At 48.0% G+C, this 54,150-nt stretch carries 70 protein-coding genes and 2 riboswitches (2 of these 72 only partly in view); of the genes, 20 read left to right on the plus strand and 50 right to left on the minus strand.

Going from position 1 to position 54,150, the window contains the following annotated elements:
• Both KNP04_RS06330 and KNP04_RS06335 read left to right on the plus strand, forming a co-directional pair.
• Positions 1-1,487, plus strand: the 3' end of a protein-coding gene (locus tag KNP04_RS06330; RefSeq protein ID WP_214875067.1) for a glycosyltransferase family protein. The gene continues 2,929 nt to the left of window position 1, outside the view; 1,487 of the gene's 4,416 nt are visible here — the last part of the coding sequence; its start codon lies off the left edge, out of view; its stop codon occupies positions 1,485-1,487.
• A 6-nt stretch (positions 1,488-1,493) separates the two neighbouring features.
• Positions 1,494-1,787 (plus strand): hypothetical protein, encoded by a 294-nt coding sequence (locus KNP04_RS06335; protein WP_214875068.1) that lies wholly within the window; start codon positions 1,494-1,496, stop codon positions 1,785-1,787.
• A 56-nt stretch (positions 1,788-1,843) separates the two neighbouring features.
• Here KNP04_RS06335 and KNP04_RS06340 read toward each other — a convergent pair whose 3' ends face one another.
• Complete coding sequence (locus KNP04_RS06340; protein ID WP_214875069.1) at positions 1,844-3,001, minus strand: glycosyltransferase; 1,158 nt, start codon at positions 2,999-3,001, stop codon at positions 1,844-1,846.
• A 46-nt stretch (positions 3,002-3,047) separates the two neighbouring features.
• Between KNP04_RS06340 and KNP04_RS06345 the strand changes: the two genes are divergently transcribed.
• From KNP04_RS06345 to KNP04_RS06355, 3 genes are read left to right on the plus strand one after another with little or no spacing between them, the layout of a single operon-like run.
• Positions 3,048-4,232: a lipopolysaccharide biosynthesis protein gene (locus tag KNP04_RS06345; protein WP_214875070.1), complete on the plus strand. Its 1,185-nt coding sequence runs from the start codon at positions 3,048-3,050 to the stop codon at positions 4,230-4,232.
• Positions 4,232-5,371: a glycosyltransferase family 4 protein gene (locus tag KNP04_RS06350; protein WP_214875071.1), complete on the plus strand. Its 1,140-nt coding sequence runs from the start codon at positions 4,232-4,234 to the stop codon at positions 5,369-5,371. The genes KNP04_RS06345 and KNP04_RS06350 overlap by 1 nt, the downstream gene beginning before the upstream one ends.
• Positions 5,368-6,261, plus strand: coding sequence for a glycosyltransferase family 2 protein (locus KNP04_RS06355; protein ID WP_214875072.1), 894 nt, complete (start codon positions 5,368-5,370; stop codon positions 6,259-6,261). The genes KNP04_RS06350 and KNP04_RS06355 overlap by 4 nt, the downstream gene beginning before the upstream one ends.
• On the opposite strand, the gene KNP04_RS06360 is transcribed toward KNP04_RS06355, so the two are convergent.
• Positions 6,215-6,817 (minus strand): response regulator, encoded by a 603-nt coding sequence (locus KNP04_RS06360; RefSeq protein WP_214875073.1) that lies wholly within the window; start codon positions 6,815-6,817, stop codon positions 6,215-6,217. The genes KNP04_RS06355 and KNP04_RS06360 overlap by 47 nt on opposite strands.
• Positions 6,818-6,860: 43 nt before the next feature.
• On the opposite strand from KNP04_RS06360, the gene KNP04_RS06365 reads away from it, so the two are divergent.
• Positions 6,861-8,198, plus strand: a complete 1,338-nt coding sequence (locus tag KNP04_RS06365) for a sugar phosphate nucleotidyltransferase (protein WP_214875074.1) — start codon at positions 6,861-6,863, stop codon at positions 8,196-8,198.
• Here the strand turns inward: KNP04_RS06365 and KNP04_RS06370 are convergent.
• The 8 genes from KNP04_RS06370 to KNP04_RS06405 form a co-directional block, all read right to left on the minus strand.
• Positions 8,119-9,159 carry a type I phosphomannose isomerase catalytic subunit gene (locus KNP04_RS06370; protein WP_214875075.1) on the minus strand — a complete coding sequence of 347 codons (1,041 nt, stop codon included), beginning with the start codon at positions 9,157-9,159 and terminating at the stop codon, positions 8,119-8,121. The genes KNP04_RS06365 and KNP04_RS06370 overlap by 80 nt on opposite strands.
• Positions 9,160-9,327: 168 nt before the next feature.
• A complete protein-coding gene (gene rbsB / locus KNP04_RS06375) occupies positions 9,328-10,239 on the minus strand; it encodes a ribose ABC transporter substrate-binding protein RbsB (RefSeq protein WP_214875076.1) in 912 nt (303 codons plus the stop codon).
• A gap of 22 nt (positions 10,240-10,261) precedes the next feature.
• On the minus strand, positions 10,262-11,227 hold the full coding sequence (locus tag KNP04_RS06380; protein WP_214694930.1) for an ABC transporter permease subunit: 966 nt from the start codon (positions 11,225-11,227) through the stop codon (positions 10,262-10,264).
• Position 11,228: 1 nt separating this feature from the next.
• Positions 11,229-12,707 carry a sugar ABC transporter ATP-binding protein gene (locus tag KNP04_RS06385; protein ID WP_214875077.1) on the minus strand — a complete coding sequence of 493 codons (1,479 nt, stop codon included), beginning with the start codon at positions 12,705-12,707 and terminating at the stop codon, positions 11,229-11,231.
• Positions 12,708-12,719: 12 nt separating this feature from the next.
• The gene (gene rbsD / locus KNP04_RS06390) at positions 12,720-13,109 is read right to left on the minus strand and encodes a D-ribose pyranase (protein ID WP_214875078.1); all 390 of its coding nucleotides are present in this window, start codon (positions 13,107-13,109) and stop codon (positions 12,720-12,722) included.
• Positions 13,109-13,993 carry a ribokinase gene (gene rbsK / locus KNP04_RS06395; protein ID WP_214875079.1) on the minus strand — a complete coding sequence of 295 codons (885 nt, stop codon included), beginning with the start codon at positions 13,991-13,993 and terminating at the stop codon, positions 13,109-13,111. Before rbsK ends, rbsD begins: the two co-directional genes overlap by 1 nt.
• A 3-nt stretch (positions 13,994-13,996) precedes the next feature.
• Positions 13,997-14,974 (minus strand): LacI family DNA-binding transcriptional regulator, encoded by a 978-nt coding sequence (locus KNP04_RS06400; protein ID WP_214875080.1) that lies wholly within the window; start codon positions 14,972-14,974, stop codon positions 13,997-13,999.
• A gap of 107 nt (positions 14,975-15,081) precedes the next feature.
• Entirely contained in the window at positions 15,082-15,624 is a 543-nt protein-coding gene (locus tag KNP04_RS06405; RefSeq protein ID WP_214875081.1) for a GNAT family N-acetyltransferase, read from the minus strand.
• A 74-nt stretch (positions 15,625-15,698) separates the two neighbouring features.
• Here KNP04_RS06405 and KNP04_RS06410 point away from each other — a divergent pair, with 74 nt between their 5' ends.
• Positions 15,699-16,145 carry a DUF4385 domain-containing protein gene (locus KNP04_RS06410; protein ID WP_214875082.1) on the plus strand — a complete coding sequence of 149 codons (447 nt, stop codon included), beginning with the start codon at positions 15,699-15,701 and terminating at the stop codon, positions 16,143-16,145.
• On the opposite strand, the gene KNP04_RS06415 is transcribed toward KNP04_RS06410, so the two are convergent.
• From KNP04_RS06415 to tenA, 8 genes are all read right to left on the minus strand, one after another.
• Positions 16,142-16,585, minus strand: coding sequence for a GNAT family N-acetyltransferase (locus KNP04_RS06415; RefSeq protein ID WP_214875083.1), 444 nt, complete (start codon positions 16,583-16,585; stop codon positions 16,142-16,144). The two genes, KNP04_RS06410 and KNP04_RS06415, sit on opposite strands and share 4 nt — an antisense overlap.
• A gap of 62 nt (positions 16,586-16,647) precedes the next feature.
• Positions 16,648-17,097: an OsmC family protein gene (locus KNP04_RS06420; protein WP_214875084.1), complete on the minus strand. Its 450-nt coding sequence runs from the start codon at positions 17,095-17,097 to the stop codon at positions 16,648-16,650.
• 42 nt (positions 17,098-17,139) lie between these two features.
• A complete protein-coding gene (locus tag KNP04_RS06425) occupies positions 17,140-18,705 on the minus strand; it encodes a sensor domain-containing diguanylate cyclase (RefSeq protein ID WP_214875085.1) in 1,566 nt (521 codons plus the stop codon).
• 112 nt (positions 18,706-18,817) lie between these two features.
• On the minus strand, positions 18,818-19,456 hold the full coding sequence (locus tag KNP04_RS06430; RefSeq protein ID WP_214875086.1) for an SDR family oxidoreductase: 639 nt from the start codon (positions 19,454-19,456) through the stop codon (positions 18,818-18,820).
• Positions 19,457-19,481: 25 nt separating this feature from the next.
• On the minus strand, positions 19,482-20,123 hold the full coding sequence (thiE, locus tag KNP04_RS06435) for a thiamine phosphate synthase (protein WP_214875087.1): 642 nt from the start codon (positions 20,121-20,123) through the stop codon (positions 19,482-19,484).
• The gene (thiD, locus tag KNP04_RS06440) at positions 20,092-20,931 is read right to left on the minus strand and encodes a bifunctional hydroxymethylpyrimidine kinase/phosphomethylpyrimidine kinase (RefSeq protein WP_214875088.1); all 840 of its coding nucleotides are present in this window, start codon (positions 20,929-20,931) and stop codon (positions 20,092-20,094) included. The genes thiE and thiD overlap by 32 nt, the downstream gene beginning before the upstream one ends.
• Positions 20,928-21,719, minus strand: coding sequence for a hydroxyethylthiazole kinase (gene thiM / locus KNP04_RS06445; protein WP_214875089.1), 792 nt, complete (start codon positions 21,717-21,719; stop codon positions 20,928-20,930). Before thiM ends, thiD begins: the two co-directional genes overlap by 4 nt.
• Positions 21,716-22,390, minus strand: a complete 675-nt coding sequence (gene tenA / locus KNP04_RS06450) for a thiaminase II (protein ID WP_031421962.1) — start codon at positions 22,388-22,390, stop codon at positions 21,716-21,718. Before tenA ends, thiM begins: the two co-directional genes overlap by 4 nt.
• A gap of 88 nt (positions 22,391-22,478) precedes the next feature.
• Positions 22,479-22,583: riboswitch (TPP riboswitch) on the minus strand.
• 127 nt (positions 22,584-22,710) lie between these two features.
• Between tenA and KNP04_RS06455 the strand changes: the two genes are divergently transcribed.
• The gene (locus tag KNP04_RS06455) at positions 22,711-23,115 is read left to right on the plus strand and encodes an ion channel (protein WP_243834781.1); all 405 of its coding nucleotides are present in this window, start codon (positions 22,711-22,713) and stop codon (positions 23,113-23,115) included.
• A gap of 7 nt (positions 23,116-23,122) precedes the next feature.
• Here KNP04_RS06455 and KNP04_RS06460 read toward each other — a convergent pair whose 3' ends face one another.
• Genes KNP04_RS06460 through KNP04_RS06470 form a run of 3 tightly spaced genes read right to left on the minus strand, consistent with a single transcriptional unit; the run spans position 23,123 to position 24,752 of the window.
• The gene (locus KNP04_RS06460; protein WP_012727577.1) at positions 23,123-23,275 is read right to left on the minus strand and encodes a hypothetical protein; all 153 of its coding nucleotides are present in this window, start codon (positions 23,273-23,275) and stop codon (positions 23,123-23,125) included.
• Between the two features lie 50 nt (positions 23,276-23,325).
• Positions 23,326-24,153 (minus strand): aminoglycoside 6-adenylyltransferase, encoded by an 828-nt coding sequence (locus KNP04_RS06465; protein WP_214875090.1) that lies wholly within the window; start codon positions 24,151-24,153, stop codon positions 23,326-23,328.
• The gene (locus tag KNP04_RS06470) at positions 24,150-24,752 is read right to left on the minus strand and encodes a pentapeptide repeat-containing protein (RefSeq protein ID WP_214875091.1); all 603 of its coding nucleotides are present in this window, start codon (positions 24,750-24,752) and stop codon (positions 24,150-24,152) included. Before KNP04_RS06470 ends, KNP04_RS06465 begins: the two co-directional genes overlap by 4 nt.
• A 55-nt stretch (positions 24,753-24,807) precedes the next feature.
• Here KNP04_RS06470 and KNP04_RS06475 point away from each other — a divergent pair, with 55 nt between their 5' ends.
• Positions 24,808-25,260 carry an NUDIX hydrolase gene (locus tag KNP04_RS06475; protein WP_214875092.1) on the plus strand — a complete coding sequence of 151 codons (453 nt, stop codon included), beginning with the start codon at positions 24,808-24,810 and terminating at the stop codon, positions 25,258-25,260.
• On the opposite strand, the gene KNP04_RS06480 is transcribed toward KNP04_RS06475, so the two are convergent.
• Entirely contained in the window at positions 25,257-25,934 is a 678-nt protein-coding gene (locus KNP04_RS06480; RefSeq protein WP_214875093.1) for a YjjG family noncanonical pyrimidine nucleotidase, read from the minus strand. The two genes, KNP04_RS06475 and KNP04_RS06480, sit on opposite strands and share 4 nt — an antisense overlap.
• 253 nt (positions 25,935-26,187) lie before the next feature.
• On the opposite strand from KNP04_RS06480, the gene KNP04_RS06485 reads away from it, so the two are divergent.
• The gene (locus KNP04_RS06485; RefSeq protein WP_214875094.1) at positions 26,188-27,645 is read left to right on the plus strand and encodes an aldehyde dehydrogenase family protein; all 1,458 of its coding nucleotides are present in this window, start codon (positions 26,188-26,190) and stop codon (positions 27,643-27,645) included.
• Positions 27,646-27,711: 66 nt separating this feature from the next.
• On the opposite strand, the gene KNP04_RS06490 is transcribed toward KNP04_RS06485, so the two are convergent.
• The 6 genes from KNP04_RS06490 to KNP04_RS06515 form a co-directional block, all read right to left on the minus strand.
• Positions 27,712-27,894 (minus strand): DUF6440 family protein, encoded by a 183-nt coding sequence (locus tag KNP04_RS06490; protein ID WP_214875095.1) that lies wholly within the window; start codon positions 27,892-27,894, stop codon positions 27,712-27,714.
• An 89-nt stretch (positions 27,895-27,983) separates the two neighbouring features.
• A complete protein-coding gene (locus KNP04_RS06495; RefSeq protein WP_214875096.1) occupies positions 27,984-28,370 on the minus strand; it encodes a hypothetical protein in 387 nt (128 codons plus the stop codon).
• A gap of 115 nt (positions 28,371-28,485) precedes the next feature.
• On the minus strand, positions 28,486-28,824 hold the full coding sequence (locus KNP04_RS06500; RefSeq protein ID WP_214785216.1) for a zinc ribbon domain-containing protein YjdM: 339 nt from the start codon (positions 28,822-28,824) through the stop codon (positions 28,486-28,488).
• Between the two features lie 66 nt (positions 28,825-28,890).
• The gene (locus tag KNP04_RS06505; RefSeq protein WP_214875097.1) at positions 28,891-29,403 is read right to left on the minus strand and encodes a GNAT family N-acetyltransferase; all 513 of its coding nucleotides are present in this window, start codon (positions 29,401-29,403) and stop codon (positions 28,891-28,893) included.
• 92 nt (positions 29,404-29,495) lie between these two features.
• Positions 29,496-29,825: a four-helix bundle copper-binding protein gene (locus KNP04_RS06510; RefSeq protein WP_214785108.1), complete on the minus strand. Its 330-nt coding sequence runs from the start codon at positions 29,823-29,825 to the stop codon at positions 29,496-29,498.
• Positions 29,826-29,906: 81 nt separating this feature from the next.
• Positions 29,907-30,518, minus strand: a complete 612-nt coding sequence (locus tag KNP04_RS06515) for a protein kinase family protein (protein ID WP_214875098.1) — start codon at positions 30,516-30,518, stop codon at positions 29,907-29,909.
• Between the two features lie 149 nt (positions 30,519-30,667).
• Between KNP04_RS06515 and KNP04_RS06520 the strand changes: the two genes are divergently transcribed.
• The 3 genes from KNP04_RS06520 (at position 30,668) to KNP04_RS06530 (ending at position 34,082) form a co-directional block, all read left to right on the plus strand.
• Positions 30,668-31,564 carry an aldo/keto reductase gene (locus KNP04_RS06520; protein WP_214875099.1) on the plus strand — a complete coding sequence of 299 codons (897 nt, stop codon included), beginning with the start codon at positions 30,668-30,670 and terminating at the stop codon, positions 31,562-31,564.
• A 287-nt stretch (positions 31,565-31,851) separates the two neighbouring features.
• Complete coding sequence (locus tag KNP04_RS06525) at positions 31,852-33,117, plus strand: hypothetical protein (RefSeq protein WP_214875100.1); 1,266 nt, start codon at positions 31,852-31,854, stop codon at positions 33,115-33,117.
• Positions 33,118-33,224: 107 nt separating this feature from the next.
• Positions 33,225-34,082 carry a pirin family protein gene (locus tag KNP04_RS06530; protein WP_214875101.1) on the plus strand — a complete coding sequence of 286 codons (858 nt, stop codon included), beginning with the start codon at positions 33,225-33,227 and terminating at the stop codon, positions 34,080-34,082.
• Positions 34,083-34,120: 38 nt separating this feature from the next.
• On the opposite strand, the gene KNP04_RS06535 is transcribed toward KNP04_RS06530, so the two are convergent.
• The 4 genes from KNP04_RS06535 to KNP04_RS06550 are packed head-to-tail and all read right to left on the minus strand — an operon-like array spanning position 34,121 to position 35,779.
• Complete coding sequence (locus KNP04_RS06535; protein ID WP_214759938.1) at positions 34,121-34,420, minus strand: hypothetical protein; 300 nt, start codon at positions 34,418-34,420, stop codon at positions 34,121-34,123.
• A gap of 4 nt (positions 34,421-34,424) precedes the next feature.
• On the minus strand, positions 34,425-34,898 hold the full coding sequence (locus KNP04_RS06540) for a GNAT family N-acetyltransferase (protein WP_214875102.1): 474 nt from the start codon (positions 34,896-34,898) through the stop codon (positions 34,425-34,427).
• Entirely contained in the window at positions 34,898-35,197 is a 300-nt protein-coding gene (locus tag KNP04_RS06545; protein ID WP_214875103.1) for a hypothetical protein, read from the minus strand. The genes KNP04_RS06540 and KNP04_RS06545 overlap by 1 nt, the downstream gene beginning before the upstream one ends.
• Before the next feature lie 57 nt (positions 35,198-35,254).
• Positions 35,255-35,779 carry a GrpB family protein gene (locus tag KNP04_RS06550; RefSeq protein ID WP_214875104.1) on the minus strand — a complete coding sequence of 175 codons (525 nt, stop codon included), beginning with the start codon at positions 35,777-35,779 and terminating at the stop codon, positions 35,255-35,257.
• A 150-nt stretch (positions 35,780-35,929) separates the two neighbouring features.
• On the opposite strand from KNP04_RS06550, the gene KNP04_RS06555 reads away from it, so the two are divergent.
• Positions 35,930-36,475, plus strand: a complete 546-nt coding sequence (locus KNP04_RS06555) for a TraR/DksA C4-type zinc finger protein (RefSeq protein WP_074035454.1) — start codon at positions 35,930-35,932, stop codon at positions 36,473-36,475.
• 44 nt (positions 36,476-36,519) lie between these two features.
• Here the strand turns inward: KNP04_RS06555 and KNP04_RS06560 are convergent, their stop codons facing one another.
• The 3 genes from KNP04_RS06560 to KNP04_RS06570 all read right to left on the minus strand — a co-directional run bounded on the left by KNP04_RS06560 (position 36,520) and on the right by KNP04_RS06570 (position 38,640).
• On the minus strand, positions 36,520-37,503 hold the full coding sequence (locus tag KNP04_RS06560; protein ID WP_214875105.1) for a M23 family metallopeptidase: 984 nt from the start codon (positions 37,501-37,503) through the stop codon (positions 36,520-36,522).
• 163 nt (positions 37,504-37,666) lie between these two features.
• Positions 37,667-37,852, minus strand: coding sequence for a hypothetical protein (locus KNP04_RS06565; RefSeq protein WP_214875106.1), 186 nt, complete (start codon positions 37,850-37,852; stop codon positions 37,667-37,669).
• Positions 37,849-38,640, minus strand: a complete 792-nt coding sequence (locus tag KNP04_RS06570) for a GNAT family N-acetyltransferase (protein WP_214875107.1) — start codon at positions 38,638-38,640, stop codon at positions 37,849-37,851. The genes KNP04_RS06565 and KNP04_RS06570 overlap by 4 nt, the downstream gene beginning before the upstream one ends.
• Before the next feature lie 50 nt (positions 38,641-38,690).
• On the opposite strand from KNP04_RS06570, the gene KNP04_RS06575 reads away from it, so the two are divergent.
• Positions 38,691-39,155 carry a GNAT family N-acetyltransferase gene (locus tag KNP04_RS06575; RefSeq protein ID WP_214875108.1) on the plus strand — a complete coding sequence of 155 codons (465 nt, stop codon included), beginning with the start codon at positions 38,691-38,693 and terminating at the stop codon, positions 39,153-39,155.
• Here the strand turns inward: KNP04_RS06575 and KNP04_RS06580 are convergent.
• From KNP04_RS06580 to KNP04_RS06590, 3 genes are all read right to left on the minus strand, one after another.
• The gene (locus KNP04_RS06580; protein ID WP_214875109.1) at positions 39,144-39,734 is read right to left on the minus strand and encodes an NUDIX hydrolase; all 591 of its coding nucleotides are present in this window, start codon (positions 39,732-39,734) and stop codon (positions 39,144-39,146) included. The two genes, KNP04_RS06575 and KNP04_RS06580, sit on opposite strands and share 12 nt — an antisense overlap.
• On the minus strand, positions 39,731-40,735 hold the full coding sequence (locus tag KNP04_RS06585; protein WP_214875110.1) for a S66 family peptidase: 1,005 nt from the start codon (positions 40,733-40,735) through the stop codon (positions 39,731-39,733). The genes KNP04_RS06580 and KNP04_RS06585 overlap by 4 nt, the downstream gene beginning before the upstream one ends.
• Before the next feature lie 66 nt (positions 40,736-40,801).
• On the minus strand, positions 40,802-41,110 hold the full coding sequence (locus tag KNP04_RS06590) for a hypothetical protein (protein ID WP_214875111.1): 309 nt from the start codon (positions 41,108-41,110) through the stop codon (positions 40,802-40,804).
• 144 nt (positions 41,111-41,254) lie between these two features.
• Between KNP04_RS06590 and KNP04_RS06595 the strand changes: the two genes are divergently transcribed.
• Together KNP04_RS06595 and KNP04_RS06600 are read left to right on the plus strand one after the other, a co-directional pair.
• Positions 41,255-41,569: a hypothetical protein gene (locus KNP04_RS06595; protein ID WP_214875112.1), complete on the plus strand. Its 315-nt coding sequence runs from the start codon at positions 41,255-41,257 to the stop codon at positions 41,567-41,569.
• Positions 41,570-41,642: 73 nt separating this feature from the next.
• Positions 41,643-42,428 carry an SDR family oxidoreductase gene (locus KNP04_RS06600; RefSeq protein ID WP_214875113.1) on the plus strand — a complete coding sequence of 262 codons (786 nt, stop codon included), beginning with the start codon at positions 41,643-41,645 and terminating at the stop codon, positions 42,426-42,428.
• Between the two features lie 37 nt (positions 42,429-42,465).
• Here the strand turns inward: KNP04_RS06600 and KNP04_RS06605 are convergent, their stop codons facing one another.
• From KNP04_RS06605 to KNP04_RS06660, 12 genes are all read right to left on the minus strand, one after another.
• A complete protein-coding gene (locus KNP04_RS06605) occupies positions 42,466-43,260 on the minus strand; it encodes a GNAT family N-acetyltransferase (protein ID WP_214875114.1) in 795 nt (264 codons plus the stop codon).
• Positions 43,261-43,299: 39 nt separating this feature from the next.
• Positions 43,300-43,797, minus strand: coding sequence for an NUDIX hydrolase (locus tag KNP04_RS06610; RefSeq protein WP_214875115.1), 498 nt, complete (start codon positions 43,795-43,797; stop codon positions 43,300-43,302).
• Complete coding sequence (locus tag KNP04_RS06615; protein ID WP_214875116.1) at positions 43,794-44,861, minus strand: saccharopine dehydrogenase family protein; 1,068 nt, start codon at positions 44,859-44,861, stop codon at positions 43,794-43,796. Before KNP04_RS06615 ends, KNP04_RS06610 begins: the two co-directional genes overlap by 4 nt.
• Before the next feature lie 40 nt (positions 44,862-44,901).
• The gene (locus KNP04_RS06620; RefSeq protein WP_214875117.1) at positions 44,902-45,381 is read right to left on the minus strand and encodes a hypothetical protein; all 480 of its coding nucleotides are present in this window, start codon (positions 45,379-45,381) and stop codon (positions 44,902-44,904) included.
• A gap of 96 nt (positions 45,382-45,477) precedes the next feature.
• Positions 45,478-46,107: an NADPH-dependent FMN reductase gene (locus tag KNP04_RS06625; RefSeq protein WP_074035419.1), complete on the minus strand. Its 630-nt coding sequence runs from the start codon at positions 46,105-46,107 to the stop codon at positions 45,478-45,480.
• Complete coding sequence (locus KNP04_RS06630; RefSeq protein ID WP_214875118.1) at positions 46,104-47,096, minus strand: ring-cleaving dioxygenase; 993 nt, start codon at positions 47,094-47,096, stop codon at positions 46,104-46,106. Before KNP04_RS06630 ends, KNP04_RS06625 begins: the two co-directional genes overlap by 4 nt.
• A gap of 27 nt (positions 47,097-47,123) precedes the next feature.
• Positions 47,124-47,567 (minus strand): MarR family winged helix-turn-helix transcriptional regulator, encoded by a 444-nt coding sequence (locus KNP04_RS06635; protein ID WP_214785152.1) that lies wholly within the window; start codon positions 47,565-47,567, stop codon positions 47,124-47,126.
• A 130-nt stretch (positions 47,568-47,697) separates the two neighbouring features.
• A complete protein-coding gene (locus tag KNP04_RS06640; protein WP_214875119.1) occupies positions 47,698-48,129 on the minus strand; it encodes a GNAT family N-acetyltransferase in 432 nt (143 codons plus the stop codon).
• An 11-nt stretch (positions 48,130-48,140) separates the two neighbouring features.
• A complete protein-coding gene (locus KNP04_RS06645; RefSeq protein WP_214875120.1) occupies positions 48,141-49,271 on the minus strand; it encodes a tetratricopeptide repeat protein in 1,131 nt (376 codons plus the stop codon).
• Between the two features lie 50 nt (positions 49,272-49,321).
• The gene (locus KNP04_RS06650; RefSeq protein ID WP_214875121.1) at positions 49,322-49,861 is read right to left on the minus strand and encodes a ribonuclease FAU-1 family protein; all 540 of its coding nucleotides are present in this window, start codon (positions 49,859-49,861) and stop codon (positions 49,322-49,324) included.
• 64 nt (positions 49,862-49,925) lie between these two features.
• Positions 49,926-50,978 (minus strand): DUF58 domain-containing protein, encoded by a 1,053-nt coding sequence (locus KNP04_RS06655; RefSeq protein WP_214875122.1) that lies wholly within the window; start codon positions 50,976-50,978, stop codon positions 49,926-49,928.
• Between the two features lie 2 nt (positions 50,979-50,980).
• A complete protein-coding gene (locus KNP04_RS06660) occupies positions 50,981-51,901 on the minus strand; it encodes an AAA family ATPase (protein WP_214875123.1) in 921 nt (306 codons plus the stop codon).
• 94 nt (positions 51,902-51,995) lie between these two features.
• On the opposite strand from KNP04_RS06660, the gene KNP04_RS06665 reads away from it, so the two are divergent.
• The 3 genes from KNP04_RS06665 to thiW all read left to right on the plus strand — a co-directional run.
• Positions 51,996-52,685: a hypothetical protein gene (locus tag KNP04_RS06665; protein WP_214875124.1), complete on the plus strand. Its 690-nt coding sequence runs from the start codon at positions 51,996-51,998 to the stop codon at positions 52,683-52,685.
• Positions 52,686-52,758: 73 nt separating this feature from the next.
• A complete protein-coding gene (locus tag KNP04_RS06670) occupies positions 52,759-53,499 on the plus strand; it encodes a hypothetical protein (protein WP_214875125.1) in 741 nt (246 codons plus the stop codon).
• 45 nt (positions 53,500-53,544) lie between these two features.
• Positions 53,545-53,644: riboswitch (TPP riboswitch) on the plus strand.
• A 66-nt stretch (positions 53,645-53,710) separates the two neighbouring features.
• On the plus strand, positions 53,711-54,150 hold the 5' portion of the coding sequence (thiW, locus tag KNP04_RS06675; protein WP_214875126.1) for an energy coupling factor transporter S component ThiW. Its footprint extends 46 nt past the window's final position; the window shows 440 of its 486 coding nt (coding positions 1-440); its start codon is at positions 53,711-53,713; its stop codon lies off the right edge, out of view.

Below are 54,150 nucleotides of genomic sequence, written 5' to 3' on the forward strand. Positions count from 1 at the left end.
CAGAAGAGACGACCATCACTGTCGAGAATACAGTCGGTTTCAATGCCATTCAAAACATCGTCTTCTTACCAGAGGAAGAATGGAAGACGTTACAGCAGTCACTCCAAAACGTATTAGAACCCACGAACACCTTCATGGTACTCGAAGGTGAACAAGATTTCGATTATAGCGGGACGATCCAGTCTGAGCGCAACTACCCGTCTCTCAGTTTTGGGAAAGGCGTCTCACTCACATCCGGCACATTGTCTCGTACAATTGATGTGGCAGAGCCTGGTGATTACCGTTTCCACATCAACCTGACACCTCCTGTTTCGACAGATGGGACGATTCGCTTACGCCTCCTGCAGGACGAAGAAGTTGTCCAAGAAGAGACGATTGGCGTCACGGCGATGCAGCAACTGCCTGATGTGAAAACAGATATCGGCACACAGACGGTCACGTATGACTCCTTGCGTCGCGACTTCCCATACCAACTTCAGTCACTCGAAGATGTGCATCCGACATTGAAACGATGGACACCGAATACATTCGAGATGGAGCCGGGATCATACACGCTCGAGTTGACTGTAGACAGTAACGTGCCGTCACGAATCGAGTTGGAGGACTTACGGAAGTTCGACCCGAACGAGATTGTCGTGACCGAACCACTCGCGACACCTGAAGCTGCCGCCACGTGTGCGACCTGTGTATCCATTACAGATGACATGTTCGAGTCGACGGTAGAAGATGACACGTTTATCGCATCTTACGAACCGACCTGTTCTTGTGACTGGTATATATTCGCATCGGAACAAATCGAGGCACTTCCCGACCGAGAATATTTGGTCGCTTTTGACGCACGGAGCGAACAAATTCGAAATCGACATGTAAAGATGTACTATCTTGACGAGGAACGTCGCGTGATTGGGACCGACTTCATCAGTGAAGTGGAAGAGTATCGTAAATCGACATGGAATCATTACGAACAGATTTTGATTCCACCGAAGGGAACCGACTCGATGCAGCTTCATATTTGGGCACGTGGAAATGTTGAAAATGCAGGACGACTGGAGATGAAGAACTTGAACGTCGTCCGCTACGATCATCTTCTCCTGACCGACCAAGTGACCGTCGAGGAAGTGACCGAACGTCCGCTACTCGCTACAACAGAAGCCGTATCTCTCGATGTGACGCGAAGTGTCATGAAGCGAACGGTCTCTCACGAAGATTCACTCGGTCGCTTCACGTTAAACGACTCCCCCTCTCCATTGTTCGAGCTCTCGACCGATGAGGGGGCACAGCGCGGTGAAGTCGCATTGAATGGGGTGACACAACTGTACATGTCTTCTGAAAGTAACGTACAGGTGAATGCCGTCTTACGTCTCGTCTACTTCGCGGGCATGATTCTTCTGTTACTCGCAACACCTGTCTCGTTCTTCTTTTATTGGAACGCCCGACAGGAAGAACCGCTCCTTCAACGGGTGCGACATCGATTCAAAAAAGGGTGACAGATGATGCTTCGGACTTTCATGTTGACGGCTTTAATTAGTTGGACGGTGATTCTTAGTGCTTGTACGATGGGTGACGAAGAAAGTTTGATTGAAGATCGGCAAGGCAATACCTTATGGATTGCGCCATCTCATCAAGACCCTGAGGAACAGTATGCGCTACGGGAGGTGACACTTACTTCGTCGACGATTGTCGACGGGAAACCTAATCACCTCAATGCACTGCGCGTCGGAGATGTCATCACGATTGACTATTCAGCGCCAGATTTTTCAATCGCCGAATCGATCACACATAAATGAGTGCAAATAAAGCCCACGTCCAATCAGAGACGTGGGCTTTATGTATGATGTGATGATTATCGTCTGGCCCGACTGACGGCCCGTTGTCGTCGTAAAAGAAGGGCCATCGTTTTGAGGAACGCGATCGAGTCTTTCACGAGGTCGACGTGAGATCCCTCCCGCTCGATACAGGTCACCGGCTGCTGATAGACACGGAGACGCTCTTTTTTGGCGGCGTACATCATCTCTAAATCGATGGCGAATCCGCTCGTTGCACTCAAATACGGAAGTAACCGTGGAATCGCCCGACGATTGATGATTTTGAGACCCGTCTGAGAATCCGACACGCCTTCTGGTAGGAACGGTTTTGTAATCGTTCGTTTTGCGAAACTGACGAACTTTCGAACGAAGCTTCGGTCTTCAATCGTCAAATCTTTCGTCCCGATGACGATATCATAATAGTCATTTTCCGCGATACTCAGCAGTTGAGCGATATCATCGACTTTGAACGAATTGTCTGAATCGACGAATACATAGTATTCGCTCGAGATATGCGTCATCCCCTCGATAAAGAGACCTGCTTTTTTCGTATTCTCCTTTAACTCATACATCTTTAAATAATCAATCTTGAACAGCGTGTCCGTAGCGTTCATGACGACATCCCGATACTCTTGTAACAGGTGTTTCGACTGATCGGAAGAAGCATCATCCACAAAATGGATGGACCCGTGCAAATAATTTCGTTCAATCATTTTGGTAAGGGATGTCAAAAAAGCATGAATGTGTGAAAACCGTTTCTCCTCATTAAAAATTGGTAATATAAAGGCTACAGTCCCTTTTTTCACAGCATATTCCGGATGAATGATATTTTGAATCTCAGTTAGTAGTTCATTGGGGTATTCTTCTCGATAATAAAATATTCTAAATATCCCATTCCCTAACAATTGCTTGAAGGGAAAGTTTCCTTTATGTCGAATAACGTCATCAACCCACAAGATTGAAGATTGAGGATGATACGTTCGTAACGCTGCTGCTATAGTTAATCCTTTATCATAGTCGATATAATCAATCACATACACTTTAATCTGATCTTTCATGGCACGAATATCTGGTGAAATCGTGTGTTCGGATATGTGATTCGTTTCAGAAAGCACGAGTTCATAATGCGGAATGCGAGAGGCATACGGAATGTTTCGTTGTTGGTCTGTAAAAATGACCACTTTCCCTTTATCCATCACATTGTCCTCCTTTTAAGATTGACGAATTGAAAGAGGTGATTGTATGAAAGCTGTCATGAGCCGTTATTCGATTTTACTCATCTTCCCTGTTCTTGATGCGTTACTAAATATCATCAATTACTCGTATCATTTCTTCTTAGCCCGCGGTTTGACGAGTCAAGATTATGGTCTCTTAAACGCATATCTCGCCCTTCTCGGACTGTTACTCATCATCGGGAGTGCCGTCCAATGGATTGTCACCCGAAACTTAGGACAACAAATTGCGACCGATTATCGGTATATCGAACGAATCATCTTATTCGTCGCGATGGGTTTATCCAGTGTACTCTTTATACTTATCCCTTATATTCTTCCTTTATCTAGGATTAACCTCTTTTTACTTGCAGTTACAGTATTTTTCCATATCCTCGTGTCATTCCGGCGTGGGGTCTTGCAGGCAAATGAACGATTTTATGCCCTCACCCTTTCTTATTACGTCGAAGCGATTGTGAAAGTGGGCGTCACGTGGGTTTTTCTCGAACAGCTTGATATCACGCTCGCTTTGATTGGGATTTTGATCGGCATGATTCTCACATATGGACTCAGCATCTGGCAAACTCATTTCCCAGAAACGGCTGGAGACAAACAGTTCCATGGTTTGTTCCAACTCATCCATGTGCAGATTGTCATGACACTCTTCTTCTCGGTCGACAGCTTACTCGTCACCTTATTCTTTCCATCTTTAGTCGGAGATTATTCCGTCAGCCTACGCTTTAGTCAGCTCGTCTTGTTCGTCTGTCTGTCGATTTTCCAAGTCCTTTTGCCACGTCTGAGCCGTGCGGCCGAGACGGATTCATTCCTATCGTTTGAGCGCACCGTATTCCGATTATTATTGGCTGCTCTCGGAATCATCACCATCGTCTATTATTTGGTCATTCCATCAGTTGTACCGATCTTCTTCGGTCAAGGATATGACGAGGCAGGCTATTTCGTACGCTATATGATTTTCACCTATATCGGCATCATCATCGTGCAATATGAAGCGATGTTGCAATTCATCTTACGAAACAATCGGTACTTGCGTTGGTATTGGGCGCTACTCTTCGTCTTTCTCGTTGCTTTATTCCTATTCCGGCAATCGATGGAGGTGTGGCTTTTGGCTCAAGCGATCGTCTTACTCGGAGGGTCTCTACTCCTTCGTTTCCGCTTCCATTCTGAGCGACGCCAACAATTCAAGGAGGAATCGTGATGAAACCCACTTTATTATGTCTATCTTGGCGAGACATCAAACATCCGAAAGCAGGAGGAGCTGAAGTATTCACGCATGAGATGCTAGCTTACGTGGCTCCTCGTTACAACATCATTCATCTGTCCCCTCATATCGAAGGACGTGAGGACGAGGAATGGATTGATGGTGTTCGTTATATTCGCTCGGGTACAGACATGACGAGCATCTTAGAGGCACGGCGCTACTACAAAGCGCGCGAAGAAGAAATCGATCTCGTCCTCGACCAAATGAATACACACCATTACTTCACGCCATTCTATGTGCCGGCACATAAACGTGTTCTCTTCATCCACCAATTGACGCGTGAGATTTGGCGAATCAACCTACCGCCTCCCGTGTCATGGGTCGGGGCATGGACGGAAACGAGTCGTCTGCGTCTCTATCGGCAAAACGATGTCTTGACCGTCAGTCAGTCGACGGCAGATGACCTCGCCGCCGTCGGAATTCCCGAGTCGCACATCACGATTTTGCCGGAAGGACTCAACTTCATACCTTGGCCAGAAGAAGAATGGTTTGAGAAAGAAGAGCATCCCACGTTCTTATACGTCGGGCGCATGTCCGCCTATAAAGGGATCAATGATGCCGTCAAGGCGTTCGTATCGATCAAGCGCGATTTCCCGACCGCACAACTGTGGATCATCGGGAAGAAGAACGAGGCGTACATTGCCGAACAACTTGATCCGATCACGCCTGAAGATGTACGGTCGGATATTCATTACTTCGGATTCGTCAGTGAAGAAGAGAAACTCGAACGCATGAGTCGGGCGACAGCCCTCCTCTTTCCGTCCCGTCGTGAAGGATGGGGCTTAACCGTCAGCGAGGCCGCTGCTGTCGGGACACCGACCATCGTGTACGATGCGCCTGGACTTCGGGACGCGGTTCAATATGGAAAACTCGGTTACATGACGATGGCACAGACCGCAGAGGCGCTCGCGCTCGAGATGAGACGCTGTTTGAACGATCACGATCATTATGAGATCGTGAGGCGTGATGCCCATGCATTTTCAAAAACACTGCAATGGAGTCGCACCGGCGCGGCATTTGAACAATGGTTGAATCAAAAGTTAGGAATCTTGATTCAGGAAGGGAGAACATCATGATTGGAATCGCGATGTCTACGTATTGTAACGAGGAAATCATCCGGGAAACGATTCAGTCCATCCAACAGCAAACGGCCGAGTTTGTCTGTGTGATCGCAGATGACGGTTCGACCGATCGAACCGTCGAGGTCATGCGAGAGTTGACTGTAGACGATAACCGTTTCATCATTCTTTCGCTCCCACACGGAGAGCGTGGAATCGCCCGTAAAGAGGCCATCGGTCGACTTCGTGAACTCCATGTCGATGTCTTGTACGTCATCGACTCGGACATGGTGTTGACCGAGGGACTGTTGACGAGTTGCCTGCTTTACCTTCAACATCACGAAGAGGTCGGAGCGCTCGTCATCCCAGAAGAGGCCTATAGCACCTACACCAACTTTTTCTCCAAAGTGAAGGTGTTTGAACGGAATCTATTCCAAATCCCAGAAGAACGGATTGATGACCGCTCCATCGAGGCGGCACGGTTTTGGCGGATGGAAGCATACGAGGCATCAGGCGGGATCAACCCTGCTCAAATCAGTTTTGAAGAGACCCAACCGACCATTCGTTACATCCAACAAGGCGGGATCATCCGTCGCGCCACGTTCACTGCGGTGAAACATAATGAGAAGGAAGTGACGCTCCAAAATCTGCTCGAGAAGAAGCGCTATTACTTCCAAGTGATGCCGCAAACGCTCGAGACAGAGGAAGGCGGCTTCCGAAAGGCACTCGCTCGCTGGTATTTCTTCAGACCGGTGCTCTATCATCCGTCCAACCTCAAAAAATATAGACGACACCCTGTATTAACATTAGGGGTCGCCTACATGTACCTTCGATTAACGATGATCGGGGTATCGCAACTCTTTACCCACAAGTTCGGGAAGAACGATCCCGTGACTGATACAAAATAAATTCGCCGTATTGCGTCGGGATGACGAACCGTTTCAACTCATTCGTCTCCCCCGATTCGAACGGGACGACGAGATTTTCCGAGCTGACCAAGTCTCCGCTCTCATAAAACAGACAGTATGCCTGTCCAAGGTCGTCTAGAAACTCCGTCAACGTGTCTGCGACTCGATACTTATTCGTCTTCATGTTGACGGCTTGTTGACCGACATCCTTGATGACGCGGATCACATACTCATCGATTTTCATCGGTTTTGTCATGATACGCTTGACGTTTCCGTAATTGACGGCCGCGATCAACGTATGTGTATGCGTGTAGTCCGTCAATACGATTTGATGAATGAGCGGGAACTTTTTCTTCACATAAGATAACAGTTCGACCCCGTCCGTATGCGGAAGTCTTAATTCGGTGATGACGACGTCGATGTCGCTCGACTCTAAAATCTCAATCGCTTCCGTCGCTTCCGTCGCTTCAAAAATGAGTTCTCCTTCTTTCATCAACAGACGAGCCAATGTCTTGCGTGTATGCTCGTGCGGTTCGACGAGTAAGTAATTTGCCATGTTGTGTACCTCCGAAATGTTAATAGAGAAAGGGTGTCACGAAATGAAACTACTCTTACTATCAGGTGGATCTGGAAAGCGTCTATGGCCACTTTCGAACGATATCAACTCGAAACAGTTCATTCGATTACTTGATGACGGTCAAGGTGCTAAACAATCGATGATTGAACGCGTCTTCTCACAACTAAGTGACATGCAATTAAATCGGGATGCCTTTATTTTAACAAACGCGCATCAACGCGATGCCATCGTTTACCAAATCGGGACCGACGCCAACATCATCACCGAACCGAGTCGTCGAGATACGTTCCCTGCTATCGTGCTCGGCGCTAGTTATTTGAACGAACAACGTGTCGACCCGGATGAAACGGTACTCGTGATGCCGGTCGATGCTTATGTCGACCTCCGTTTCTTTGAATATTTCCCTCAAGTAGATGAAGCGGTACAAGCGAGTGACGATGCCTTACATCTGATTGGGGTCACTCCCCTTCACCCGACATCGAAATACGGATACATCGTCCCTGACGAAACGGCTCAAATCTCCTCCGTTCGCTTGTTCCAAGAAAAACCGACGGTCGATGTGGCAGAGCGATTGATTGAACAAGGCGCATTATGGAACTGTGGAATCTTCGCTTGCAAGTTACATCTATTGCTCGATGAGCTGACGGAGCGAAACTTACCGACGACATATTCAGAACTCACGAGCCGCTACGATGATTTAGAAAAAACGTCATTCGACTACGCCGTCGTCGAGCATGCGGAGTCCGTGTTCGTTCATCGCTACGATGGGGACTGGAAGGACTTAGGAACATGGAACACCTTGACCGAAGAGATGACGTCCACCACCCACGGTCAGGTGGAATTGTTCGAATCAACGAACACGCATGTCATCAACGAGTTGAACCTACCGTTGATTGGAATCGGGCTCGAAGACCTCGTCGTTGCCGTCAACGCGGACGGGATTCTCGTATCGACAAAAGATGCGACGCCGCAGTTGAAAGATTACCTCGCTTCTTCTGACGACTATCCAAAGTTCAAATGGAAGCGCTGGGGACAATCGGAAGTCATTCATCACGAAACGCTCGCGGACGGACATCACAGTGTGACACGACGGATGCTCGTCCAGGCAGGGAAAGAACTGAGCTACCATTATCACGAAGCGACCGATACGATTTGGACGATGCTTCAAGGAACGGCGACCGTGACAATTGACGGACAATCGTTTGAGGCGAAGCCGACCGACGTCATCTCGATTCAACGCGGTGCGGCTCACACGCTCAAAGCTCACGAAGACGTCGTGTTCATCGAGGTTCAGTATTCAAACGATTGGACACTCGACGATGCTTGTCCTGTGCCGTCTCCACTTGATAAACAGTATTGACGCGATGCGTTGTTGGAACAGGGACTTCACTTGTGACGATTTCCACCTTTCCGGTGAACAAGTGAGGTCCTTTTCCTTTTGGAACGAAATAGTGATCTCCTGCCCGGATGGTTTGGACGCCATCTTCACCTTGCACGAACCCTTCACCCGAAACGACCGAGATCAATCGGAACGTTTCTGATTGTTCTAAAATCGCGGGGACCCCACTCACTTGGTGTCGCATGATTTTGAAAGATGGTTTTGAAATCAATTCGGTCGTCAACGCATTTTTTAAATCTGTCCGTACGAGTTCATCTGTCCGACGATCCGGAATGTTCATCACGTCTACGGCTTTTTCGATATGAAGCTCACGAAGACGACCCGTGTCATCCACTCGATCAAAGTCGTAAAGACGATATGTTCGGTCACTCGTCTGTTGAATTTCGAGCAACACGACACCCGGACCAAGGGCGTGAACAGTTCCGCTCGGGATATAAATGAAGTCGCCTTTTTTCACGGCTTGGGTCTTTAGACGAGTCGCCCATTCTTTTCGTTGCACACATGTATACACCTCTTGTTTCGTTCGGAATGTATGGCCGACGATAATCTCGGCATTTGGTTCTGCGTCTAACACGTACCAGCACTCCTCTTTCCCAAACTCCTCTTGTTCGAGACGTTGCGCCTGCTCATCGTTCGGATGAACCTGTACCGATAAATAGGCACGCGCGTCGAGTAGTTTGATGTGTAACGGAAACGTCGCGAATGGATACGGACCGAATAGTTCTAAACGGTGGGCATCCCATAAATCCGCTAGCGTCTGACCTTCATATGGTCCGTTTTCAAATGTGGTCATTCCGCTCGGGTGTGCGGAGACAGCCCAACACTCGCCAATCTTTCCTTCCGGTAACGAAAGATGAAATAACGTCTCTAGCTGTCGACCACCCCAAATACGTTCTTTAAACACCGGTTTGAGTTTATACATATGTGCCGCGTTTCTCAAAAAGAAGAAACGACTCCCCCTTCCTGTATTTTACCTAGATATACCCTTAAAAAGGGAGGAACTATCCAATTTTCAAAGAGGGATATGTGAACATTGAAAAAACCTCACGAGCTCTACCCGAAATCAAGGCACCGTGAGGTTTCATCTTCCTTATTTGATTAATTCGAGTTCGACCGGGATGTTCTCTTCCACCGTTTCACCCTTCAAATGGTTGATTGCCGCTTCTACACCCAATTTACCAATCTCAGCTGGTTTTTGGGCAACCGTTGCTGCCATCGTCCCATCTTCGACCGCTTTGACCGCATCGTCTGTCGCATCGAATCCGATGACTTTCACGTCACTCATTCCTGCCGCTTCAAGTGCTTGAACGGCACCGAGTGCCATCTCATCGTTATGTGCGAATACAGCGACGATGTCTTTATTGTCTTGTAAAATATTCTCCATGACCGTCAATCCTTCTGCACGGTCAAAGTTTGCAGATTGTTTTGCCACGACTTCCAATTTCCCATCGATTGCTTCGTTGAATCCTTGTCCACGGTCACGTGTCGCTGACGCTCCTGGAATTCCCTCGAGTTCGACAACTTTTTGACCTTCGCCTACGAGTTCGACCATATAGTCACCCGCCAACTGTCCACCCGCGACGTTGTCTGAAGCGACGTGTGCGACCACTTCACCAGTCTCTGCGTTACGGTCTACCGTAATGACCGGAATGCCTGCATCATTTGCTGCTTGTACCGCTGCGCCGACTGCTTCTGAATCTGTCGGGTTGATGAGAATTAAATCCATTCCTTTTTGAATCATGTCTTCAACATCATTCACTTGTTTCGCGGCATCGTTTTGCGCATCCGCTACCGTCAATGTCGCACCCATTTCGTTCGCCTGTTCTTCTGCGCCTTCTTTCAATGCGACGAAGAACGGGTTGTTTAATGTTGAGATGGATAAGCCGATTTCATAATCCCCGTCTTTCGTTTCCGTCTCAGACGTTGACCCCGGTTGTTCAGTCGAGCAAGCTGCCATCAGTACCATTGTTAGTGCGAGTAGCCAAGCTGTCCATTTTTTCATGTTCCGTTTCCCCTTTCGCGTGTTACGCGTTTTGTCGACGATCAAGCAATACTGCAAACAATATAACTGCACCTTTTACGACGAGTTGGAAGAAAGATGATACGCCGAGAAGGTTCAATCCGTTGTTCAACGTGCCGATGATCAGTGCCCCGATCAATGTTCCGACAATCCAACCTCGGCCACCTGCAAGGCTCGTTCCCCCGAGAACGACCGCCGCGATGGCATCGAGTTCATACGACGTTCCTGCCGTCGGTTGTGCGGAGTTAAGGCGTGATGTCAAGATGATGCCCGCGAGTGCTGCAAGCATCCCGGATAGCGAATAAATCATGATTTTGACTTTATTGACGCCAATCCCCATCAATTTCGCCGCTTCTTCATTTCCACCGATTGCGTACGTGTGACGACCAAATGTCGTCTTTTTCAAAATGAAATAGAGAACACCGAACGCGAGTAACATCGTCAATGCCGGCACCGGGATAATCCAGAAGTAGCCACGTCCGAGCATCTCGAACCACCCAGAATTTCCGAGACCGGTAATCGGTCGCCCATCTGTATAGACGAGCGTCAAACCTCGGTAGATCGTCATCGTGGCCAATGTTGCGATGAACGGCGCCACTTTCCCGTACGTGATGACCGCCCCATTAAAGGCACCAAGAACGGCACCCGCAATCAAACCAAGTGCAACGGCCATGACCGCATGTTGACCGTCCACCATCATGCCTGCCACTAGTGCGGAGGCGAGCGCTAAAATCGACCCGACCGATAAATCAATTCCACCTGTCAAGATGACAAATGTCATCCCGAAGGCAATCAAGGCATTGATGGAAACTTGTCGAAGTACGTTAAAGATATTATTTAATGATAAAAATCCAGGTTCGAGCGCGGTCACGACGACGACGATGACGAGTAGACCAAACAATGGTCCTAATTTTTGTCCCCATCCAAGTCGACCCGGGCGCTTCAGTGCAGTCGTTGCTTTCAATTCCATATCATTGCCCTCCTGTCGCATACGTCATAACTTTTTCTTGTGTCGCCTCTTCTTTCGTGAGCGTTCCGGTCACAATCCCTTCCCGCATGACGACGATTCGGTCACTCATCCCGAGCACTTCCGGTAAATCAGAGGAGACCATGATGATGGCGACACCTGACTCCGCGAGATCACTCATGATGTTATAAATTTCTTTCTTGGCACCAACGTCGACTCCTCGAGTTGGTTCATCCAAAATCAAGACGTCCGGCTCGACACCTAACCATTTACCGAGCACAATCTTTTGTTGATTCCCCCCGGACAACGACTTCACTTTTTGCTCCATCGAATGATGCTTGACCCGCAGTTTTTGTAAGTACGTCTCGGCGAACGTTGCTTCTTGTTGTTTGGAGATGACCGACCCTTTCGCCCGTTTATCGAGTGTCGGGAGTGACAAGTTTTCTCTTAGCGAGAAGTCGAGAAGCAAGCCCTCTCCTTTTCGGTCTTCTGTCAAAAAGGCGATGCCTTGTTTGATGGCGTCTGCCGGAGTCTTGATTCGAATCGGTTTCCCGTTCAATTTGATAACTCCCCCCTTGTGGGCGTCTGCCCCAAATAGGGCACGCATCACTTCAGTCCGTCCTGCGCCCATCAATCCGGAAAACCCAACGATTTCACCAGCTCGAACATTGAATGATACGTTGTGGAACCGGTTACCTACTAAATCATCTACTTCGAGCACGACATCCCCGAGCGTTGCCGTGCGCGTCGGATATCGTTCACCAATCTCGCGTCCGACCATGTCGCGTACGGTTTCCTCAAAAGAAGTGTCCGAAATCATGCGGGTCGAGATAGACTGTCCGTCCCGAAGCACGGTGATTCGATCACACAAGTCGAAAATTTCTTCCATGCGGTGAGAGATATAGATGATGGACACACCTTGATCTCGTAAAGCACGTGAGACGGCGAAGAGCGCCTGAATTTCGCGATCGGTCAAGGCGGCCGTCGGTTCATCCATGACGATGACTTTCGCATCTGTCATGAGTGCCTTGGCAATCTCAATCATCTGTTGCTGACCGACCGATAAGTTGCGCGCCACTTCATCGACATCCATGAAGACGTTCAATTCTGCCAAATATTCACGAGCGCGTCGTGTCATTTCCTGCTGTTTGACCATCCCGAACGGTCCTGTCAGCTCTCGACCTAAAAATAAATTTTCCGTTACCGTCATCTCCGGTAAAATGTTGAGCTCCTGATGGATGAAGGCAATCCCTTCTTGCTCTGCTTCTTTTGGATGTTTGAATTGACGTTTCTTCCCATCGATGAGGATTTCACCCTCATCTTGAGCATGAAGACCGGTCATCACTTTCATCAACGTCGACTTACCTGCTCCGTTTTCCCCCATGAGCGCATGAATTTCTCCGGGCAATAGTTCGAAGTCGACCCCTTTCAAGACGGAGACCGGACCGAACGACTTATGGATGCCTTTCAACTGAATGTGCATCGAAATCCCCCCTTAAAAAATGACCCCGGCGTGTAAGATGACGTTCGCGTAAGGTGTCGCTTCCCCAGTTCGAATGACCACTTTTGCTTTTGCGACCTCCTGTTTGAAGTCTTCATGCGAACACATGTCGATGCTTGTATATCGTTCTTTCAGTGAATCTGCAATCGTTGTGTTGTGTGTGAGAATTTCCTCGGCAATCGTGATGCGCTCTACGACCAAATCCGATTCGACGACATCAAGTACCTCAAGAAAGGAAGGTTCTCCGATTCGGAGGCTAAGGTCGACACGCTTCACCCCGTCTGGAATCGGGAGTCCGCAGTCTGCGATGACGACGCGATCCGTATGCCCGAGATCGGCAAAGATTTTTGCTAGATGACTATTTAATATCCCTTGTTTTTTCATCACACGCGCTCCAATCGTTGTTGTACATCTTCTCGTGTCGGCATACCACCTTGTGCACCAAAGCCTTCGACGCTCATACCCGATGCGACCACGGCAAACCGTACGGCCGTCTCTAAATCATCTTGTTCGATGAGGGAGACAGCGAGCGCACCGTTGAACGTGTCACCGGCTCCTGTCGTGTCGACGACGTTCGCTCGGATAGCTGGCACATGCCGCACTTCTCGTCCGTCATGGAATCGAACACCTCGGACGCCCTCCGTGACGAGTAATTTGTTCGGATATCGTTCAAGCACTTCGTCCACGGACAATCCCTTAAATAAATCCCGGCATTCATGTTCGTTCGGCGTCAAATACGTGACGTCTTCAATCACTTCTGGCGGGAGCGGTTGCGACGGTGCCGGATTGAGTAGTATCGGAATCCCTTTCGCTTTACAGTAAGCGGTCACTTGCTGCACGGTCTCGATCGGAATCTCGAGCTGTAAGAGTACGAAGGACTGCTCATCGAGTAGCTGATCTAGTTCCTCGTCCGTGAAGATGACTTGCTTGTTCGCCGATTGGACGACGACAATCGAATTATCTGCTTCCGCCAATACGATGTGTGCCGTCCCCGTCACTTCATTCGGTATGACCTGAACGTGCGCAACATCGACACCATACTGTTTGAAGTTCTCAACAATCTGCTGACCGAACGGATCGTTCCCTACACAACCGACCATCTGCACCGTACTTCCTAACTTAGAAGCAGCGACCGCTTGGTTCGCACCTTTCCCTCCTGGAACGGTACGGAACGACTCGCCGATGACGGTTTCCCCTGCTTGCGGACGTTTGTCGGACGTGACGACAAGGTCCATCGATATACTGCCAATGACAACAATGCGTTTCATTCTTTATTTCTCCTTCCGCTTTGTCGTTTGTCTTTCAAGCAACGTGACCGGTAACAACATCTCTCTCGGTCGTGTGTCTTTTTTCTCAATCAAATCGAGCAATCGTTCTGTCGCCACTCGCCCCATCTCATAGATGGGCTGCACGATGGTCGTCAGCGGTGGAGACGTCATCTCCCCTAGTTCGATCCCGTCATATCCGATGACCTGTAGTTCTTCCGGGACACGAATGTTTCGACGAACTGCTTCCTGCAATACCGCGGCTGCAATCACATCGTTCGCTGCAAAGATGCCATCGAACGGCCACGCATGATCGAACAGCTCTTGGGACGCTTTCAAGGCATCTTTAAACGTGAACGTGGACTCGGTCATCCCGACGAGTTTGTCTCCTGCCACTTCGACAAATCCTTCGGTCCGACGTTTGACCGTCTTGAGATGATCAGGTCCGGCAATATGTGCCAGTCGTGTCGCACCGCGTTGTAACAACGTGTCGGCTGCCAACTTCCCACCCTCATATCCGTCCGATACAACGGCATCGATTCCCGCCTTCACAATCCGGTCGAGCGCGACCATCGGTAAATCCAACGTCTCATAATTCGGATTATGCGAATGGTTCGTCGTGATGATCAGCCCGTCGACATGCATTGTCTGCAAGGCGACCAAATACGTCTGTTCTTTTTCGAGTTGTTCGTCTGTATTGCATAAGACGACTTGATACCCATGCTGATTGGCGACATCCTCAATCGCCCGAGCAAGCTGTGGAAAGAACGGGTTCGTGATATCTGGCATGATGAGTCCAATCAAATTCGACGATTTTTTATAGAGCGAACGAGCGACTCGGTTCGGTGCGTAATTCAGTTCCGCAATCGCCTTTTCGACCGCCTCTTTCGCCTCTTCGCTCACATATCCACTCTTATTCATGACGCGTGATACGGTCGCCACTGAGACGTTCGCATGTTTTGCCACTTGTTTGATGGTCGCCATTTGACATCCTCCGTTCTGGAAACGCTTACAAAACCATCTTAATGTGTAACCGGTTACATATCAAGAGGTTTTTATAATTTCATGAAAAAACACATTGAAACAGTGCTTCAATGTGTAGAGAACGTCGGATTGAGTTGGACATAGACGAGGCATTCTACCGTTCGTCCGTCGAGTCGGGTCAATTCTTGCGTTTTCGTGAACGCATAGGTGAACCCACATTTCTCAACGACGCGTCGGGATTGGTCATTGAAGCTGAAATATCCGCACCAAATCCGCTCCAGCCCTAACGCTTCGAATCCAAATCGAATCATCGCCTGAACGGCTTCCGGCACATAGCCGTGCCCCCAATAATCCGGGCTGAGTACGTAACCGATTTCACGTTGGGCCTCATGTTGAATCGTAGGATCCGGTCTTCGGTCGTGTAATCCGATGCTACCAATCACTTGCCCGGTTTCTTTCAAAACGATCGCCCACACGTCTTTTTCCTCGACAAACAGTCGAATGACGTCTTTCGTCTCTTCAACGGATTCGTGTGGCGCCCAACCAGCCATCGGTCCGACACGTTCGTCTTTAGCGTAACGATACATATCCTCTGCGTCTTCTAGCGTAAATGCTCTTAAGACCAACCGCTCTGTCTCCATCTTGATCATACAAACCCATCCTTTTCCTTCAATTTGTTTCTTTCCCCGACCTAATGGGAAACGTTAGGCGAGGAGGAATGAACATGCCATTTGATTATGATTTAAACTTCGATGAAATCGACTTTCGACAACAACCCGAACTGTACCGAGTCGGGCGTGGCGAACAAGGAGTACTACTCGTCGAACCGTATAAAAGTGAGATTTTGCCCCATTGGCGATTCAAGACGCCAGAGATTGCCAAGCAATCCGCTGAAGAAATCATGGAATTGTTTGAAGCGTATCGCGCAAACGATGATTTCGTCGGGATGGACATGGCCCGAAAGTTCATCCAAATGGGCTACACGCGGGCTCGACGCTACGCCAATTATAAAGGAGGACGTAAATATAAAGAAGATGGTGACATCCACGAGCGCGAAATCGACGAAGAGAAGGCAGAGTCTGCCCGCATCTTTAAAATGTATTGGGATCAACTCCGTGCCGATGAGGATTATTTACGACGTAAAAAGGCACATCAGAAACAATATGGTTAATCGCGCACCATCACTTGGAACGGAACCTCACTTCGCTCAAACGATGTGATGGTATGAAATCCAAGCGTTTCATATAGGTGAATCGCACGCTCGTTGAAAGAGGCGACAGTCAGACGGAGCGGTCCCCCCCGTTCCGCCGCTCTCTCCATGACGTATGTCACAAACGATTTTCCATATCCTTTTCCCGTCAAATCAGGTCGCATCCCAAACCCAATGTCCGTAAAGTCTGACGAATACGGATATGTCGAATTTGGCACTTGTGCAACAGCACCGATGCAATAAAATCCAATCAGCTCATGATCTTCTAACATCGCCTGATATGTCATCAACTCGTCAATTCCCTCTTCAGAAGGCGACTGATTATAAAAGTCATAAGGAGCTCCGTACGTCCATTCTTGAATTTGACCTGCCCATTCAAGCGTCATCGGTCGGTGATACATTCGTCTTCCCTCCGAACTCTTTTCACGATTTCTATGTAAAAAAGATGAGGTCGCCCTCATCCTTATTTTCGAGTCCATTCTGCCGTCATCGCCACGTCTGCTGCATGCATCAGATTATGAATCGGACATCGTGCCTCGACAGCTTTTCGTAATTTGTCAATCCGTTCATCCGACTCGGTCGTGTCTAGTACGATTTTCATATGAGTCGACTCAAAATAAGTTCGGACACCTTCCATCCCTTGGAATCCTCGTGGATCGAGAGTTCCTTCTGTCACGAACTCGACCCCTTCGTAATCAAAGTTCAAGTCTTGAGCGGCATACGCAATCATAATGGTCGTACAGGATGACTGGGCACCGAGAAGATACTCGAGTGGGTTCGGACCTTTATTCGTTCCACCGAGTCGTTCTGGCTCATCTACGATGAATGGGGTGTGCTCGCCTACACGTACAGTCGTCTTAACGCCTCCCGCTTCTCCTTCGGCGCGCATCGTCACTAACGGTCTTTCTGACATGTTGCATCCTCCTCTCCATAATCAAACATTTCTATGTTCCCTTTATTTCGGACCATGTAACGCCTCGTCATAAATCGCATAATCATTTTTTCCGTCCTGCTTGATTTGGTACATCGCTTGATCCGCTTTATGAATCAGCGTATCCAAGTCCGTCCCTTGGTCCGGCGCATGACTGACCCCGATACTTGCACGGATTGGAATCGTCACATCCGACGTTCTATATGGATTCTGATTCAACGTCATCTGAAGTTCGTGAATAAATGCGAGTACTTCCGATTCCGTCAGGTCGACTAAGTAGATATAAAACTCATCGCCTCCGACACGAGAGGCCAAGCCTACTTCTCGCGTCGACGCTTCCAACAATCCACCCAAATGAGTCAAGAAGTGATCTCCAATCTGGTGACCGTACGTATCGTTGACCGCTTTAAAACCGTCCAAATCAATAATCAATAAAGACAGCCTTGTGGAACTTAGCAACACATGGTCTGCTCGTTCATAAAACGCACGTCGGTTGGCCAACTTCGTCAGTGGATCATGATAGGCAAAGAAACGGATTGTTTGCTCGGCTTCTTTGAACGAATGGACGTCCCGAATGATAATCATCCCATGAATCGTTCGGTCGATATCAACAAAGTCCCCATCAATGACGACATATCGCTCTTGCCCGGATTTCGTCATAATCTTCGTCTCGAATTCTAAAAACTTCTTTCGTGTCCGCACATGTTGATGATAATGTTCCATCCACTCCGCCTTTTTCTTTTCAGGTAATAAATCGACAAAGCGTTCATTCACGACACGGACCGTATGAAAGAGTGTGCGCGCTGCTGGATTCGCACTTTCCACTTTTCCATCGGGATCAATCAACAAGATGGCAGATGGATTCAAGTTATACAGTGTCCCGTATCGCTTCACATAAGAGGTCAAGAAATCCAAACGATTCATTGCAATGACGAGCGCCACTGCCCATACGAGTCCTCCATACATATAAGAGTACGGCGGAATGAACCCACGGAATTGAAAATAACCAAATACGATATCCCACACTAATATGACGATTGCCGTCCAAAATAACATGCGCAATACTCTCTCGTGTTCTTTGCGCTCCGTTCGTCGTAGCGCATAAAAAATAAGACAAATAATAAGGGAGTGGAAGATATTCCCTACAGTCAATGTAATCAAATACGAAGAATTGAATTCGGGATAAATCCAAATCCCCACCTGTTCAAACTGTTGACTGTTTGTAATATTCTCTCGTCGAAGATACGTCAACACGACTGGAATCAACGGTAAGTAAACGACCCATGGATACAGCCACTTCGGTGCCTTTGCGCCGACACCTGTAATATTTAATATGAAGTGTACGGAAAAAATAAAAATGAAGATTCCGGCATTCCCAAACCAATACGCAATCAGTGCCGGACTGTATTCAATCGGAGAAAGATGGCGGACAAATTCGGCCAAGAAGAGCATCGAATAACCGAACACAAACAGGCTCAGCAAACGATGCTCCACTTTATTCGGATTTCGTTGAAAGACATCGAGTGCTAAAAATCCGAGCAAAAATGACGGTAACAAATAGACCATCAGATAAATAAACATCTCGGTCATACGGAGCCTCCTCACCTGTTCGTATTCTTCTATTTCGTTATTCTGCGTTCTTTTCCCTCTTTAACGCGACAAAAAACGGGATGGTTCACATCCCGTTCTTGGTGTCACACACTTATAACGTTTCTTCGATTGGAGTATCTCCTTTAATCAAATCGATTGCTTTGTTCTGCGCGTTTGAATGGTTATGAAGGACATGCACCAAGAATGATGCCACGTCTTCGCGTGGAATCTCTCCACTTCCCTCGAATTGCGTGTTCACTTTGCCCGTTCCCGCATCATCTGTCAATGCACCCGGACGAACAATCGTGTATGTGAGTCCACTCTGTTCTAGTAAGCGATCGGCATGATGCTTCGCTACGTAGTACGGTTTCATCGAATCTGGCCAAGCTGAGCGATCCTCTGCTTTCAAGGCGCTGACCATAACGAAATGTTTGATGTTCCCATTCGCTTGTGCCGCTTCGATACTCTTCGCTGCACCATCTAGGTCGATCAAGAGTGTCTTGTCCGCTCCAGTGCTTCCACCAGAACCGGCTGCGAACACGATGACATCCATTCCGTCGATTGCTTTCTGTAAATCATCTACCGAGCCTTCGAGATCACCGAGTACGGCGTTGTATCCTTTTGACTTGAAGTCATTGAGTTGTTCTTCTTTACGCACCATCGCCGTGACGTGATGCTTTCCTTCATTGTGTAACTTTTCCACCAACTGATGGCCAATCTGGCCGTTTGCACCGATTACAAATACGTTCATCTGTCTTCCTCCTCAAGAATTAAATTCAGAGACAAGCGAAACGCCGGGTAGCTGTTGCTACATCCGGTGCAGAAGCAATGGCAGAGATGACGGCAACGCCGTCTGCCCCGTCAGAAAGGATTGAAGGAACATGCTCCGGAATAATACCTCCGATCCCCACAATCGGAAGCCGCGGATAGTGCTGACGAACTTGTTGAATCAGTTCCGTACCACGCACATGTCCCGCATCTAATTTGCTCTTCGTCGCATGAATCGGACCAATCCCGACATAATCTGCGAACGGAAGAGCCGCACTGACTTCCTCCATCGTATGGACGGAGACCCCTAACCATTTGTCAGGTCCCAATTGTTCACGAATCCATTCGGCAGGCAAATCGTCTTGTCCGACATGCACACCGTCCGCATCAATCGAGAGTGCCAAGTTCACATCGTCATTGATGATGAATGGAACATTCGCTTGTCGACATACACGTTGGAGCTCCTTCGCCATCGCTTCTTTTTCATCTCCATACAATGCATCTTTACCTTTTTCGCGAAATTGAAAACATGTCACACCACATCGAAGTGCCGTTTTGACTGTTGCCACCAAATCAGATGTATCCGTCGTCCCACACACAAAATAAAGACGAAGTTGCTTAGCGAGTGCTTGTTTCGTACATGACGTCAACGGTAATCACCTCTTCTTTCGCTAAACGATGTCCCCAATGATTCGTCGGTCCATGTCCCTGTCCAATCGATAATCCATGCGTAATCGCTTGATGGATAAATTGTTTCGCATCTACGACGGCTTGACGAAGTGTCTTCCCATATGCCAGCTCAGCCGTCAAGGCTGCAGAGAACGTACATCCCGTTCCATGTGTGTCTTTCGTCTCGATGCGGGGTGCTCTCACTTGAAACGCTTCAGATTCGGACACAATCAAATCGACGGCCTCCACACCTTCCATATGTCCACCTTTGATGATGACGACATCGACGCCGAGTTCCCGAATCGATTGAGCGGCCTTCATTCGGTCTGACTCGGTCCGAATCTCGATTCCGGCTAACACTTCCGCCTCAGGAATATTAGGTGTCACGACCGTCGCATATGGTAACAATTTCGTACGAAGTGCCTCGATCGCACTATCTTGCAACAAAGAAGCGCCTCCTTTCGCCACCATGACAGGATCGACGACCACGTGTTGGAAACGATGACGTTCAAGTGCTGTTGCTACCGTCTCAATGCGCTCCGCATCCACCAACATGCCTGTCTTACATGCCGTAATCTGAAAATCGTTTGCCACCGCATCGAGTTGCTTCGTAATCATTTCCACGGAAGTCGTTTCAATCCCATGCACGCCGAGTGTATTCTGGGCTGTGATGGCGGTAAGTACACTTGTCCCGAATACACCGAGCTCTTGAAATGTTTTTAAATCGGCTTGAATACCAGCTCCGCCCCCTGAATCAGACCCTGCAATCGTCAATACTTGCGGTCTCATGATGTCGACACCTCGATTCGATTCGTCGGGATTGTATATTGTGTCAATTGATGGAGGGCATTTAAAAAATGAATCGGAAAATCTCCCGGTCCTTCTGCCCGTTCGCTCGCCAACTCCCCGCAATAGGAATATCCCGACACGGCTGTCACCGTCGCCTTGAGCGCATTCTTTTCGACTGCTAGACATGCCCCGACGACCGCACTAAGTAAGCATCCCGTACCGGTCGTCTCAGTCATCCGTTTTGTCCCACCGCGTACTTCCATGACAACACTCCCGTCGCTGACCACGTCTTCTTTTCCAGTTACGGCTACGACGCACCCGTATCGTTTCGCTGCTTCAAGCGCCAATTGTCGCGGTTCGCATGCTCCGTCACCCGCATCGACACCTCGCGCTACCCAATCGACACCTATCAATGTCGCAATTTCTCCTGCATTTCCCCGAATGACCGTGACACGGACGTGACGCAAAATACGCTCGACGACATCCCGGCGGAATGACGTCGCCCCGACTCCAACCGGATCAAGTACAATCGGGCATCCCGCTTCGTTCGCCGCTTGTCCCGCACGAATCATCGTCGCCTCAGTCATCGTGCCGAGTGTCCCGATGTTTAACACGAGCGCATCGCTCACAAAGGTCATCTCTGCCACTTCTTCAATCGCGTCTGCCATGACGGGAGAGGCACCGATGGCGAGCAGTCCATTCGCCGAAAAATTGGCGACGACCGTGTTTGTGATGTTGTGGATCAACGGTTCCTGTTTTCGAATCTCACTCCAAATCTCATGTCTCATTGGTTGACCTCCTGTGACAACGTCCATGATTCGAGCGTCCATGCCATTTCCCAGAATGCGACTTCGTAGTAGCAACTCTTCAAGAAAAGTTTTGTGTAACGCACGCGTTCTTCTTCCGTTGCTTGTCCAGCCAATTCATCCAACCGATCAATCTGCTCTTCCACAAGCTCACGGAACCATTCCGAACCGTACGTCGCAATCCAAGCTGAATAAATCGGATGGTCGGGTCGTTTATCTTTTAAGCGTTCACCGATTTCGTAATACACCCAATAACACGGAAGGATTGACGCCAATACGTCACCGAGAGTCGGTCCTGCCTGTTGCATATGAAGCGCGTACGCGTAAGCGGTCGGTGCCGGTTCAAATGTCGCCAGTTCAACATCCGTCACGTTGAGCATCGTAAAGAACTCACGATGAAGTGAGAGTTCCGCCTCAATCGTGTGTAAGGCATGTGTCAAAAAGCGACTCGATAGTTCCATCGTCGGTGCGAGCGTCGCCCCTTTGGCCTGTACTTTCGAGAATTGATTCAAGTAATACGAATCTTGCATGACGTAATGTCTAAACTTTTTCTCATCGAGCGTTCCTTCTCCGAGTGAACGAACGAACGGATGATGAAAGCTTGCTTCAAACAATCCATCCGCTTCCTGACGTAAGTGATCTGTAAATTTCATAATAACTCCCCCTTATAACAGATAAAAAGACGCCGCCTCCCATAACGGAAGCGGCGTCTCGAACAGTCATATCTAGGTGAAGCCATATGAGTCGTCTCGCCCACTTCCCTACGCTAGCGTGAACTAGATCAGGTTCGAAGGGTCTGGACCTTGTCCATCTCAGCCGCGTGACGCGACTCCCCTAGTGGCAAACATTATGAAATTCAGTCGTCTTCGACCACATTCTATCAATCTTTTCATCAATTGCAAACCTTTTCCGATTCTGTTTTTCATTCTTCGCTTCGGGAATGGATAAATGAACTCATTTACATGAAAAGGATGTGTCCGGATTGAATACGATTTTATTAACCATTGCATTACTCTTCATCAGTTTGAACGTGTTTTGGTTTTTCAAACGTCAAACGTACAAGCAAACAGGATTTGACGGGAGATTGTTCGCTCAGTTGTTCGTTAGCCTATTTGGTGTCATGTTAGGATTCACATTGATTTATTATGCTTTGTCTCGTGATTCAGTCATTCTTGTGACTTCACTCGAATCCATGAATGCCGTTGAACCGACTTGGGAAAACCTCCTGTATTTCAGCGGGGTCACTTTATTATCAATCGGATTTGGTGATTTGTTGCCGATTGGTTTGACCCGATTATTCGCCATCATCGAAGGCGCCATCGGCATTTTGTTACCGAGTGCCTTCTTCATCAAATCGATGTATCAAAAAGACAAGTGAATATGTCCTAGCGCCCCGTGATGAGTAAGAACATATTAAATGCGACGAGACCGAGTGGTAGCATCGCGACCAAAATAATCGGCCATTTTTTTAAGCGAATGCCGACAAAGAGGACAAGACTTCCGACTAGAAGAGCAATAAATGTCGTATATGGATTCATGAAAAAACGCTCCTTTCTCTATAAGGAGCGTTTCCCGGCTCACGGCCTCATTAATCGTTCGAATGTCGAAGTGTTGCACATGCGGCACGGACGCGTCTGGCTTCTTCTTCCCGGAACACGAACTCACCTTGTTCCGCGACACGCTGTGCACAAAAGAAGAAGAGTGATTGCAGGCGATCATGCGTGTCTTCAATCGCGCTCAGCTCAGCCGAGGCATACGTCGCCGTGAGCATCTCCCACAATTCTTCTGGCAAGTGGTCGCGCATCCCGTCGCCCGACTTCCCGAGATTCGCAGAAAAGTCTGTTGCATAGCCGATGTTCCATTCCATCATCTGACGAAGCATATTTCGCATGATGTCGAGATGATCGAGCGCGTATAACACCTGGTGTCGTTTGATTCCTTTGACAACATAGAGTGACACCCACCAAAATTCATTCCAACAAGCCGCATACTCATCAACAGATGGACGTGTCACACGGTATGTGTTGTCTGACGGTGTCACACTTGGATGATGGTCTCGGTCAAACACGATCTGACTGAGCGAATCGGCTTTGAGCATCTCTTCAAGCTGCTCAGTGCTTCGAATCGTCAAATCAATACGGTGTCCGTCTACATATTGCACCAAAAATGCCACATGTCGTTCGGGATCAGACGTTTCAGGTGTCTGCATGATCAAGACTTCTCCAAACATGTCGATCCATGAGCGATCGGTCGCAACCACTTGTACATCTTCCACATAAAAAGTGAGGTCGACATCTTGGTATGGGTCTGGTCGGACGTTCGGATTGACGAGCGAACCGTTCAAAACGACCGTTCGGATGTGTTCACGTTCTTTCGCAAACGCAATCAACTGTTCAATAATTTGTTCCGGTTTCATTCTATAATCGCCCCCAATGAGCGTGCGACTTGAACCGCCTGCATCGCGTCTAGTTTTGTTTGTTGTAACGTCACGTTCGAAAAATCAACCCCATCGACAAGTGCTCCTCTGAAGTCGGCACCACGGCATACCGCATGTTGAAGTGTCGCCCGTGACAAGTCCGCCTGATACCAAACCGTTTCGGTCAAATCGGTACCATACAGGTCCGCCTCGACCAAACGAACATGGGACCAATCCATTTTCTTGAGCGACACGTGACGAAGGTTGACGAATGACCAGTCACCTTCTGTTACACGGACGCCCTCAAACTGACTCTCCTCAAAGGAAGACCCCGTCATTTTACATTGCTCAAACTCACTCGTGAACAAATTGGCACCATGGAACTGACAATTTAAAAATGAGCTGCCGACATGACGGGACGCATTCCATTTCGAATCGGTGAAATCACAGTTGATGAACTGACAGCGCTCCGTTTGTAGCTCCGTCGCATCGACATATGTGAAGCGACAGTTCTCGAACGTGACATGTGACAGCTCTTCGTCACGAAATGTCACGTCGCGGAAATCTTCATCTCGATATTGCGTATGTGGTTGAAACATAAGATTCCTCCTTCAGGTATACTAGAACAGATTACAAAGATTGGAAGTGATATAGATGGACCTCGTATTTCCGACTGAACAAGGCGTTTTCAATTACCGCGTTGCCGGTATTTTTGTGAAAGACGGACACGTATTGATTCACCGAAACGTCCGAGATAATTTTTGGGCACTGCCTGGTGGTCGCGTGACCCTCGGTGAAGAAGCCGCAACCGCCCTCATACGCGAGCTACATGAAGAATTGGATATGCACGTGACCGATACCGCGTTCGCCTTCGTTCACGAGAACTTATTTACCTACAACGACCAACCGTTTCATGAGATTGGATTGTACTTTTATGTAGACGGTGACCTCCCGCTCCAAGACGGAGACTTTTATGGACCTGAAGGAGACCACCTCATCTATCGTTGGCAAAAACTTGACCGTCTTCGAGACGTTACACTCTATCCAGAAGTACTCGCGCAACTGCCGAATCGTTTGCCGTCTCATTCACTAAATCCGAGAACTTAGAGAAGAGATTTCAACTCGTTTAAATGTCGAATCTCGTACGTCGACTCCATCGTCGCAGCCACTTCATTCGGATTGAACCAACATGTATCTAGGCCGTACATCCGCCCGCCTGCGATGTCTGCCGTGACTGAGTCGCCAATGATTAAACCTTTCTCTGGCTTTACGTTCGGAATTCGATCAAAGACGTAGTCAAAGAACGGTTTCATCGGTTTTTGCGATCCGGTCGCATCCGATACGAAGACGTCTTGGAAGTACGGCAATAGTCCCGATGACTCTAACCGCTTGAATTGCGTCTCCGTCACACCGTTTGTGACGATATAGAGCGGATAGTCCGCGCTCAGCGCTTGGATAATCTCTAACGCACCGTCGATCATGTGTACGCCTGCATGTAAGTAGTCTCGATACTGCTGTTCGACCTGCGGACCGTCGACCGTGAGTCCGAGCGAATCGAACAGTTTCGTGTGACGACCGACGAGTACTTCTTCACGGTCTACTTCGCCGCGCTCAAATGCGCGCCATAGGCCGCTATTAATGTCGACATACCGCGCCTTCACTTCATCCGTCATCCGGACATTGTAGGATGCGAGTAATTGTTCCAAGGCGACGTGCTCACTTTGTTTAAAATCTAATAACGTATCATCAATATCAAATAAAATCGCTTCATAACGTTTCATATTTCTTTCTAACCCCTCTCTTCGTCTTAACTGTACAGGAAGTATTCAGGAACTTCAAAAGAGTGGCGACGGATGAACCTAAACTTGAGTTCTAGTAATGATATGTTTCTACTCTTGCTAACAGACCTCTCCGCTTCCCTCATCTGTCCCAAACGTCATGCTTCAAACCTAATCACTCGACCGATTAAGATGTTTATTTTTATAAAATAAGTGAATACTTCCTATGGTGAAGAAAAACAAAGGAGTGTTCTACATGCATACAGATTTTACGAAAATGTACATCAATGGTGAGTGGGTAAGCGGATCAAGTGAGAAGTCGATCGACAACGTCAATCCCTTCTCGAACGAGACACTGTTCTCGATTCAGTCAGCGGATGAAGATGACTTGAATCGTGCTTATGAAGCAGCCAAAACGTCTCAGACGGACTGGGCTGACATGCTTCCGCAAGCACGACGGGAATTGATCGAGAAGTTTGCCCAGGTGACGATGGACAACAAGGAACTCATCGTCGATTGGCTCGTGAAAGAGTCTGGCAGTACACGAATCAAGGCAGAAGGCGAATTTGCCGCATCGATGGCTATCATCAAAGAAGCTGCGACATTCCCATTCCGTATGGACGGACTCATCAAACCTTCGGTCGTGCCGAACAAAGAGAACCGGGTTTATCGTAAACCACTCGGGGTCATCGGAATCATCAGTCCTTGGAATTTCCCGTTCCATTTGGCTGTTCGTTCAATCGTGACGGCTCTCGCGACCGGGAATGCGGTCGTCGTCAAACCAGCTACAGCGACACCGGTCACAGGTGGTCTTCTGTTCGCATCGCTCTTTGAAGAAGCGGGACTTCCAAAAGGCGTACTTAATGTCGTCGTCGGACGAGGGTCCGAAATCGGCGATGCGATTGTTGAACATCCGATTCCGCGTCTCATCTCGTTCACAGGTTCGACCGAGGTCGGTCAAGGAATCGCAGAGAAAGCCGGTCGTCTATTGAAAAAGACGGCTCTTGAACTCGGTGGGAATAACGTGTTTGTCGTGCTCGATGATGCTGACCTCGACCGTGCCGTCGAATCTGCGGTATACAGCAAGTTCTACCATCAAGGGCAAATTTGTATGTCGACGAACCGAATCCTCGTCGCTGAATCGATTCATGACGAGTTCGTGGAACGTTACGTCGAGCGTGTTAAACAGTTAAAAGCGGGTGACCCAAACGAAAAAGACACGCAAGTCGGTCCGCTCATCGATCACAATCAAATCGATCGTATCTTAGAGCAAATCGAGAAAACCGTCGATGCAGGTGCGACCGTCCATACTGGCGGGACAGCCGACGGCAACGTTCTCGAACCGACCGTCCTCAGTGGCGTCACGAATGACATGCCACTCGCGAAAAATGAAATCTTCGGACCGGTTGCGGTCATCCTTTCGTTTAAAGATGACGAAGAGGCACTCCGTCTCTCGAATGAATTGCCGTATGGATTAAGCGGTGCCGTCCACGGTTCAGTTTACCGTGCGACTAATTTCGCACGAAAAGTCGAAACCGGCATGATTCACGTTAACGACCAGTCGGTCAACGATGAACCGCACATGCCGTTCGGAGGCGAGAAAAACTCTGGTCTCGGACGTTTCAACGGCGAATGGGTACTCGAGGAGTTCACGACGCTCCAATGGGTATCCGTCATGCATGAACGTCGCGAGTATAAACCATTCTTCTCATAAGACGATCCATACAAAAAACCAGGCTGATCAGCCTGGTTTTTTGTATGGACTCTATACTCCACGATTTCACGAAGTCGATTTCGGCTTCTCAATGACGACTTTTCCATGTTCATCTAAGAGAGGCGTCATTCCGCTCAATCCTAAGCCGCTAGTCATCAAATAGTGAACGCCTGTATAGCTATCCATGACAATTTTTATAATTCCACCACTCATATGCTGTTTTGACTTCAATACAAATCGTTGTCCCACGAAATGTCTTCCTCCTCTTTTTTGATTTAGAATGCCTTCATCATCATCTCATATCTACATAAGGCACATACTATTTTTTACCATTTGAATCATTCTAAGAATTCATTTACATCCTTGATATGTTCTTCAGTAATTTTAAAATATTCGTTACTTTCCATACCTTTTGAAAAAACGAACTCATTGTTGTCATTTTTCCAAAAGTTCACCATCAATTCCATCGTGGATTCCTCTGGGTTATTGATGGTCACTACATATTGAGGAAGCCCTTTTGGACGTTCGTTCGTGATTGAACTTGCTTCAATCATCGTTTTGAAGTCATCAATCTTTTCTTTATCTGTCACCGTGTTTTCAGAGTACACAATCGTTTGTGCATCAGTATAATTGCCAACAACGAGTTCTCGTTCTTGTGGACCACATCCCATTAATATAGATAACGAAATCACACTGAGGAAGATAATCATTTTCTTCAATAACATGTTCTCCCTCCTTTACACTTTGAATACGCTTACATGTTATCATAAGTCACAATTTACAAAAAAGACGAACCAAGGTGCATTTCACGCCTCAATTCGTCGACAGTCTGGCTTTAAGCTAAATTTTCTTCACAAACTCTGACTTCAGTTTCATCGCACCAAGACCCTCGATTTTACAATCGATGTCATGGTCGCCGTCCACAAGGCGAATCCCCTTTACTTTCGTTCCTTGTTTGACGACAAGCGATGTACCTTTCACTTTCAAATCCTTGATGACAGTGACAGTATCTCCATCTTGAAGTGGATTTCCGTTCACGTCTTTGATTTGGGACGCTGCTTCCGCTTCGGCAGCCTCGCTCGGTGACCACTCATAGGCGCATTCCGGGCAGACGAGCAGTGGACCGTCCTCATATACATAAGACGATTGGCATTTTGGACAATTCGGGTACTCGTTCATATGTTTTCCTCCATTCGATTCACTCGTTTCAGTATATCGTATGGAGAGACTTCCTTTCTAGACTGTTCACCCTTCCGAAGGTGATGCAGGACCTTCTAAATCTAGTTGATAAAACGATAAATCGAGCCATTTTCCGAATTTATACCCGGCATTTCGAATCGTTCCTGAATGTACGAATCCAACTTTTTCGTGGGCACGGATGCTCGTCACGTTCGACGCATCAATTCCACCAATCACAGTCTTCATCCCTCTCGTTCTCGCAATACGGATGATTTCCTTTAGTAGTTTGTTGCCAATTCCTTTCCCGCGATAGCCAGGGTGTACGTACACGGAATGCTCGACCGTGTAGTGATATGCCGGCCACGGGCGGAATGGCCCAAACGTCGCAAACCCCATGACGACATCATCCTCGACCCACACGATGATCGGACAGTCTTGTTCTTTCTTCTCTTCATACCAGGCGACCCTGTTCTCGAGCGTTACCGGTTCATAATGATAGACGGCCGTGCTGTTCACGATTGCGTCATTATAAATATGTAAAATCATTTGAAGATCGTCTCGCCGACAGTTGCGAATCATACCAACACCTACTTCTCGTTTTTTTCATTATACGAATCCCCTCTTCAAAAGACACGAAAAAAGTGACCGGTCCCATCGACCAGTCACTCAGATTATGCTGCTAAGCGGTCACACATCGAAGCACATTCTGTACAGACGCGCGCACATTCCTGACAATGCGCGTGTTTATGTTTCCCACACTCTTGTGCACAGGCTTTACAGATGACCGCACACGCTCGAGCAAGTTCTGGGACAAATGCCGAATCACGCGTCATCGCCTCGGCGAGAAATGCACAGGCCGCGGCACATTCACGGTCGAGCCGGATACAATCAACCATCATCTGTACGTCTTTTTCCTCTAGACAGGATTCCAAGCAATAATTACATGTCTCCACGCATTCGTGGAGTGTTTCGAGTTCATTCGCATAGATTCGATGAGCCATTCGTCATTCCCCTTTCACTTCTCCTTTGGATTTGGACACGTTACCCTTGTTCCCTAATCGACAAAAGAAAAACGACCCAGATTAAGAATCCGGATCGTTCACGAATTTACGGTACAAATAAGCGATTCGATTAAGTAAGGTCTCATTATACTGTTTCGGCATGAAACGATAGCGATAGAGACGATACATTCGCTTCAAGTCTTCCCACTGATGATCGATTTGTTGTCCTTGTCTAAAACGTGCCAAATCAATTAAGAAAATCTGTCCGTTCGGTGTCAAAATAATGTTTCGCAAATGGACGTCCGATGGGGTCAATCCTAACAACCGTGCTTGGCGTAGCGCGTCATCTACCACCTCGATGTAAGATAGGTCGATCCAGATACCTTCTGTCAAACACTCAAACAGCGTCTTCCCTTCGATGTAATCCATGACTAAATAAGAGTCGCCCGCTTCATAACAAGTCGGAAAATAAGGAAGCCCTTTTAATTTTTCATAAATGGCCGCCTCTTCGATCGCGATTTGTTCGTATCCCGGAAAGAACACTTTAATGACGCGGTCCTTTTCTTTTAAACGAAACACGGCTGCACTGCGTCCAATTCCGTGTAACTGAAGCTCCGGGTGCATCGCCATTACTTGAAACGAGTCGCCCACCCGCTCGAAGGTGACGTCCGCATATGGTTTATAGTCACTCATCTGTCACGCCTCTTTCCTGTTTCTCTTCTTTATCATCATAGCGTATACAAGCTCATTTGACGCTAAAACTGCTCGAGGGGGTTGACAAGTGACGCGCTTTCTTTGAAGACGTATAATGAAAAGCGACTGACAACCAAGGAGGAGTTATTATGCAACGCATCGCTTTAACAGAAGAATTATCATTCTCACGCGTCATCCATGGAATGTGGCGACTCGCTGATTGGGATATGACCCCACAGGAACGGCTCACGTTCATCGAACAATGTCTCGAACTCGGTATCACGACGTTTGACCATGCAGATATTTATGGCGGTTATACATGTGAAGGATTATTTGGGGAAGCATTAAAGCTAAAACCTGAACTCCGTGACCAAATGGAAATTGTCACAAAAACGGGCATCAAATTGACAGGATCATTCAATCCGGGTCAAACGCTCAACTATTATGACACGACAAAAGAACACATCATCGCGCAAGCGGAGCGTTCGTTGAAAGAACTCTCCATCGATCACATTGATACATTATTGATTCACCGCCCAGATCCGCTCATGAACCCGGATGAAGTGGCCGAGGCCTTCATTACGTTGCGTGATAGCGGGAAAGTACGTGAATTTGGTGTATCCAACCACGTGCCGGCCACCCAAAACTTGCTTCAATCACGTCTCCCGTTCCAGCTCGTGACGAATCAACTTGAACTTTCTCCAATGCAATTGAAGCATTTTGAAGATGGATCGGTTGATCTTTGTCACGAAAAACGGATGCCACTCATGGCTTGGAGCCCACTCGCAGGAGGACAGCTTTTCAAAGACGAACAGTACGCCCCTCTTCGTGAAAAACTCGAGGAGATTCGCGCACGTCATAACGCGAGCGGGATTGACTCAATTGTTTATGCATGGCTCATCAAACACCCTGCGAACATCATGCCAATCATTGGATCAGGGAAAATCGAGCGCGTTCAAACAGGTGTCGACGCACTTCAAATCGATCTCACTCGTGAAGAATGGTTCGAAATTTTGAAGGCAGCACGCGGGCGAGATGTTGATTGAAGGGAACTTCATCAAATAAATCCCATCAGGTTCTAATCTGATAATTTTGAAGAAAATTTGCTTATTTTCAAATCCGCTTCAAATCAGCGATTTTTCGTCAAAAATCGACACGACAAAAAAGGTTAAAAGTAAAAATAAAACATAAATGGTTCCACTACCCGTCCAGTTCAAGTTGGACGGGTTTTTTTGTTTTTTTTTTAAAATAACACATTAATTTTCCTAAGACTAAAGTCACAAAAAAATGGTGCTAGAATGGTGAAAGTGATTCATCGAAGGAGAGTACCGATGTGAAAAAGTACCTGATTTTCAGTACCCTCGTCATCCTAATTTTCTTATTCGGGTGCGAGGAAGAACGCGCGCTCCGACTCCAACCCGCTCCAGAATATTACCAAGGACGTGCCTTGTTACCGAATGGACAACAAATCGAAATGCCAGAATCCGATCGCGCATTGATCATCGAATTATGTCAACCAGACAATGCAGTTTCGACAATCCCGAGCGGCGAGAGACATTGGCTTGGAACGGTCACGCTGACACAGCCCTTAACAGATGTCACCACGTCGCCCGCGTTCCCGTCAGCCACATGGTTTACAGTCAATAACGAATCGTACGTACAATGTCAGTTAGACTCGATTACGTATGTCACCAAAACAAACAATCTTCCTGAAAGTTTACATGATGTCCAATATGAAGCAGACTCTTATCCAGATATCGCGAAGATTCGCTCTGCCGAACCACATGAATATGATCACTTTGCTAAAGAGATGAAAAAGCCGATAGGTAATGAGCCCTATCCAGAACGAACCGGAATCGAACATACCCTCTTCCATATCACGATGCCGTTTAACGGAGAATTTGAACTGACATTGACATCGTCAGAAGGAGAAGAGCGTCTGATGATTCCGATTGATGCATCACGTCATCCTTATCTGTCAGTAGGGCTCGGGACAGAGCAATCGGATGATACGTTACAATATGCGATTTACACCAGTTCAGATCAAAACGATTATCAAACGGTCTTACGACCGAAAGATGGTCATATGTCACAGGTATTCGGTGCGAAGGCAGCATCTCAATTGCCATCTGTTCTTATACCCGGACACAGTTATCCACTGTATAGTTTTACGTACATGAAAGACGGAACGGCGCACCGTCAGCTCGTCTCCATCACGTATCATCAACCAGAATTAATGTATGGAGAGAAATTGAACGAACAAATTCACGAAACGTTAAGCAGTGAGCGACATGCCTTGTTTCATGAGTTAGCACTTCTCGGTACAGAGTCAAAAGACGCCCCGTTCTTACAGCATGTCGGAACAGACGAAGTAGACTTTCTCTTCCGTGCGATTGAACAGGCGAATGCGACATCTCACGCAGGAACACCTGCACCTGTTCCTTACTTAACACTGTTTCAAGGTGTATGTGCCCAAACGTTTGACGTGAGTTATGACGGGAACGATGTCTACGTAACGAATGCGGAGACGGGGGCCCACTTTAAACTGTTACGTGAGGACGCCATCAAGTGGCATAACCTGTTCACAGACAATAGTTGATTCGGCAGATGCCAAGTGCATCTGCCTTTTTTGCATATCCATGAGGCAAATTAGACCCTGACGAAAACGTTTTTTGGGAAGATAAAAAGAGAAAGGAGTGAAGTGTTGTGACCAATTCATTTATAAGAGATGTCAAAAAGCATTGGCGTGTCAACTATCGCCAAAACGGATATCCGCACGTTCAACAAGGTTGGGTATTACCCCCTGAACAAAAAGAGGCGTTCGACCCCTTCATTTTGATGGCCGAAGACTGGTTCAAGCGAGGAACGTTTTCAGATCATCCACATCGTGGGTTCCAGACGATCACATATGTCATCGATGGGCGTCTCGAACACATTGACAATCACGGAGGACATTCGATTTTAGATGCCGGTGATGTCCAATATATGAATGCCGGATGGGCGGCTCGCCACGCTGAGGAAGCTGTCGATGATGACCTTATCCATACGCTTCAATTGTGGTTGAATTTGCCGAAGTCTCTAAAAACGACGACGACCTCTTATCAAAATGTGTATGTCGAAGACGCGCCGATTGTTCTGATTGACGGTGGGCAGCTTCGTGTCTACTCTGGCGAAATCGCTGGTGTAAAAGGACCGATGGAGAGTCTCGTTCCAATCACGATGACCGAGGTCTTGCTGAAAGAAGGGAGTGCGTACGAACATGTCCTTCCCGCGAATCATAATAGCTTCTTGTATGTCCTAGCAGGATCTGTTGAAGTCGGGACGTCCAGTACCCCGCTCGAGAAGACGGACGTGGCGACACTGACGTTTGATGAAACGTCCGATGCGATGAGTAGCCTTCACCTCCAAGCGACAAGCCGCACACGCCTTCTCATCTATTCGGGAAAACCGATTCGGGAAGAGTATATCGCGCACGGTCCTTTTGTCATGAACACCGAAGAAGAAATTCGACAAGCCTTCCGCGACTATCACAGCGGCGGCTTCGGCCCTCCAGCCGTCAAATAAACAAAGGGAGCTTCTCATTCGCGAGAGCTCCCTTCCGTTCATTTTTCCGGTTGTAATACAGTTTGTTGTGTCGGAACGTGACCGATTGGTACAGTACGCTCCACGAGAACGTAACGTTTACCTTCCACTTCGAACTTGCGGTCCCCAAGGTAATGGGCAGCCTTGCCGTCTTCATATAGCTTCGCCAAAATGGCAGGCACGTATTCTTCTAACTTCGTGTAATGCTCATCGAGGGTCATGACGATATTTCCCCCTTTATATCCGAGCCAGTAACTATAAAAGAACCAACCCAATGAAAGTACCCCGAGAATTCCTAATCCAATTGTGATCCATTCCATTTGCTCATTCCCCCAATGTTTTCATGACAATCTGACGTTTCGGAGCGAATCCGATCTCGTCGTAAAAAGAGGCCGCTTCGCTGTTGATCATCCAATAGTCCAACTCAATCAACTTGAATTGGTGATCACGTGCCCATTGCTCAATCCACTCCATCATGCGTCGTCCGTATCCTTTGCGCTGATACATCGTATCGATGCTGATGTGATGTACATATACCGTTCGAACGGCTTGGCGAAATGCCGTCGCCTCATTCACCTTCTCCTCGAACCATATGTAGCCGACAGGGGTTGCCTCTACTTCCATCACCATGAAATGATGGCCCGGTCTCCCCATCAGCGTCAAAAAGGCTTCATACATCTTCTCTTCCTCATATTCCGCAAAGTAATCTGAATTCATGCGGACATGATGTTCATGAATGGAACGATTCAATCGTGCGATGAGCCGGGCATCCGTTGTCGAGACGAACACGCTATCCATCAACCGCTAAATCCTGTGTGATTCCGATCTTCTACTACACCATGTGGTTTTTCAGTCCCATGCAACGTATGCTCTTTCGAAGTAGAAGTCCCTTTCCCTTCTAGGCGACGTTGAAGCGGACGGGCCAAGAAGTAACCCATAAGAAGCGAAATCGGCAACACAAGAAAAAATGAACCGAGTACTGTCAACATATACCCTTTATCTGTATCTCCGGCGATCATTCGGAGGACGAAGAACAACCCGACGAATACGAGTGCAGCCAAGGAGTATTCCACGCATTTTCCGAGAAACCATTTCATATGAGATCTCCCCCTTCAAGGTTTGATGTATTATACGACGATTCCCCCAAAAAGGTTTCACTCGCCATGATTTTCTTTATACCACTTCGTTGCCAGTCGTTCCGTTTCGATGATCCACTCATGTTTTCCTTGGATGTAGCCTTCCATATCTTCCGGATGTTGCGCTGCGAGTTGCAATTTCAACTCTCCATACGCATCGCGCACCTCAGGGAATGTACGCAAGTAATCCCGAAAGGCGAGGTGTCTCAAGACATCTGGATTCCCTTCTTCAAACACATGTACGTGAACTGTCCGCTCCTCTTCGCCCTTTCGGAAATAGCGACGCTTTGGAATACCGTATTCACCGAGCCCTCGATACCCGAGCGCTTCCATCCGTTCCGTATACGCATCAACTCGTTCGATGTCCCGTACGACAGGCATCATATCGATGATTGGCTTCGCCGCGAGCCCTTCGACCGAGGTACTCCCGATATGATGAATCGCGACGAGCTCTCCTTCAAACAATCGGCTCAATTTCCCTGCCTCTTCTTCAAATCGATGCTTCCATTCCGGATGATATGCGACCACTTCGACTTTTCGCATGATTCGTTCCTCCTCACTAAAATCCATATGCTCTATTGTCATCATACCCTTTTCCCCTCTCGACATGATGGATTCCACTTCAAAAGGTTTGTGCGCATATAAAATGGGAAACCTTATATTAATGACTTCAGAACTGGAGAGTGAATCAATATGTTGACTGCAGAACAAATCGAAACGTTTAAAAAACGTCTGTTGAAAGAAAAAGCAAAAACAGAAGGTTACATGGATAGCCGAGAAGAGACGTATGATGAAGGCGAGCTCTCTCATTACGATAATCACCCGGCCGATTCCGGTGAAGAACTCTTTTTACGGGAACGCGATCAAGCGCTCAACGAGCTCGACGAAGAGTTTTTGAGCGATGTCGATAAAGCACTACTCGCCATCCAGAATGGTACGTATGGCAAATGTGAAGTGTGCGGGAAAGACATTGAACTGGACCGGCTTGAAGTCATCCCGGAAGCCACGTTATGTATCGAGCACGCTCGTGCACAGGAAGAGGAAGAGCACGAACATGAACTCGATCGACCGGTCGAAGAAGACGTATTGAACCCGAACGAGACGGCCCGTCGCAAAGAACTGGACGGAACGGATGAACCCGGTCAAAAGACAGACGCCTTTTCACAAGTTGAAGATTACGGCAGTTCGGATACGATTGCCGATAGTGAAGGCAATCACGACCCGACACGCGAACAATGAAAAATGCCCTGACCTCGTTTACGAGGCTCAGGGCATCTGTCTGATTAAAACGTTGCTTTCACTGGAGAAGCACCACCAAGGCGCTCTGCCACTTTCATCGGGTTGACGGCATTTCCAGCTGAACTAGCTGAGAAATTGTAGTTCCCTTTATGAATTTCAAAGTGTAAGTGTGGACCTGACGAGTTGCCCGTGTTTCCGATTTGACCAATCGGTTCACCTTGACGCACCGTCTGACCTTTTTTCACATCGACCTTATGCATATGGGCATAGACCGTCGTCCATTTTTGGCCATCTACGTTATGCTCAATTTGAATATGGTTTCCATAAGGTCCACTTGAGCTAACTTTTGTGACTTTTCCAGCTTCTGCGGCGTAAATCGGTGTACCTGTTTTAGCGGCAATGTCCAAACCGTTGTGGAACGTGTATCCGAACTGTCCGCTTGCTGCACCGAACCCTTGCGAGAGACGTCCTTCTGCAGGCATCAAGAACCGATCAGGCGCCATCACTTCGTACTGTTTTTTCAAATCACTTAACTGGTTCGTTTGTTTCTTATATTGTTTCGATTTCTCGTCATATGCCGTCTTCACGTCTTGACGTGTCGCTTCAATCTGTTGTTGTTCTTCTTTTAATTGTTTCAGCGATTCATTTGCTTTTTCTTTCTTCTCAATGAGTGCTTGATGCGCTTCCTCTGCTTCAGCTGCCTCCGCTTTCGCACTCGGTAGAACAGAAGATACGACTTTCGCAAAGAGTGACCGTTCTGTCGGAACGAGTTCCTCTTCGACCGCTTCTAATTCTTCAGAAGTGCCTTCAATCTTGTCACGCAATACTTCCGCGTTTTGATTGACTTCATCCAACTTTGACTGGATTTTTTGAATGGCTTGTTTCGTTTCTTTAACTTGTTTCGTAGTTTGTTGGACAGATTTCTCCGTTTGAACGAGGTCTTGCGGGGTCATTTCGTTAGCGGATGCGGTTTGTCCTTGGAACAAGAGCACACCAACACCTGCTGTCATGATCAGTTGTTTCCACATATATATAATAAACCCTCCAAATTGATACATTCATGAACTTCAAAAAAGCTACATATGCGAATATACCACTGGGGGTTAAACATTTCAATAAATGAAGTTTTTCATTTTCATGTCATTCATGACAGGACAATGTGATATTTTCAAGCATTACTTCACAAGGATTTCACTTGCGTTTTCTCGTATAATATCCGGCAAGGACGATGCCGAGGACTGACAGGATGGTCAGTCCAACCCCACCTGTTAGCAACAGATTCACCGTTCCTGGCGAGAGATTCGTCGTCAACGCGATGATCGTCGCTGTATTTCCTAACATCAATCCGATGATACAAACAAGTAACAATCGCTTCATCGTTCGTCCTTCACCATTTCAAACTGCGAAATGTCATCTTGTACAAATCCCAATCGTCGTGCTGCGTCAATCCATTCAGGACGGTCCGACGTCAAAGTGAGGTGAAGCGGAGATCGACTCGCAGCCGCGCGCAATAGCCATTCTGCATCTTCAGCGTGACCAAAAACATCGAGCAATACATGATCGCGGTATAACAAAAATCCTTCTCGTTCGTCTTCGATCACTTTCACAAGTTCCGCCTCCTGTTGAGTCACGCGCACATCGAGTTGCCAAATCGGAACATGCTGAGCTGTCGGGTATAGTCGGTCGAACAACGTTTGAATCGGTTCCGAAGTCATGTGAGCAGTCGTTTCAAGTGGTACCGCCTGAAAGTAATAGATTTCACGTGTCGTCTTATATCCAAGTTGATGATAAAGCGACAACGCTGCATCGTTCCCTTGAATCACTTCGAGCAGACGAGTCCCTTTTGCGCCCTCTTCAAATCGTTGCATCAACTCGGTCGCAACGCCTAATTTTCGAGCGTGCGGGGCGACAGCAAGCCCGCCGCAACGCGTCTGCCATCCTGAATCGAGATACGCAATCCCACTTAATACGACGCCGACCGGCTCTTCCCCGTCATAAGCGACGATGGAGCGGGACGGCTGATTTTGGTCTCGTACGAGAAAGACGTCTTCAAACGTCTGCTCATCGAATTGGAACGGAATGATATAATCAGAAAAACCAGTCATAAACGCCCGATATAGATCTTGTACAGGCGGATTTTGACGATATGTAACTTGTGTAGCCATATAATTCCCCTTTTCTGAATGAAATCAATAAAGCCAGAAGGAGACGCCTTATGAACATCTCATTAGAATATCGAAATGATACGCATCGACCGATTCTCGATACGTTCACCTTGCCGACGGACCAAGAAAAGTATACAACCCTTCCAAAAGACATGGACGACCAACTTCCTGAAGGCGTTCATCCGATTGTTGTCGTCGAGCAGAAGCCTGTCGGCATGTTTTTACTACATGACAACGAACGAGTCGCTTCTTATACGGACGAACCAAATGCGTTGCTCTTCTCGGCTTTTGCCATCAATGAGGCAGACCAAGGCAAGGGGTACGCAAAAGCGGCACTCCAGAAACTTCCGGAGTTCGTGCAACAACATTTCCCTCATATCCGTGAAGTCGTATTGTCCGTCAACCTGAAAAATGATGTGGCGTTTACACTTTATACGACAAACGGATGGGTCGATAGCGGACGTCGAATCGGTGGGCCAATCGGCGAGCAGCGAATTCTCTCTTTATCGATTTGACGCATCGATTCGTGCCAACCCCTCACATATGCGGTGCCAATACGTCAGATGATGTGGAACTAAATCGGCTTGTGTGATTTGAACGAGATGATTCGTCATGATGGAGTTTCCTTCAATCATACGCAATCGTCCTTCCACGAGCGTCATCAGCTCGTCCCTGTGAACAGCCACAACGTCCATCACTTCCCTGTCGTCAAAACGGATCGGTTCGTCTTGGTAAGCGTAGCTATACGTATGTGCAAACTCGCGATCGAGGAAACCGTCCAGTTCAATCACGTCTTCAAATATTCCAAGAGCTGTGAGCTGTTCAAACGCCAATGACAGTCCGAGTTCTTCTTCAATTTCACGAATACCATCAATGAACGTCTCGTTTGAAGCGAGATGTCCCGCTGCGGTGATGTCATATTTCCCGGGAAAGTCCTGTTTCTCCATACTTCTACGCTGTAGATAGATAAATTGGTCTTTCCAGAACCAGCAGTGGAACGTCTCATGCCAATCTCCATCTAGATGAACCTGTCCCCGCTCTTTCTCTCCTATTTTTTGATGATTTTCGTCAAATATCATGAGGTATTCTTTCATGCTGACACCCCATCTTCTAAAAATCGGATGGTTCCATTCGTCGCATCCAATTCGACCTGAATGCCAATCGGGAAGACGTGTGACGGGAACGTATGACCAATATCGACGTTCGTCAAAATAGGGATGTCCGTGTCGCCGATGACTTCAAGCAACAAGTCGTTGAACGAGAACGGGGCCGATTGATCTTGGAAATGCTCATGCTTGCCGATAATTAGACCCGAAATCTCATCAAATACACCAGCTAATTTCAACATGTTAAGCGAACGTTCTTCTTCAGCCATCGTTTTGAACGAGTCTTCCAGGAAAAGAATCGCCCCCTTCAAATCGGGATAATAGTCCGATTTGAAGAATCCTGACATCGTGTTCAAATTGCCGCCAATCAACGTTCCTTGCGCCTTTCCATCTCTTAATGAGGTCCACCCTTCATTCGGTTGGAAAGTTTTGACGCGTTGCTGCGTCGACCAATCGAGCATCTCTTCGGTCCACTCTTTCGGCACGCCCAAATCGAACGGGGCAGTCTTCTCCAAACTGAGGATATCTCGTACGTACTGGGCCCCTTTCTCGAACATCCCTCCATACTCGCCGAATGACGGCACGACAGCCGGTCCGTAAAACGTGACAACTCCCGTTTTGGCGTAACACGCCATCAAGATTGCTGTCACATCACTATAGCCCATGATGATTTTGGGATGGCGTCTTAATTGCTCATAATCGATATAGGGGAGCAACGAGTTCGAATTCGTTCCTCCAATCGTACTGATAATCGCTTTCACTTCAGGGTCATGCAAAAACGCATTCAGTTCGTCCACTCGATTCTGAATGGAAGATGACCGATACCCTTCTGATTCATATGTACATGTGCCCTCTTTCACCTTGAACCCCATACGTTTAAGCTGATCGATCCCTCGTTGATAGCGCTCCTCAAACTGCACGGGTGCCGGAAAAGAAGGCGTGATGATCCCAATTGTATCTCCGTTCTTTAACTGTGGTGGTACAATCATACGTTTCACTCCATTTCCTACGATGTCTTTATGAGGCATTATACCGTAGGATTAGTGAATCAACCTTTAAAATAAATCAGGGTCTTCTGATAACGTTCTTATTTTTCGAACTTTCGTCGGTCGCCCCGTCCAGCCGAGCGCCACGAAGAAAAAGGCACCCGCTAGTAAACCAAATAAAACGGTCAGTCCTATCTGAACCCCGATAAATCCGTACTGTTCTCCTAGCTTCACAAGGAAGAGTGGCGCAAACAGACAGGTCATACTTAAGGACAAGAGTCCTCCACGTACTCGTCGCCCCGCATTGCCGATAGTAAACCAGCCAAACGTGATCCATACACAAGCAACAAATCCTAGTGCCGCAACCATCATCCACATTCACCCGCACCTCACCTTTTCGTTTTTCTTTCTATTCCCCATTTTTCTTGAGATTCCTACTATTTTTTCAAGGATTGAGAGAATTTCCGGGTAAAGGTAAATTAGACAAGATGCGATGCCGGACAATGAAGGAGTGGGTTGCGCATGAGTGCAAGGTTAACCTTTGCCCTAGTCTTTCTCGGTCTTTTTTTAATCCTCATGTATTGGATGAGTACATGGAATGACAATGTGGTCGAAGGCCAAATTGAACGAGTCGACATTCCTCAGCTATTGATTGAATCCACTGAATCCTCGGAAGAAGTCACGTTGCGCGTCATCTTAATCAACGACCAAACCGAAGTGACGGGCATCGTCAATAGCGTACAAGGATTACAAAGCGGTCAGCTCGTCACTATCGAGGTCATCCCCACGGAGTCCAACTTGAACATCGCACGGACGATTGAAGTCACATCACCATGATTTTCTGAAATGAAGCGTAACTTTTCCAGAACTGTGGAATATGAGAAAGAGTCATGACAAAGGAGTGATCGGATTGATTTCAAATAAATTACTATCTGGAAAAGTAGCGCTCGTCACCGGTGCGGCATCTGGTATTGGACGTGCCGCAGTTATCCGTTTCATCCAAGCGGGTGCGAAAGTCGCCATTCTCGACTTGAATGAAGAAGATGCGATGCGTCTCGCGAGTCTCGTCGGAGAAGAACGGGCCATCGGGATCAGCGTGGATGTTGCGGATGAAGCAGCAATGAAAGAAGCGTATGCACGGACGATTGAGCGATTCGGACAAATCGATATCGTCTTCGCCAACGCCGGACGCAACGGAACCATCACACCGATTGAACACTTGTCCATTGAAGACTGGAATGGTGTCGTGGAGACGAATCTGACGGGAACGTTTTTGACCGTCAAACATGCTATTCCTCATTTGAAAGAGAATGGTGGCAGTATCATCATCACCTCGTCAATCAACGGCAATCGATACTTTAAAAACTTTGGTTTCAGTGGCTATGCGACGACGAAAGCAGGTCAGACCGGATTTGCGAAAATGGCAGCTGCGGAGCTCGCGCAATTCGGAATACGCGTGAATTCCATTTGCCCAGGGGCCATCGATACGAATATCGACGATTCAACCAATCGAGACGATGCATTGCTCGAAGAAATCGTCATCCCTATCGAGTATCCGCTCGGCAACCAACCGCTTGCCGGAAAGTCCGGTGCCGCGAAACAAGTCGCTGACGTCGTCTTATTCTTTGCGAGCAACATGTCGAGCCATGTCACCGGTTCTGAAGTGTACGTCGACGGTGCTGAATCTCTCTTGTAATCAAAAAGCAGACCATTTCATATGAAATGGCCTGCTTTTATTTGAGAATCGGACTTTTCATGACCGCTTTTTGATAGAACGGTTGAAAACCGAGGCGTTCCATATTTCGACCTGAAGCCGAATCGACCTTCGTCGTTACGGTGAGGACGTCACATCCAAGCGCTTTCGCTTCGGCTATTCGCTCTAAGATGAGTTGGGTTTGGTAGCCTTTTTGCCGATAAGACGGCACGGTACTCGTCAGAAACAGTTCCCCAATCCCGTCTTGCGTGGCGAGAATCCCACCCGCTACGACAGTGTCCGTTTCTCGTACGAGATAAGCGTGATTACTCGGCAGCGCATAAAATCCTTTCGCCGTATCGACCGTCTCTTGAAGAATCGTTCCAGATTCGGCAAATCCAGCCGCAATCGCGTGCGCCCATTCATGGAGCGTCTCATCTTGTACCTTTTCCACTTGATTCGAAGCCGGCGGTCCGTCATATTGCGTCACATCTAACGTCCATACGTCTAAAAAGTGATCGAGCGTATAGTTACGTTCTTGCAGTAAGCGTAGTAAGGAATCGTCCGCTAACGGACAAACTTCGATATGTAGTCGGGACACATTTTTTCCACGCACCCACTTTTCCATCTGGTGCAGGTCGTAAAAACTTGTCGGTCGATCGAGCCCAAACCCGACTGCAAAGCTCATATTCCCCATTTTGAACACGTGCCCCTTACCTTCTACGTGTAATTCCGCACCTTCATAGGGAGGGGTTTGTTTGCGGTGTCGAATATAAGCAGACGTTCCCTCTGCTTTAATGCTTTCGATGCGTCGTGCCAATTCTAAACGTTTCACTTTGTTCCCTCCCTTGCTTTTCATGTTGAGTGTAGCATATCACGTTCGAATCAAGTGACCGTACTGGATCAACCGTTCTTTGACAGTAGGCACGAGTTCAACAGAATCGAGCACCGTGTCCCACTCCTCTAATCTCACATCGACCACTTCATCGATTTGTAAGGAAAGTTGACTTACATCAATCGGCTGCTCGCTCGTGTAGACATACACATCTAAGAAGTACGTCCCGCGCTTGATTGTCGTCACGAAACGCAACTCTTCGGGGTCGACGGTTAGTCCTAATTCTTCTTGGAGTTCACGGACCGCACCTTGTCGACTCGTTTCTCCAGCTAAAATCGAGCCCCCGGTTCCTTCCCACAGAAGCGGGTACGTCTTGTCCGGATGGCGTTTTGATAACAAGAGTCTCCCATCCGAATCGAACGTGAACACTTCGATGACCGTATGAAATGTATGCGGTTCTAGTTCATCCCCACGAAAATGCGTTCGTCCGAGCGGTTGCCGATTTTCGTCTAGTAAATCCCACGTTTCCCGGCTCATGGACGAATCTCATCAATCGTGAAAGAAGATGAACCTTGAATCTCTTCGATGAAATGTGATCCAAACAACATGGCCGGCGTGAAACTGCCTGCAAGCATCCGACCGGAACCGAGCAATCGATTGACGACGGCGAGTGCACCGTAAACAGTGAAGGCATACGTACTCGCCGTTTGGATGCGAACGACAATCTTGCGCCCCTCCTCATTTGTCGCCTCTCCCCATACATACGTCGAGGTTTTTTCACGTTCGGCTTCATTCGGTCCCGATACGTTCTCATCAACATAACGCAGCAATCGCTGCTGCACAGCCTCTTTTCCAAGAATGGGACTGAACCAAGACAAGGCGCGTGCCACATAGGCGGCCGTTGTCGGCACTGGCACCCACGTCGTAATATTCGGGATGTCTGTCGTATAGTAGGCGGTCGAAACGTCTCCCCACGGAATCGCAATCGCGGTGCGGCTTCCTCGTCCAAAATCAATCGTTCTGCGTTTTGCCCCGATTGGGAACGGTGATAACTTTCCGTTCACACGTTCCACGCTACTCGATCCAAGTCCACGAACAGCCGTCTTCATCGTTCCTGGTGAGATGCCACCTGCCGCCGAAAATCCGAGAGCGAGTGATGTCGCATCCGGCAAGAGTTCCTTTAATTTTCGTGCGACACAGTCGGTCGGGATGACGTCAAATCCAACGCCAGAACATAGAATGACACCACGCGCCTTCGCCTGAGCCGCCCGTTGTTTAGAATGAACATATTCGAACACATCGATTTCCCCGGTAATATCCAAGTAATGCGTACCCGTTTCCAGACATGCCTCGATCATCACTTGACTCGTATCCGTGAACGGACCCGCACAGTGAAGGACTAAATCCACATCGCGAAGCGCCTTGATTGCCGCCTCACGACTTAATGCGAAAATCGATGTCTCGCAGTCCAGCTCGTCTCCGAGTCGATGAATCTCACGACCAGTGCGACCCGCAAGAATCGGACGCAATCCGTCACTGACGGCCTGACGGGCAATCAGTTCCCCTGTATATCCATTAGCCCCGTAAATCATCCATCTCATTTTTACCCCTCCTTCTGTAAGGTTGTCCTTGTTCGTTTCCCTAAATGGAGTTGAATCGAACGAAAAAATCTTGAACGACCCCAATCAGATACACGCTTCCCATCATGACAAGCAAACACCCGATTGGGATGAAAAGACTTTTGATGGCAGCTCGTTTTGTCACGTCCATTCGATTGATCAATCGACGATCGATCAGGAAGAACAAGATGGCTGCGAGAAGACTCAACCATGACAAGACGAGCCCAAATAGAATATGTAAAGCGAGCGACGTGAACAACTGTATGCGTTCCGAACTGAATCGCTTTGCGACCCAATCGCTAAACCACGATGTCACGACACCATATGTCAAAATGATAGGGAAACTGTATGCCATGTAAATTGTACACAATAAAAGAAACCCTGATATGCTCTCTAAAAATGAAATTTCCATAAGGGTTTGTTGCGAAAATTCAAAAATGCTTAATAGAAGCGCATAGATGGGTACGGTCCAGGAAGCCGCGATAATTTTTCGTGTCACCATCGAATCCCTCCTTTCTTTCCATTCTTCTCCACTTTAGCGCAATCAACTTGAAAACGCACAAAAACCAGCCTGAATTCAGGCTGGCTTCGCGATTTGTTAATTGTTTGCAACTTCTCCGGCTTTTGTACGAACTGACTGCATCGCTTCTGTCCACGGAAGGAGTTGGTCGAGCATGTCGTTGACCGATTGTGCTTGCACATCTTTTGGAGCGAAATGCGTGCCGTTCTCGAAGTCCGTGAAGAGTGAGAGTGCAGGATGGACACGTACGTGAGCGATTGATAATTCACTCAAGATACCACGTAAATGCTCTGTTGCCCGTGCTCCACCGACAGAACCGTATGAGACGATTCCAGCTGCTTTGTTGTTCCATTCGACGCGTAAGTAGTCGAGTGCGTTTTTAAGAGATGCTGAGATGGAATGGTTGTATTCTTGGACGATGAAGATGAATCCGTCCATTTGCGCAATTTTCTCCGACCAGGCCGCTGCACCAGATGCGTCTTGGCCAGCTTCACCGAGAAGCGGCAAGTTGTAGTCTGCGATGTCGATGACTTCATAGTTGGCATCGCCACGTTTGTCGGCGAGTTCTTTCACCCATTCCCCGACTTGTGGACTGACGCGACCTTCACGAGTTGATCCGAGTACGATTCCGATGTTTAACATAGTAGTTCCTCCTTGGTTATGTTGTGATTCATCTGATTTTCCAAATAAGCGATTCAAGAAACTCATTTCATGCCCTCATATTCTTTCTCAAATGTTTTCGTGCTTCTGACTGTATCGATTGGTCGCACCATCGCTTCGATTTGCGAACGTTTCGCTTCGAGGAACGGCGGGAGTGACAACTTCTCACCGACCGTCTCATACGGCTCATCTCCCATGAAACCAGGACCGTCTGTTGCCCATTCAAACAAGATTTGCGGCGCGACACGCGCATAAGACGATTCAAAGAAGAAGCGGTCGACATAGCCAGAAGTCGGTAAACCGAACTGCTGGAGACGTGCTGTCCATTCATCGAGGACGCTACGGTCTTCGACACGGAATGCGACGTGATGCACGGTACCGAACCCTTGACGCGCTTGTGAAGATGTCTCGTCATGAATGACGATCACTTGCGCTCCGTTTCCACCTTCACCTCCTTCAAAGAGATAGACATCGCTTTCTCTCCCGATCTCTTTAAATAGCATCACTTGCTCCATCACTTGTTTGAAATACGTGATGTCAGCAATCCGAATAAAGATGGGACCAAGCCCTGTGATGGCGTACTCAAGCGGGATTGGACCGTTCTTCCACGGCTCTCCTGATGCAATCCCTTCGTTGAACTCATCCGAGATAAGTTGATACGTCTGTTCGTCGAAATCAATGAACGAGAGCGTCTTCTTCCCAAACTGTTCTTGAATCCCTTCATGATCGACACCGAGACGGTCGAAGCGACGAACCCAATACGTCAACGCTTCATCTGACGGTACGCGGAACGACGTCTTCGCGATTTCATTTGTTCCGTGCTTACCTTTCGGGATACCCGGGAAGTCGAAGAACGTCATGTCTGTACCGGCATTTCCTTTATCGTCTGCAAAAAATAAGTGATACGTTTGAATGTCGTCCTGGTTGACTGTTTTCTTCACTAAGCGCATCCCAAGAATATGGGTGAAGAAATCATAGTTTTTTTCGGCACTACTTGTAATCGCCGTGACGTGGTGAATTCCTTTTACGTGGTTCATCGTTCTCTCTCCTTTTATATCTTGATTTCAAGATACATGATTAAAATTTTTTGCGGCTTCTGCCCGCTTCCCAATTTGTTTCAACTGTTCAATCGTTTCTGTCAGAGATAATCCTTCAAATAATGCATTCATATGCTCCGTATGCTTCGGAAAAATATCTTGCATCAAGTGCTCTCCGTCATTCGTTAACGCGGCATATGTGATACGGCGATCGCTCGGACAAGCTTTTCGGACGAGATACCCTTTCTCTTCTAACCGGTCCACGACGTACGTCATGCTCCCGCTCGAGAGGAGGATTTTCTTTCCGATGACTTGAATCGGTTGATCCCCTTTATGATATAAAAACTCGAGTACCGCAAACTCGGTCGCGTTTAATCCGTAAGACGCTACCTCCTGTTTCACCAGGTCTTGTAATGACTGAGAGGCACGCAAGAGCACGGTAATCGTTTTTAATGCATCAGATGGTTCCATCTGTCTCCCTCCTTTGTCCAAGAGAGTCATTAACTTAAATTCAAATATCTTTAATTCGAGATAAATATATCATGTGATGATTTTGCCGTCAATCGATTTGATTAAAAAAATAAGGTAGGGTTCTCCCGCCTTATTCTCCTCGACGAATCACAGCCATTTCACGACCGAATCGGTGTCCTTCATCAACGAATCCTAAGCTTTCATATAAGTGATGCGCCGCATCGTTCTCAGGATGGTAGCCGACGACGATTGATTTGCCGTCTCCGATTTCTTGAAGCATCAGCTCTGTCGCTTGTCGACCGATTCCTTTACCTTGATGGGCGTGGTCGATCATGATTCGGTAAATCCACCATGCATCCAACTCTTCCGGCTCCGTGTTGTACATGAGGAAGCCGACCATCGTTTCTTCTTCATAAATCGCGCGCGGGCGTAGCGTCGGTTCGTACATCGCTTGAAGTAACGAAATCGCATTCGGCTCCATATATGACTGTTGTTGTTCACTCAGTGCCAAGTGACAGCATGTATACCAATTTTGTGCATCGATTGGACGTAATGAAATCATGTCATTCTCCTTTATTCGTATGTTTCGTTTAAATTCCGTGCGTAGAACGCGATGGCACGACGGTACCTTGCGATGCTTTCATCCGGTTTTGGACTGGCAAGCAGCTCGAGTAACGCGCCCATCGCTTCTTCATGACGACCGACGTTATAGTGGGTCATCGCCTGAAACACTTTGAGCGCCCCATGATTCGGGAAATGTTCGATTGCCTCTGCAAATAATTGTTCCGCTTCCGCGTATCGACCGAGTGCCCGATACGTGCTACCGAGTCCGAGATACGATTCCGCCAACTCATCTCCGGTCAATCCGAGTCGGATGGCCCGCTCATAATGCGGTACCGCTTGACGTTCTTCACCGAGCGAGTCATAACACCACGCACAGTACGCATGTAGCGTCGGATTCTTCTCATCCTTCCGTAAGAGCGATAAGAACAGTTGCTTCGCCTGCTCGAGCTGTCCCTCTTCACGGAGACGTACTGCTCGATTAAACTCATTTTCTTCTGTCACGTCGGTCACCTCCTGAGCGAAATCTTGGTCTAACCATGATTGGAGCGCTTCATAATACTTGCCAATATGCACCCCATCGACGAGTGCGTGGTGGGCTTGAACGGATAACGGCATCCTTAGACGCTCTCCTTGACGCTCAAACTTTCCCCAGGCGATGCGCGGGACACTGTCATGTTGTTGCTGATGCGTCGGGTGCATGATGCTTGTGAATGTAATCCACGGAACACTCGTGATATAGAGCAAGTCGTCCGGTTCCTCATCTCCGACCACGACTTCGTCAGCAGCTTGCTCCATCCGCGTCGTCACTTCTTGTAAGAACGTCGGTAAATCTTCACTGAACGTGGCCGCGCAAAAATTGAAGACATCTTCGTCTAACATGACCGTGAACGATGGGTGGACCACTTCGTGTTCGACGACCTCTTCACCACGGATCCGATAGCGCAATTCCGGAATCGCGTTCGCCGCTCTCACCGCACCGTATAAAAAGAGTTTGAAGAACGATTGATCGCTCGCTTTCGCATATGTATAGAGATTTGTCACATCCACGTTCGCCGTCACGTTAAAATGCGGTGCGTCAAACGCTTTGAAAAACTCAAAGTGTTTTCGTCGTGCCCACGTCTCGATTTCAATTTCTTTCATAAAAAACTCCCCCTCCTACGCTCTTACTGTAGCAGAGAGAGTGAATCCGCTCATAGCTTTTGCTTTAACTGTTCGTAATGTCCTTTTGCCAAATCAAAGTAGACGAAGTCTCCGTGTTTGATCCGTTCGAGCGTCGCTTCAAACTCACGCCATCCCCGCTCGACTTGTTCAGGTGTCAATTCGCCGTTCTCGGTCGCCTCTTCGAACTCATCTTCATCCTTTTTGACGATATCCCCGTTCGGAAACACGAGAATATCGAGCAACAAGTCGTCCATATACGGGATGCCATCCTCTTCGCCGATCCGGTCGACGAGGTCGATATACCACTGCACGATTTCACCATCGGGATTGAACATGACCGTCACACCGAACGGTTCATTGTCCGGGAAATATTGGAGCCAACCAAAACCAGCATCTGCAACGATGAATTCTTCGCCTTTGTGCATCTTATATTGAGGCGCTCGAACCTCATCGATTTGGAATAAAGCAACCACCCCTGAAAATTGTTCCGTCTGAACGCGTTCTTGCGCATAACGGTTCTTTAAAATTCGCTCCCAGTCTCGTCGATTCGCATACTTCCGTTTTGCCATATGGATCTCTCCCTTTCGGTCATCTCTGTATGATACAGTTCGCCAGAAGAAGAAAAGTTCCTTGTTAGTCGTACAGGTTATGCTGATTGAACCAGACGAGATGGCTTTGTTTCAAACGTTTCCGTTCAACCATTCGGACGAACGCGTCTGTCGAGATGAAGCGGTTCCCGGGATGAAGATCGGCCAGCATCATGAGGATGAGGCGTGTCCCTCGTTCCCCTTCCTGAAGGGAGATATGCTCCATCTTCCCTTCCCCGTTGAAGCGGTTGATGAACAGTTCGACTTTACACTCCTCTTTTAAGAGACGAGTCGTCACATATGCGACCTGGCTGATGATCGACTCAAAGTCGTGATGCAACGTGTAGCCAGATGGTCCACTCAAATCGACTGCGAACGTGAACGTATCGAGTGATGTCTTTTGAAAGACTTTCGACTGGACACGCCCGAGTTTTGCCGTGGCGACCCAGTCAATCTCCTTGACCGGTTCTCCTTCATAAGGCTTCGACCCTAGAACCTGAAGTGGATTCCGTAGAGGCGATGCGGTCAAAGGACGGTCACCGAGTGCCAATCGTTTCGTGCCGACCGGAGGATGTAACGTGAGGGACGGCAGCACCGTCCACCGTTTCTCGATGGGACACTCAAGAAGATACGTCCCGAGATGAAGCGGGAGCGTCACAGCGAGTACACACTCTTCGATATAAGCCGGTCCCCGAAATTCGGCCTGGACACGAAGCACATGGCGGGCCTGATCCGTCCGTAACGTCATATCTAAACTATTTGGGGAGCGATCGTGGTCTGGAAAGCTAAGCGCTGTATTGGATTTCAGGCGAACGCGAACGGGAAGCCCGAGTCGTTCGAGGGTTTCACTTCCGTCTAGCATCACCTGCACTTCCGTCTCATCCCCAACAAAGAGAAGAGATTCGTGTGTATGTATATGAAGACGAAGGGCTCGCTCTAACTGTTTCCGCGTCCGTTCGAAGAACCAGACGATACCCGCGAGTAAACAAAGAGCATATCCGACAATCTCCATGTACGGGACGAATACGAGAATCACCCCAGCGAATCCATAGACCGGAATCCATTGTTTCTGTAGGGCGTTATGTGTCGAGAACGTCATCGTCAACCCTCGACCGGCACAGAAACGGTGTCTAAGATGTAACGGATGATATCCTGTTTCGTCGATTTGATGCCTCCTTCAAGCGTCAACGTCAGGCGATGTGCCAATACATAAGGTGCCACGGCTTTCACATCTTCCGGAATGACATACAATCGCTCGTGGAGATAGGCGTAACTTTGAGACGCTTGCATGAGCGCGATGGCTCCTCGTGGACTGACACCGACCTCGACAGATTGGTGTTCTCGTGTCGCATGAACGAGCCCGAGTAAATAATCGAGGACGTCATCTTGAATCGATACTTGCTTCACTTCTTCTTGTGCGCGGCGTAACTCGTCTAACGTCGCGACCGCCTCCACGATTTTCCGTGTTTGACGCATGACTTGTAAAAGGAGCTCCCGCTCTTCCGCGACATCAGGGTAACCGACTGGAATCGAAATGAGGAAGCGGTCGAGCTGGGCATCCGGTAACGGGAACGTCCCGGCCGATTCGATCGGGTTTTGCGTCGCGATGACGAAGAATGGTTTTGGCATCGGATACGTCTCTCCCCCGATGGAGACTTGTCGTTCTTCCATCGCCTCGAGCAAGGCGGACTGCGTTCGTGGAACCGCTCGGTTGATTTCATCAATCAAGACGATATTCGCAAAGATTGGTCCTTGTCGATGGTCGAACGTCTGGGTCTGCATGTTGAAATAATCTGCGCCAATCACGTCAGACGGTAACAAGTCGGCCGTGAACTGAATCCGAGAAAACGCGCCGTCGAAGCTAGCTGCAATCGTTTTAGCAAGTAACGTTTTCCCCGTTCCTGGCACATCTTCTAACAAAATATGTCCTTCCGCGAGTAACGCGGTACAACAGAGGCGTACGACATCCTCTTTGCCTAAATACACCTCGTTCAACTGTTTGATGACTCGCTCCATGCCCATGATATGACCTCCATTTTTTGTCTTAATCAAACTTTACCTTTTTATGGTAAGATAAACAACAAATAGTCTGAACATTCAAAAAGGAGGTAACTTCTTGCGCTGGACGAACAAGTTTTTTCTCATGATTGCCGCCACACTTCTCGTCACCTTTACAATGATGGTGGTTGCGACCGGGATATTCGAATGGCTCTATAACCCGGAAACGATACCGATTGAGGAAAATAATAGTTCACCGACTGATCTCCTATCGGATGAGGATGGAATTTTAATCGGTGAATCCAAAGCAGATTACCCGTTTGAATTGGATCCTCGAAAAGGAAAAATAAAACCTCTTGAGAGATTTACGGGCTCTGGAGAGTCCACACGACGAAATCTCGGGTTTTTCGTCGCTTTGATCGCGCTCGGTTGTCTGTCCTTTTATATTTATCGGAAACGGAAGCAACGTTTGGCGCGCGCACGAGATCATGTTGATTCAAGCATAGACCCGCTTGTCGAATCGCTACTAAACAAGAACGCTTCTTCCGCTTCGACGCTCACAGCGTTCACGAACGTCCCGATTCGCGATGCACTGATTACATTCAACCAATCTCTCGTACCAGCCAAGCGATTGCGTGCTCATGAGACACTGCAAGAGTGGTTCCAACGCATCGATTTACCGATGAATCCGTCCGTTTATCATGCGGTTCGCTACGGCACCTCTTCAGGAGTAACGATTTCTGAAGAAGACACACTCCACTTTAAGAATACACTCGATTCCTACACAACACGCCCTCACCCCGAGTGAGAATGTGCACAGGTTCTGCTTTTTCGTCATGAATGATAAAATGGTGGAAAATGTCAGTTAAGGGGATGAAATCATGAGACGATGGGCGATGTTCGGATTAAGTGCACTTTTACTCACAGGTTGTACGGATACAGTGGCAGACAATCCGATTCCAATCGAATCACCGGATGAACCCATCACAGAATGGACACGTGAAGACTTTAAAGACGTCTATGACCAATATGAACAAACGAAACCGCTCCTCGCTGCGCTCGAGCAACAAGGCATCAAACCGTTCCGCGAGACGTTTGAACGCGTCATCATTGCCGGAAACGGGCTTGAGCACACATATGCAGATATTTATCCGTTCAAACTCGATGACGGGACTTATGCCACGGTATTCGACAGTCAGGACGGGACGGTAATCAATGGATCTGAGTCGGTCGCCCCGCTGTTTTGGCAAGAGGAGTCTTTCCTTCAATACGTCGAAGAGATTGAAAATCGGAAATTCGGAACGAGTGCCCCTCCTACCGATGTCATCCTAACGCAGGATGAATTTCAATCCGTCTATGACCGCCATGCGTACACGTCAGCCCTTCTCGTCGAACTCGATGAAGCAGGTGTCGAATTAGTGCGGGAACCAATCGACGATGTGATTATCGTCGGCAATGGCGTGACCGAAGTCACTGCCGACTTGTTCGTGTTCGATGTCGAGAACGGATATGCCATCGTATACGACCAGGATGGAGAAATTTTAAAAGGTCCCGAATCCATCTCACCGCTCTTTTGGAGCGAGAAGGACTATGAGGACCTGTTAGCCAAGAATGAGGGGTAATTCCGGCCCCCTTCCGATTTTAGTTATGCTATACTCAAGTCAATAATCGACCACTAGGGGAGCCTTCGGGCTGAGACGGCATGTTGCCGGACCCTTTGAACCTGATCTGGCTCATACCAGCGTAGGGAAGTGGCTTGGGATACGCCTCTGTATATCCACGCCATTTTTCCGTCTGGAAACGTGGCGTTTTTATTTTGAAAGGAGACTATTCATGCGTATTCAACAACTCACTTGGATGGCGATGCTCGTCGCCATCGCCGTCGTTGGCTCAATGTTCATCTCGATTCCCACAGGTGTCGCCCGCGCTTATCCGATTCAGCATATGGTGAACGTGATTGCCGCAGTCACCGTCGGGCCAATCGGAGCCGTTCTCGTCGCATTCGTGACCGGACTCATTCGCGTCATGACCGGCACAGGGTCACTTCTCGCGTTCCCCGGTGGCATGATTGGTGCATTTCTTGCTGGTATGTTCTTCGTTCGCACGAATCGCGTCTATGCCGCCGCTCTCGGAGAAATCATCGGAACTGGGGTTATCGCTTCGTTGATTGCCGTCCCGTACGCAAAACTGTTGATGGGTTCGACGTTCGGTGCATTTTTCTTTGTCCCGGCGTTCCTTGCCTCTAGTTTGACGGGTGCGCTTCTCGGTTGGCT

Origin of the sequence: Exiguobacterium sp. CH10 (assembly GCF_018617635.1) — a bacterium.
Lineage (GTDB): Bacteria > Bacillota > Bacilli > Exiguobacteriales > Exiguobacteriaceae > Exiguobacterium > Exiguobacterium aestuarii_A.

Excerpts from the sequence above, each read along its gene's own strand:
- KNP04_RS06510 (WP_214785108.1), bottom strand. The coding sequence starts at position 29,825 with ATGGCTCATCGAATCTATGCGAATGAACTCGAAACACTCCACGAATGC.
- KNP04_RS06520 (WP_214875099.1), top strand. The coding sequence starts at position 30,668 with ATGCAACGCATCGCTTTAACAGAAGAATTATCATTCTCACGCGTCATC.
- rbsB (WP_214875076.1), bottom strand. The coding sequence starts at position 10,239 with ATGAAAAAATGGACAGCTTGGCTACTCGCACTAACAATGGTACTGATG.
- KNP04_RS06655 (WP_214875122.1), bottom strand. The coding sequence starts at position 50,978 with ATGACGTTCTCGACACATAACGCCCTACAGAAACAATGGATTCCGGTC.
- KNP04_RS06335 (WP_214875068.1), top strand. The coding sequence starts at position 1,494 with ATGCTTCGGACTTTCATGTTGACGGCTTTAATTAGTTGGACGGTGATT.
- KNP04_RS06560 (WP_214875105.1), bottom strand. The coding sequence starts at position 37,503 with ATGTGGAAACAACTGATCATGACAGCAGGTGTTGGTGTGCTCTTGTTC.
- KNP04_RS06405 (WP_214875081.1), bottom strand. The coding sequence starts at position 15,624 with ATGATCAAGATGGAGACAGAGCGGTTGGTCTTAAGAGCATTTACGCTA.
- KNP04_RS06640 (WP_214875119.1), bottom strand. The coding sequence starts at position 48,129 with ATGATTTCATTACGTCCAATCGATGCACAAAATTGGTATACATGCTGT.
- KNP04_RS06380 (WP_214694930.1), bottom strand. The coding sequence starts at position 11,227 with ATGGAATTGAAAGCAACGACTGCACTGAAGCGCCCGGGTCGACTTGGA.
- KNP04_RS06480 (WP_214875093.1), bottom strand. The coding sequence starts at position 25,934 with ATGAAACGTTATGAAGCGATTTTATTTGATATTGATGATACGTTATTA.
- KNP04_RS06340 (WP_214875069.1), bottom strand. The coding sequence starts at position 3,001 with ATGGATAAAGGGAAAGTGGTCATTTTTACAGACCAACAACGAAACATT.
- KNP04_RS06625 (WP_074035419.1), bottom strand. The coding sequence starts at position 46,107 with ATGAGTTTCTTGAATCGCTTATTTGGAAAATCAGATGAATCACAACAT.
- tenA (WP_031421962.1), bottom strand. The coding sequence starts at position 22,390 with ATGAAATTTACAGATCACTTACGTCAGGAAGCGGATGGATTGTTTGAA.
- thiM (WP_214875089.1), bottom strand. The coding sequence starts at position 21,719 with ATGAGACATGAGATTTGGAGTGAGATTCGAAAACAGGAACCGTTGATC.
- KNP04_RS06360 (WP_214875073.1), bottom strand. The coding sequence starts at position 6,817 with ATGGCAAATTACTTACTCGTCGAACCGCACGAGCATACACGCAAGACA.
- KNP04_RS06485 (WP_214875094.1), top strand. The coding sequence starts at position 26,188 with ATGCATACAGATTTTACGAAAATGTACATCAATGGTGAGTGGGTAAGC.
- KNP04_RS06345 (WP_214875070.1), top strand. The coding sequence starts at position 3,048 with ATGAAAGCTGTCATGAGCCGTTATTCGATTTTACTCATCTTCCCTGTT.
- KNP04_RS06410 (WP_214875082.1), top strand. The coding sequence starts at position 15,699 with ATGCCATTTGATTATGATTTAAACTTCGATGAAATCGACTTTCGACAA.
- KNP04_RS06595 (WP_214875112.1), top strand. The coding sequence starts at position 41,255 with ATGAGTGCAAGGTTAACCTTTGCCCTAGTCTTTCTCGGTCTTTTTTTA.
- KNP04_RS06565 (WP_214875106.1), bottom strand. The coding sequence starts at position 37,852 with ATGAAGCGATTGTTACTTGTTTGTATCATCGGATTGATGTTAGGAAAT.
- KNP04_RS06465 (WP_214875090.1), bottom strand. The coding sequence starts at position 24,153 with ATGAAACCGGAACAAATTATTGAACAGTTGATTGCGTTTGCGAAAGAA.
- KNP04_RS06590 (WP_214875111.1), bottom strand. The coding sequence starts at position 41,110 with ATGTGGATGATGGTTGCGGCACTAGGATTTGTTGCTTGTGTATGGATC.
- KNP04_RS06660 (WP_214875123.1), bottom strand. The coding sequence starts at position 51,901 with ATGGGCATGGAGCGAGTCATCAAACAGTTGAACGAGGTGTATTTAGGC.
- KNP04_RS06385 (WP_214875077.1), bottom strand. The coding sequence starts at position 12,707 with ATGCACATTCAGTTGAAAGGCATCCATAAGTCGTTCGGTCCGGTCTCC.
- KNP04_RS06575 (WP_214875108.1), top strand. The coding sequence starts at position 38,691 with ATGAACATCTCATTAGAATATCGAAATGATACGCATCGACCGATTCTC.
- rbsK (WP_214875079.1), bottom strand. The coding sequence starts at position 13,993 with ATGAAACGCATTGTTGTCATTGGCAGTATATCGATGGACCTTGTCGTC.
- KNP04_RS06610 (WP_214875115.1), bottom strand. The coding sequence starts at position 43,797 with ATGAGCCGGGAAACGTGGGATTTACTAGACGAAAATCGGCAACCGCTC.
- KNP04_RS06570 (WP_214875107.1), bottom strand. The coding sequence starts at position 38,640 with ATGGCTACACAAGTTACATATCGTCAAAATCCGCCTGTACAAGATCTA.
- KNP04_RS06585 (WP_214875110.1), bottom strand. The coding sequence starts at position 40,735 with ATGATTGTACCACCACAGTTAAAGAACGGAGATACAATTGGGATCATC.
- KNP04_RS06630 (WP_214875118.1), bottom strand. The coding sequence starts at position 47,096 with ATGAACCACGTAAAAGGAATTCACCACGTCACGGCGATTACAAGTAGT.
- KNP04_RS06620 (WP_214875117.1), bottom strand. The coding sequence starts at position 45,381 with ATGGTGACACGAAAAATTATCGCGGCTTCCTGGACCGTACCCATCTAT.
- rbsD (WP_214875078.1), bottom strand. The coding sequence starts at position 13,109 with ATGAAAAAACAAGGGATATTAAATAGTCATCTAGCAAAAATCTTTGCC.
- KNP04_RS06460 (WP_012727577.1), bottom strand. The coding sequence starts at position 23,275 with ATGAATCCATATACGACATTTATTGCTCTTCTAGTCGGAAGTCTTGTC.
- KNP04_RS06650 (WP_214875121.1), bottom strand. The coding sequence starts at position 49,861 with ATGGCAAAACGGAAGTATGCGAATCGACGAGACTGGGAGCGAATTTTA.
- KNP04_RS06420 (WP_214875084.1), bottom strand. The coding sequence starts at position 17,097 with ATGTCAGAAAGACCGTTAGTGACGATGCGCGCCGAAGGAGAAGCGGGA.
- KNP04_RS06645 (WP_214875120.1), bottom strand. The coding sequence starts at position 49,271 with ATGAAAGAAATTGAAATCGAGACGTGGGCACGACGAAAACACTTTGAG.
- KNP04_RS06350 (WP_214875071.1), top strand. The coding sequence starts at position 4,232 with ATGAAACCCACTTTATTATGTCTATCTTGGCGAGACATCAAACATCCG.
- KNP04_RS06425 (WP_214875085.1), bottom strand. The coding sequence starts at position 18,705 with ATGACCGAGATGTTTATTTATCTGATGGTCTATTTGTTACCGTCATTT.
- KNP04_RS06475 (WP_214875092.1), top strand. The coding sequence starts at position 24,808 with ATGGACCTCGTATTTCCGACTGAACAAGGCGTTTTCAATTACCGCGTT.
- KNP04_RS06635 (WP_214785152.1), bottom strand. The coding sequence starts at position 47,567 with ATGGAACCATCTGATGCATTAAAAACGATTACCGTGCTCTTGCGTGCC.
- KNP04_RS06540 (WP_214875102.1), bottom strand. The coding sequence starts at position 34,898 with ATGGATAGCGTGTTCGTCTCGACAACGGATGCCCGGCTCATCGCACGA.
- thiD (WP_214875088.1), bottom strand. The coding sequence starts at position 20,931 with ATGAGACCGCAAGTATTGACGATTGCAGGGTCTGATTCAGGGGGCGGA.
- KNP04_RS06415 (WP_214875083.1), bottom strand. The coding sequence starts at position 16,585 with ATGTATCACCGACCGATGACGCTTGAATGGGCAGGTCAAATTCAAGAA.
- KNP04_RS06535 (WP_214759938.1), bottom strand. The coding sequence starts at position 34,420 with ATGGAATGGATCACAATTGGATTAGGAATTCTCGGGGTACTTTCATTG.
- KNP04_RS06370 (WP_214875075.1), bottom strand. The coding sequence starts at position 9,159 with ATGTATAAACTCAAACCGGTGTTTAAAGAACGTATTTGGGGTGGTCGA.
- KNP04_RS06670 (WP_214875125.1), top strand. The coding sequence starts at position 52,759 with ATGAGACGATGGGCGATGTTCGGATTAAGTGCACTTTTACTCACAGGT.
- KNP04_RS06365 (WP_214875074.1), top strand. The coding sequence starts at position 6,861 with ATGAAACTACTCTTACTATCAGGTGGATCTGGAAAGCGTCTATGGCCA.
- KNP04_RS06580 (WP_214875109.1), bottom strand. The coding sequence starts at position 39,734 with ATGAAAGAATACCTCATGATATTTGACGAAAATCATCAAAAAATAGGA.
- KNP04_RS06515 (WP_214875098.1), bottom strand. The coding sequence starts at position 30,518 with ATGAGTGACTATAAACCATATGCGGACGTCACCTTCGAGCGGGTGGGC.
- KNP04_RS06400 (WP_214875080.1), bottom strand. The coding sequence starts at position 14,974 with ATGGCGACCATCAAACAAGTGGCAAAACATGCGAACGTCTCAGTGGCG.
- KNP04_RS06495 (WP_214875096.1), bottom strand. The coding sequence starts at position 28,370 with ATGTTATTGAAGAAAATGATTATCTTCCTCAGTGTGATTTCGTTATCT.
- KNP04_RS06505 (WP_214875097.1), bottom strand. The coding sequence starts at position 29,403 with ATGATTCGCAACTGTCGGCGAGACGATCTTCAAATGATTTTACATATT.
- KNP04_RS06500 (WP_214785216.1), bottom strand. The coding sequence starts at position 28,824 with ATGAACGAGTACCCGAATTGTCCAAAATGCCAATCGTCTTATGTATAT.
- KNP04_RS06615 (WP_214875116.1), bottom strand. The coding sequence starts at position 44,861 with ATGAGATGGATGATTTACGGGGCTAATGGATATACAGGGGAACTGATT.
- KNP04_RS06430 (WP_214875086.1), bottom strand. The coding sequence starts at position 19,456 with ATGAACGTATTTGTAATCGGTGCAAACGGCCAGATTGGCCATCAGTTG.
- KNP04_RS06355 (WP_214875072.1), top strand. The coding sequence starts at position 5,368 with ATGATTGGAATCGCGATGTCTACGTATTGTAACGAGGAAATCATCCGG.
- KNP04_RS06555 (WP_074035454.1), top strand. The coding sequence starts at position 35,930 with ATGTTGACTGCAGAACAAATCGAAACGTTTAAAAAACGTCTGTTGAAA.
- KNP04_RS06470 (WP_214875091.1), bottom strand. The coding sequence starts at position 24,752 with ATGTTTCAACCACATACGCAATATCGAGATGAAGATTTCCGCGACGTG.
- KNP04_RS06545 (WP_214875103.1), bottom strand. The coding sequence starts at position 35,197 with ATGAAATGGTTTCTCGGAAAATGCGTGGAATACTCCTTGGCTGCACTC.
- KNP04_RS06550 (WP_214875104.1), bottom strand. The coding sequence starts at position 35,779 with ATGCGAAAAGTCGAAGTGGTCGCATATCATCCGGAATGGAAGCATCGA.